Source organism: Devosia algicola, from assembly GCF_028816455.1.
GTDB classification, from domain to species: Bacteria; Pseudomonadota; Alphaproteobacteria; order Rhizobiales; family Devosiaceae; genus Devosia; species Devosia algicola.
Genome location: NZ_CP118246.1, coordinates 2,166,798 through 2,221,630, shown reverse-complemented (window position 1 = coordinate 2,221,630; position 54,833 = coordinate 2,166,798). Strand labels below are relative to the sequence as shown.

The window sequence follows — 54,833 nt, the reverse complement described above, 5'->3', positions numbered from 1 at the left end:
CCGAGATTGCAGGGGGCCAAAAGGTGCAGCTGATTTCGTGCCCGGTGGACTGGGGATGCAACATCATCAACCAAAATCTGGTTCATTCGTTGAAGATCGACGAGCTTGTTGACATCGTTGCGCCCGCCAATCGTTTCGCCATGGACAGCCTGATCGCCGAGGCGGTCAGCAAGCGCGAGCCGTTTTTACTCTATTACTGGCAACCCAATGCGGTGCTGGCGCAGTTCAATTTCGCACAGATTGATCTCGGTCCTTATGATGAAGACGCCTTCAAATGCCTGGCGCAAAGCAATTGTGCCGATCCCCAACCGTCCTCTTTTGGGCCCGAGAGCGTCATGATTGCGTTGGCCGAATGGGTATTTACCGACGCGCCCAAGGTTGCGGCCTATTTTACCCGCGCCAGCCTGCCAACCAGCGAAATGAGTGCCTTGCTGATGGCGCTCAATGCCCCGGGCGCCAGCGTCGAGACTGTTGCGGACCAGTTCGTGGCGGAGCGGGCGGATATCTGGAGTGCCTGGACTGGCCAGGGTGGCGAGTAGGCAGGTAAAATTGTGCCCGCCAGGCGGTGTTGGCCAATGGTTGCAGTTGCCTTGCACAGCACCGGGTGGATATAAAGGGCGCACCATTGATTATCGGCAACGGGAGTTTTGCCTTGGAATTAAAGCGGATCAACGACACCGTCAGCGTTGCGGGGCAAATCCAGCCTGGTGACGTTGCATCGCTCAAGGCCGCCGGCTTCGTTGCCATCATCAACAACCGCCCCGACGGGGAATCGCCGGATCAACCGAACGGGGCGGAAATCGAGGCGGCTGCCAAAGCTGCCGGGCTGAATTACATCGCCATTCCGTTGGGTCGCGACGGCGTTTCCCCCGCCATGGTAGACCAGACCAAGGCCGCACTGGAGGGGAGCGACGGCCCGGTGTTCTGTTATTGTCGGTCGGGCACGCGCTCGACAACACTTTGGGCGCTGTCGCAAGCGGGCAAGATGGATGCCAAGGATATTATTGCCCAGGCCGCGGACGCTGGCTACGACATGTCCCATCTTGCCGGGCATCTCGGCCAGAACTGAATTTTTCCGCGTCGCCGAACCGCTGTGGCGGCGCGGCGAGCGGTGCTGCTGCCTCTTCCCCTCCTGCTCGGAAAATAATTGATGCCCATCAAGAAAATACTTGTCGCCAATCGCTCAGAGATCGCCATTCGCGTGTTTCGCGCCGCCAATGAGCTGGGCCTCAAAACCGTTGCGGTTTTTGCGGAAGAGGACAGGTTGGCGCTGCATCGGTTCAAGGCCGATGAAGCCTATCTGATCGGGAAGGGCATGGGGCCCGTCGAAGCCTATTTGCAGATCGAGGAATATTTGCGCATTGCCCAGGCTCTCGGGCGCCGATGCGATCCATCCCGGCTATGGGCTATTGTCGGAAAGCCCTGAATTTGCCGATGCCTGCGAGGCGGCCGGAATCGTCTTTATCGGACCACGGGCGCAGACGATGCGGGATCTGGGCAACAAGGTGGCGGCGCGTACCATGGCGCTGGCCTCCGATGTGCCGGTGGTGCCTGCGACTGACCCGCTGCCCGACGATATGGACGAAGTGGCGCGGATGGCCGAAAAGGTCGGCTATCCGCTGATGCTCAAGGCCAGCTGGGGCGGCGGCGGGCGCGGTATGCGCACCATCCGGTCGGCCAAGGAGTTGAAATCGGAAGTTTCCGAAGGCAAGCGTGAGGCCAAGGCGGCGTTTGGCAAGGATGAGATGTATCTCGAGAAGCTGGTGGAACGAGCCCGCCATGTCGAGGTGCAACTGATCGGCGACGATCACGGTAATCTGGTGCATTTGTTCGAGCGAGATTGTTCGGTGCAGCGGCGCAACCAGAAAGTGGTTGAACGGGCACCGGCGCCCTATCTCAACGACAAGGTGCGCAAGGGACTGACCGATGCGGCACTGAAACTTGGCAATGCCGCCAACTATCGTGGCGCGGGCACAGTTGAATTCTTGATGGATGCCGACACCGATGAGTTTTACTTCATCGAGGTCAATCCGCGTATCCAGGTCGAACATACGGTTACCGAAGAGGTTACCGGCATCGATATCGTCAAGGCCCAGATCAAGCTGCTTGACGGGGCGGTGATCGGCACCCCTGAATCGGGTGTGCCATTGCAGGAAAATATCCGGCTCAATGGCAATGCCATTCAGTGTCGCGTTACCACTGAAGACCCAGAAGAAAATTTTATTCCTGATTATGGTCGGATCACCGCCTATCGCGCCGCCACCGGTTTTGGCGTTCGTCTCGATGGCGGGACAGCCTATGCCGGGGCGGTGATCACCCGTTATTATGATCCACTGCTGGAAAAGGTCACCTGCTGGGCGCCAACCGCCGACGAGGCAATCAGCCGGATGCATCGTGCCTTGCGCGAGTTCCGCATTCGCGGGGTCGCGACCAATCTGGCATTCCTGGAAAACATCATCACCCACCCCGATTTTATCGAAAACCGCTATACGACGCGATTCATCGATACGACGCCCGAACTGTTCGATCTCAAGCGCCGCAAGGATCGGGCCACCAAGCTTTTGACCTATATTGCCGATGTCACCATCAATGGCCATCCCGAGGCGCGGGACAGGCCACGGCCGCCTGCTGACGCGGCGGCGCCGATTGTGCCCGAATTTCCGCCACTCAAAATAATCGATGGCAGCCGTCAGGTGCTCGACAAGCAGGGGCCGAAGGGTCTGGCAGAGTGGATGAAACAGCAAAAGCGCGTGTTGTTTACCGACACGACCATGCGCGATGCGCACCAGTCGCTGTTGGCAACCCGCATGCGCTCGTTTGATATTACCCGCATTGCCCAGGCCTATTCGCGCGGCCTGCCGAACCTGTTTTCGCTCGAATGCTGGGGCGGCGCCACGTTTGACGTATCGATGCGGTTCTTGAATGAAGACCCGTGGGAGCGGCTGGCGCAGGTGCGCGAGAGCGCGCCCAACATTTTGACCCAGATGTTGCTGCGCGGCTCCAATGGGGTGGGCTACACCAATTATCCCGACAATGTGGTCAAGTTCTTCGTCGCCGAAGCAGCGCGCGGCGGCGTGGATATATTCCGCGTTTTCGATTGCCTCAACTGGGTCGAAAATATGCGGGTATCAATTGACGCGGTGCTCGATGCCAACAAGGTCGCCGAGGGTGTCATCTGCTATACCGGTGATTTGCTGGACCCCGACCGGGCAAAGTATGATCTGAAATATTATGTCGGTTTGGCGCGTGAGCTTGAGGCGGCTGGCGCCCATGTTCTGGGCATCAAGGACATGGCGGGCCTGCTGCGACCTGCAGCCGCCAAAATTCTCATCGAGACATTGAAATCGGAAACTGAGCCTGCCGATTCACCTGCACACCCACGATACTTCCGGAGCGGCGGCGGCAACGGTTCTGGCGGCGGTTGAGGCGGGGGTCGATGCCGTTGATGCCGCCATGGATGCCCTGTCGGGCACCACCAGCCAGCCAACGCTGGGATCGCTGGTAGCCGCGATTGCCGATGGTGAAAGAGACGCTGAACTTGATGCCAAGATCATCCGGCAGATTTCGTTTTACTGGGAGGCGGTGCGTACGCAATACCGGGCTTTTGAAAGTGATCTCAAGGGTGGCGCATCGGAGGTCTATCTGCATGAAATGCCCGGGGGGCAGTTCACCAATCTCAAGGAACAGGCCCGCTCGCTGGGCTTGGAAACCCGCTGGCACGAAGTGGCGCAGACTTATGCCGACGTCAACCAGATGTTTGGTGATATCGTCAAGGTGACGCCGAGTTCCAAGGTTGTCGGCGACATGGCGCTGGCGATGGTGTCGTCCGGTTTGAGCCGGGCCGATGTCGAGGATCCGCGCCGCGATGTGGCGTTTCCCGATTCGGTCGTCGGGTTCTTTACCGGTGATCTCGGCCAGCCGCCCGGCGGCTTTCCAAAGGCATTGCAGGAAAAAGTACTCAAGGGCAAAAAACCGCTGACCAAGCGGCCAGGGTCGTATCTGGACGATGTTGATCTTGAGGCGGAACGGGCCAAAGCCGCCGAAGCCAGCGACATGGCGATCGACGATTTCCGGCTGGCGTCCTATCTGATGTATCCCAAGGTCTTTGTGGATTTTGCCAAGACCCAGGACGCCTACGGGCCCACCGAGGTGCTGCCAACGCCGGTCTATTTCTATGGCCTCAAGGAAGGTCAAGAGCTGCTGGTCGATCTGGAAAAGGGCAAGACATTGGTCCTGCAATATCTTGGCCGGACCGAAACCAATGAAAAAGGTCAGGTCCGGGTGTTTTTCGACCTCAATGGCCAACCGCGCACCATCACCGTGCCGGATCGCCTGATGGCCAGCGAAATCGTGGCGCGCGCCAAGGCCGCGCCCGGCGATGCCAAGCAGGTCGGCGCCCCAATGCCCGGCGTTATATCGGGTCTCGCGGTCAAACAAGGGCAGAAAATCACGGCTGGTGATGTGTTGTGTTCCATCGAAGCCATGAAAATGGAAACGGCCATCCACGCCGAAACCGACGGCGTGATTGCCGAGGTGCTGGTCAAGCCCGGCGATCAGATCGACGCCAAGGATTTGTTGGTCCGGTTCGAATAGCGGTTTGATTGCTGATGTTTTGATGTTCCGAATGGCTGCCGGGAACATCCCTACCAACCGACTGTCACCCCGGGCTTGACCCGGGGTCCATCGTGAAGTTTTTCCGCCCCGTCAGATCGCCTGTCGATCCACTATCCCGTATTCTCACAATGGCTCCCCGCCTTCGCGGGGATGACATTCAGAGTATAGGATTACCCCCGTGAATATGCCTCCACCACGACACTCCCGGCCATCCCCCTCACCAGCTGTCACCCCGGGCCTGACCCGGGGCCCATCGTGAAGTTTGTCCACTCGACCAGATCGCCTGTCGACCCACTATCCCGTGTTCTCACAATGGATCCCCGCTTTCGCGGGGATGACAGCCGGTGGTGGATGATGGCGCAGGGTGGGTGGTGGCGGCGGAACGACGCTCAGAGTTGTCGGTTGTGCCCCCAACCACTCCCAAAACAAAAAAAGATATCCCCGCCCCCTCAACGCTCCCGCATAATTCATCCCAGCCTTGCGCCAGAGCGCGATCATGACGAGTGATGAGTGCGGGGTGGTCGGGGGTCCGAAGTCGTTTGGGCCCAGGTTCTATTTTGGTGCCCCGTTATCTTCCCTCGCCGGGATAACGTTGAGCGCTGCAGCGCCAAGACAGGTGCAGCGACAACGCGGGATCATGGCCGTTACCCGCCAAGCGCCTCTATGGAATAAAAAATCCGGCCGCTGGGGCGAGACCTGGTCTCACTCAAAAAAATGCGGAAGACCCGCGACGAGACAAGGTCTCGCCCTGGCCGCTCAACGCGGCAAAAATTTGGGGATCAACCGGCGGCCGAGCTTTTGGCCAACCGGGGTTTTGGCGCGGCTGGACTAGCGGCGGTGCCGATAGGTGGCGTTCACCGTGGCCTTGATGGGCAGGCGCGATACGATCCAGGCTCACCATCATCGGCACCAGCAGAGCGTCATCGATCCATCCCAGAACCGGAATGAAGTCCGGCACCAGATCAATAGGGCTGAGCAGATAGACCAGCACGCCGATCATCGAGAATTTCAGATAGAGGGGAGTCAGCGGGTCGCGAAAGGCATGATAAAGCGTCACCACTTCCTTGCGGAACAGGACGATGCGGGCAAATGCGGAGCGGCCAAGATTTTTCATCATGCCGAATAGATGGTGCCAAATCAGGCGGGATCAAGAGGGCGCGGTTGTTAACCACGAAAGTGTGTCGGGCGGGAAAATATTAACAAAAGGTTTACGTTTGGCACGGGGCTTGCCACTTAATAGTCAGTAGGGCGTTGGTTCTGTCTCAAATCGAGACAATCGCCCCATTCTGGCACAGGTGAGCCGCCATGACTGAGATCGATAGCGCCAAGCGTTCCAATATGAGACCGGGCCTGCCAATGGTCATCGAAGCGCAGCGGCCACGGCCGTCGCTCCGGCGCAGCGAAACAACAGCGGCATTTGTCAGCCAGCTATTGGTGGGTCGCCGTCACCAGACCGCATCGCGGCCTTTTCGGCCCGCTAATCCAGCGGTTGCCGCCTATGCGGTTGGCGCCCGGATCACAGATGTACGGATGCCGCAGGGATATCGGAAAACCGTAGTCGTCTAACTCATCGCCCGTCAGGGCCATGCTTGGTGACCGACAATGGGCAGTGAATGTGGCGCTCTTGCCGGTGCCCAAAATACGGTGCACCGTTGGCAGTTGGCTACTTCTTGAGTTTTAGCGGGCCGACCATGTTGGCGGGTTTGACCTCGGCGTCGAACTCCTCGGCGGTCAACAGACCCAACGAAATCGCAGACTCTTTCAAGGTTGATCCGGTCTTGTGGGCGTTCTTGGCAATTTTTGCGGCGTTGTCATAGCCGATCTTGCGGTTAAGGGCGGTAACCAGCATCAACGACTTGTCCACCAGTTCGGTGATGCGTTCGCGATTGGGTTCGATGCCGATGGCGCAATTGTCATTGAACGAGCGCGCCGCATCGGCCAGCAACCGAACCGATTGCAGGAAGTTGTAGGCGATGACGGGCTTGAACACATTGAGTTCAAAATTGCCCTGACTGGCGGCAAAGCCGATGGCCGCGTCATTGCCCATCACCTGCACGGCCACCATGGTCATGGCCTCGGATTGGGTAGGATTGACCTTGCCGGGCATGATCGAGGAGCCGGGCTCATTTTCGGGAATTGACAGTTCCCCAAGCCCAGACCGTGGACCGGAGGCGAGCCAGCGTACATCATTGGCGATTTTCATCAGGGCGGCGGCAAGCTGTTTGAGCGCGCCCGACGTGCCAACAAACGCATCGTGCCCGGCCATCACCGCATATTTGTTTGGAGCGGTAACAAAGGCCTGACCGGTCAGTTTGGCAATTTCACCGGCGACGGTTTGGCCATATTGGGGGTGGGCATTAAGGCCGGTACCAACGGCGGTGCCCCCTAGGGCCAGTTCGTGCAACTGCGGGATGGTCGCCTTGATTGCCTTGATGGCGAGATCGAGTTGGGCGACCCACCCACTCATCTCCTGACCCAGGGTAATCGGGGTCGCGTCCTGCAGGTGCGTGCGACCTATCTTGACGACATCCATGAATTCTTCGGATTTTCCGGCGAGTGTGCTGCGCAGCTTGTCAATGCGTGGGAACAGGTAGTTTTCCAGCGCCTCGACACCCGCTATATGCATCGCGGTTGGATAGGTGTCGTTGGACGATTGGCTCATATTGACGTGGTCATTGGGGTGCACGGGCTTTTTGGAGCCCATGGCGCCGCCGGCCATTTCAATGGCGCGGTTGGAGATCACCTCGTTGACATTCATGTTGGATTGCGTGCCCGACCCGGTTTGCCAGACGACGAGGGGAAAATGGTCGTCGAGTTTTCCCGTGATAACTTCATCGGCAGCGGCGACCACCAGATCGCAGGTCGCCTTGTCCATCAAGTCCAATTTATGGTTTGCAAGGGCGGCGGCCTTCTTGAGAATGCCGAAGGCGGTGATGATTTCCTTCGGCATACGTTCGCCGCCGATGTCGAAATTGGCCAGGCTCCGTGCGGTCTGGGCGCCATAATATTTGGCCGCCGGGACGTTGATGGTGCCCATCGAGTCCGATTCAACGCGCATGGTCATGGCAAATCTCCACAGGAATTAGGGCGCAGGCGAACGCAAACGGCCAGCCCCCGCGAGGACCGACCGCTGCAATTTTTGGTTACGGGCGCAAAATGGCGCGCTCGTCTCTAGTTCTTTTTGGCGTCGAGAACCTGACGACCGCGGTACATGCCGGTCTTGAGGTCGACGTGATGCGGACGGCGCAGGCTCGCCAGAATCCTTGTCTTCAACATAGGATGAGGCGGAAAGTGCATCGGCCGAGCGGCGGAAGCCGCGCTTCATCGGCGAGGTCTTTCGTTTTGGCACTGCCATGGTCGTAACTCCGAATTCAATATCGTTGCGCCGCCAGAACGCGGCCCAGAGACGTAAGGCTCTGTAAGGATTGGCGCCGTCTATAGAGCACAATCCCCAACTTGGCTAGAGGATTTTGCAGCAGACTGGGCGTTGATCCCCGCTTATAGCGCCAGTCTGGCACCACTGGCAACACAGTCGGCGCGCTGTCCATATTCGCGGGTGCGATTAATCAGGATCGTTGCGATGCGGTTCATGCCCGTGGATGGCTTTGCTGGATTGCGCAGCAGCGGGTTGGGAAGGGCGGTGGTCATGAGCGCGGCGCGACGCCAACTCATGGTCGCGGGGTCGGCGCCAAAGGCCGCCTCGGTGCCAGCCACAATGCCGAACTGGCCACCGGGGCCCCATTCGGCAATGTTAAGATAGATTTCCATGATGCGTTTTTTAGGCATTATCAGGTCGATATATACGGCCAGCGGGATTTCGAGTAGCTTTCGCACCGGGTTGCGGGCATTGGTCAGGAACAGGTTGCGGGCTACCTGCATGGTCAGGGTTGACGCACCGCGGGTTTTCTTTCCCTCAATGAAATTGTTGATTTCGTCGCGTAGCGCCGACAGATCGACGCCCCAATGCCGGCAGAACTGACCGTCCTCGGACATGATGACCGTGGCCTTGAGTCGGTCAGAAATTTCTTCGATATCGCGCCATTCCCGAGTCACCGGGCGACCGGTGACATACCGCTCGAGCATCGGCACGGAAACGGGCTGGACGACCAGATAGACCGGGGTCAGAATCAACGGGATGGCAATCAACAGCGCCATGGCGATGCCGATCCAGGACAGCGCCTGGATAATCCTGTTTCGACGTGCGCGTTTTTTTCGGGCCATGGCCGTTCCTAGCCAGAGCGCGGGCGCAGGTCAAAGATGGATTGCCGCCGAGGCGATGATTGGGTAGCAACAGGCCATGTATGATTTTGACGCCGACATTGCTGATTGTGCCCGTTCGATTGAAGTGGCGCTGGATCGATATGTAACCATCGAAATGCTGGCCGGACCGGGTCTGCCGTCTGACCGGCTGGTGGCGGCGATGCGCCACGGCAGTCTTAATGGGGGCAAGAGATTGCGCCCGTTGCTGGTACGACAGGCGGCGGCGGTATTCGGCGTGCGGCCCGAACAGGCATTACAGGCAGGCATGGCGGTTGAGGTGTTGCACTGTTATTCGCTGGTACATGACGACCTGCCGGCAATGGACAATGATGATATGCGCCGCGGGCGCCCGACCGTCCACAAAGCCTATGATGATGCCACCGCCATTCTGGCCGGGGATAGTTTGTTGACGCTGGCGTTTGCTCTGCTGGCAAGCCCGGATTGCCACGCTGATCCGGCGGTTCGTATCGCGCTGGTGGCCGAACTTGCCAGCGGCAGTGGCGTTGGGGGTATGGTTGGCGGGCAGATGCGGGATATTGAGGGGGAAACCTCAATTCTTGATGGCGAGGATATCAGCCAGATGCAGGCGATGAAAACCGGCGCGCTGATTCGCGCGAGCGTCCGCATGGGCGCGATATTGGGCGGTGCCGACGCGCGGGCGATGTCAGCCCTGACTTATTATAGTGAGGCGGCGGGACGGGCGTTTCAACTGGCTGACGACATCCTCGATGTGACCGCCAGCCCCGAAACCATGGGCAAGGCGACCGGCAAGGATGCAGCGGCCGGCAAGCAGACATTAGTGCGGCAATTGGGCATTGATGGGGCGCGTGAGCATCTGGCCCAAACGGTCAATGATGCTCTGATCGGGCTGCGAACATTTGGCCCGAAGGCCGACGGATTACGGGCGACGGCACGCTATTTTGGTGCGAGGAAAAGTTGATGGCGGTACTAGCGAGCGTCAATATTGGGGCACCTGAAACGATCGATGCCAAGGCGGGCTTGACGGGGATATTCAAGCGACCGCAGTCGGGAGCGGTGGCTATCGGCCCGGCGGCAGTGGTCGGTGACGCGGTGGTGGATCGGCGTCATCATGGCGGTGTCGATCAGGCGGTCTATGTCTATTTGAGTACCGATTATGACTGGTGGAGCCATGAGTTGGGGACGCCATTGGCGCCGGGAACGTTTGGCGAGAACCTGACGATTTCGGGGATAGAGGGCGAGGATATGGCGGTCGGGGACCGATTTGTTGTGGGTGATGTGGTGTTGGAAATTACCTGCCATCGCACACCCTGTGAAACCTTGGCAGCGCGGATGGGCGATGGCAAATTCATCAAGCGTTTTCTGGCGGCGGGGCGTCCGGGCGCCTATTGCCGGGTGATCGCCACCGGCGCGGTGCGGGCCGGGGATAAGGTGGTCCATGAACGTTTTGCTGCGCCACGGGTGAGCGTGGCGGAATTGATGACGATTGAGGGCAAGCGAAGCCTTGAGCCAGCTTTCATGGAGCGGGTGTTGGCAACGCCGGTGCATCATTTGATGCGGGCCGATTTTGAGAAACGACTTTCAGATATTTAATGAGTTAAATCATGACACTAGCTTCTGTGCGCGCCTATTTTGCGGTGCATGCGCCCGATATTGAGGTGATTGAAACCGAGGATAGTTCGGCCACGGTGCCGCTGGCAGCGATTGCCCATGGGGTGGAACCGGGACAGATTGCCAAGACGCTGTGTATCAAGGTTGGTGGCGAGACGTTGCTACTGGTTACACGGGGCGATGCGCGGTTGGATAACAAAAAGGCCAAGGCGGCTTTTGGCGGGCGGCCGCGCATGTTGGGGCCAGAGGATGTCGAGGCATTGACCAGTCACAAGGTCGGTGGCGTCTGTCCGTTCGGGCTGCCAAAGCCGTTGCCAATCTATGCTGATGTGTCGCTGAAAATCTATGACGAAGTGATCCCCGCGGGTGGGTCAACGCATAGTTCAGTGCGCCTAAGTGTTAGCAGATTGGTAACGTTGACAGGCGCACGTTGGGTCGATGCGTGTGAACCGCCGGTCAATTGACCCCACAATTTTGCATAGGCTCGGCCCTTGGCGCACCTTGACCTGTATCCATATATCGAATAATCTAGATATATGGAATCAAATCAAGCTATCGATGTCTTTGCTGCCCTGTCGCAATCAACGCGGCTGGACGCGTTTCGAATATTGATCAAGCATGGGCCGTCGGGGCTACCAGCGGGTGACGTGGCGCGGTTTTTGGATGTGCCGCAAAACACCATGTCGACGCATCTGGCGGTTCTGGCGCGGGCGGGTCTGGTCGAGACCGAACGGCAGAGCCGGACCATCATTTATCGGGCGGTGATCGACCGAGTTCGCGAGCTTGCGACATTTTTGGTGCAGGATTGTTGTGGCGGGCGGGCAGAATTGTGTGAGCCGCTGATTGCGACGATGACGTCGTGCTGCGACGCCGAGTGCACCCCAGTCGACACTGAACCCCCCCAATTAATCCGGCGCAGCAACGGAAGTATCATGACTATTTTTGAGCGCTATCTGACCCTTTGGGTTGCGATCTGTATTGTGGTGGGCATTGGCGCGGGCCATTTTATCCCCGGCCTGTTTCAAGCCATTGGGGGGCTCGAATATGCGCAGGTCAATCTGCCGATGGCGGTGCTGATCTGGCTGATGATCATTCCGATGCTGGTGCGGATCGATTTTGCCGCGCTCAAGCAGGTGGGGCGGCACTGGCGTGGCATCGGGGTAACGCTTTTCGTCAACTGGGCGGTCAAGCCATTTTCGATGGCGCTATTGGGCTGGCTGTTCATCGGCTGGCTGTTTCGTCCGCTTCTGCCCGAGGCCCAGATCGACAGCTATATTGCCGGTCTGATCATTCTGGCGGCGGCGCCGTGCACGGCGATGGTGTTTGTCTGGTCAAACCTGACCAAGGGGGAGCCGCACTTTACCCTGTCGCAGGTGGCGCTCAATGATGCGATCATGATCGTGGCATTTGCGCCTTTGGTTGCGCTGTTGCTGGGGCTCTCGGCCATTACCGTGCCCTGGGACACGCTGATGCTGTCGGTTGCGCTTTATATCATCGTGCCAGTTATTGCGGCCCAGATGCTGCGGCGGTGGCTTTTGGCCCATGGCGGGGCGGTGGTAATGGACAAGCTGCTGGCCATCCTGCAGCCGATTTCAATCGGGGCGCTGCTGCTAACGCTGGTGATGCTGTTTGGTTTTCAGGGCGAACAGATCATTGCCCAGCCGCTGATCATTGTGTTGCTGGCTGTGCCCATTCTCATTCAGGTCTATTTCAATTCAGGGCTGGCCTATGTGCTCAACCGGGCTAGTGGCGAAGAACATTGCGTGGCCGGTCCGTCGGCGCTGATCGGGGCGTCGAATTTTTTTGAACTGGCGGTGGCGGCCGCGATCAGCCTGTTCGGCTTCAATTCGGGCGCGGCGCTGGCAACGGTTGTGGGGGTTTTGGTGGAAGTGCCAGTGATGCTCTCGGTGGTCTGGATCGTCAATAATTCAAAGGGCTGGTACGAAACGGGCGTTGCCGTGCGCCGCAATGAGCAAAAGCGGGTAGAACCATGAGTGTCACGATTTATCATAATCCCGATTGCGGGACCTCGCGCAACACGCTGGCGATGATCCGCCAATCGGGGGTGGAACCGATTGTGGTTGAGTATCTTAGGACGCCACCCGATGCCGACACTATTATCGAAATAGTGGGCAATGCGGGTCTCTCGCTCGCCGAAGCGTTGCGCCAGAAAGGCACGCCCTTTGCCGATTTGGGGCTGGGCGAGTCGGGTGTGACCGACGCGCAGCGACTTGAGGCCATTGCCGCGCACCCGATATTGTTGAACCGGCCCTTTGTGGTGGCCCCCAAGGGGACAAGGCTGTGTCGGCCCTCCGAGATGGTGCTCGATATTCTGGATAATCCCGCTATCGGGCCGTTCAGCAAGGAGGATGGCGAAGTCATCATTGATGAGACGGGTAAGCGCATTGTCTGACTTTGCCAATATTGTTGAAGCCGCGTTTGAACGCCCTGACCCCGCCAAACTGAATGTCGTTCAGTCCGGGCACAAGCCGCGCATATTGATGCTTTATGGTTCGCTGCGGCAGCGCAGCTACAGCCGGTTTCTGACCGAGGAAGGTCGGCAGTTGCTGGAGGCGTTTGGGGCAGAGGTGCAAGTATTTCACGCCGATGGTTTGCCGCTGCCCGATGATGCCGACGCCAGCCACGCCAAGGTGCAGGAATTGCGCGAACTGATGGTGTGGTCGGAAGGGCAGGTGTGGACCAGCCCCGAACGGCATGGGGCGATGTCGGCGGTGCTCAAGGCGCAGATCGACTGGATTCCGTTGCCCGGTGGCGCGATCCGGCCAACTCAGGGACGCACGCTGGCGCTGATGCAGGTTTCGGGCGGATCGCAATCGTTCAATGCGCTCAACCAGATGCGGATTCTCGGGCGCTGGATGCGGATGCTGACCATTCCCAACCAGTCTTCGGTCGCAAAGGCCTGGCAGGAATTTGAGGAAGACGGGCGGATGAAGCCTTCGTCGTTTTATGACCGGGTAGTCGATGTGATGGAAGAACTGGTCAAGTTCACCCTGATCAATCGTGGCGCGACCGACTATCTGACGGCGCGCTATAGCGAACGCAAGGAGACGGCGGCAAGGCTAGAAAAGCGGGTGTCGCTACCTTCGATCTGAGATCGGTGGCGCTATTGTGCCGCCACCGTTTCGGCCTTGCTGTAATTTTTCTCGATATAATCGGCAACCATCTTCTTGAACTGGTCGGCAACATCGGCGCCGCGCAGGGTGGCGACCTTTTGCCCATCGACAAATACTGGAGCAGCGGGGGTTTCCCCCGTGCCGGGTAGGGAGATGCCGATATTGGCGTGCTTGCTCTCGCCGGGGCCGTTGACGATGCAGCCCATGACGGCAACGCTCATGGCTTCGACGCCGGGATAGCGCTCTTTCCATTCGGGCATCGAGGCGGACAGATGGTCCTGGATTTCCTTGGCCAGCGTCTGGAAGGTCGAGGAGGTGGTGCGTCCGCAACCGGGGCAGGCGGCCACCACCGGGATGAACTGGCGAAAGCCCATGGTCTGCAACAATTCCTGGGCAACCTTGACTTCGGTGGTGCGGTCGCCGCCGGGCTCGGGGGTGAGCGAAATGCGGATGGTGTCGCCAATGCCCTGTTGCAGCAAAATACCGAGGGCGGCGGCGGAGGCGACAACGCCCTTGGTGCCCATGCCCGCTTCGGTCAGGCCAAGATGGAGGGCATAATCACAGCGCGCCGCCAGATCCTGATAGACGGCGATCAGATGCTGGACATCGGAAACCTTGGTCGATAGCAGGATGCGGTCGCGGCCAAGACCCAGTTCCTCGGCGCGTTCGGCCGACCCGATGGCGGACTGGATGATGGCTTCGCGCTGCACCGCGGCGGCGGTCACCGGATTGGCGCTTTCGGCGTTTTCGTCCATCAGGCGGGTCAAAAGGCTCTTCGTCGAGCGATCCCCAATTGACCCCGATCCGCACCGGCTTGTCCCAGCGCATGGCCAATTCGATCAGGGTGGCGAACTGGGTGTCGCGCTTGGCCTTGAAGCCAACATTGCCGGGATTGATGCGGTATTTGGCCAAGGCTTCGGCGCAGGCGGGATGATCAGTCAGCAGTTTGTGGCCGATATAGTGAAAATCGCCGATCAGGGGCACATGAACGTCGGCCCGGGCCAGTTTGTCGCGAATGTGCGGAACGGCGGCAGCGGCTTCGTTGCGATCAACGGTGATGCGGACCAGTTCGGACCCGGCGCGGGCCAGGGCTGCAACCTGGGCGACGGTCGCCTCGATGTCGGCGGTATCGGTATTGGTCATCGACTGGACGATGATGGGGTGACCACCACCGACCATGACGCCGCCAATATTTACACCAACCGATTGCCTGCGATGGTTTGCGCCAGCCATTTTGCGTCCTCTTGGTTGGCCCACAGATAAGCGCTTGGTGCCCCAAGCGCAATGTCGGTCTCAAGCCAGATGATGCAAGGACCTAGAAGTTGTCCTTACCCTTGCGGATGGCGGCGAACACATCGGCGGGGGGCGCATCCCTAAGACCGTAGCGGGCGGCAAGGCCTGGATCATCAGCCCGCAGGAACGGATTGGCCTGTTTTTCGGTGCCGAGGTGCGCCGGGACGGTAAAACGTCCGGCGGCACGCAGTTCGGCCACTTGGGCCGCGCGGGCTTTAAGAGCCGCATTGTCGGGATCAATCGAGAGGGCGAAGCGGGCATTGGCCTCGGTATATTCATGGCCGCAATAGACAAGAGTCTCGTCGGGCAGGTCGCGCAGGATTTTAAGCGCTTCCCACATCGGGCCGGGAGTCCCTTCAAACATCCGCCCGACTCCGAGAGAAAACAGGGCGTCGGCGGAAAACAAATGCCCGCCGGCGCGATCCAGATAAACAATGTGACCTAGGGTATGGCCGGGGGCGGTCAGCACCTCGAAGCGGGTTTGCCCGAGCATGACCTCATCGCCGGGGGCCAGAAGTTTGTCGAGACCCTCGATCTTGTCGGCCTCGGCCTTGGGGCCCCAGACGGTGACCTCAAAATCGCGCTTGAGTTCGGGGATGGCTTCGACGTGATCAAGGTGGTGGTGGGTGATGAAAATATCGGAAAGGGTCCAGCCGCGATGCAGAAGGGCGGTCTTGATGGCACTGGCCTCGGGAGCATCGATGGCGGCGGTGCGGCCTGTGGCGCTGTCGTGGACCAGATAGCCATAATTGTCGTCACGGGCTTCAAAAACATCAACGATCAAACTCATGGCGCATATCCTTTTGTGCGATTTGGCTTGAAAGCTAGGGAGGTGGGCGCACAATGACAAGCTTGGATTAGACAAGTTTGGTGCGCTCATGCAGAGTTGAAGAATGACCAGCGACGTGAAACGCCTGATAGACTATTACAAATCCCCGCTGGGGCGCATTTCGCGTGCGCTGGTGCGCGACCAGATTGTGGAACTGGCCGACAATGTTTCGGGCAAGCGAATGCTGGGGCTGGGATTTGCCACGCCCTATTTGCGTTTCAGCCTCGACACGGCGGAGCGGGTGATTGCCTTCATGCCGCAGCGGCAGGGCGCGTCGGCGTGGCCGCGCGAGGGGCCGTCGCACACGGTGCTGTGCGATCCGCTGGAAATGCCACTGACCGATGCAGCGATCGATTTGACCGTTGCGGTGCACGCCTTCGAGCATATTGCCGATGCGGAAGAATTGATGCGCGAACTGTGGCGGGTCACGGCGCCCAATGGCGAATTGATCATTGTGGTGCCACGGCGGCGCGGCATTTGGGCGCAACGCGACACAACCCCGTTCGGTCAGGGCAATCCATATTCAGCGGGGCAAATGGAAAAGCTGTTGCGCGAGCATTCGTTCGAGCCGGTGGCGTGGCGCGATGGGCTGTTTCTGCCGCCGTTCCAATCCTCGCTGGTGCTGAAGTCCGTGCGGTTTTTCGAGCGGGCGGGGCGACTGTTCGGGCCGACATTTTCCGGGGTGATCTGCGTCAAGGCGCGCAAGAAGGCATTTCCGGCCATTCCCCGCCGACAGCGGGCAGAACGATATGTGCGGGTGCCGGGCCTGAGCGCGCAGACGGCACGTTCGGCTTGATCAAAACAGTTTCCTTTGCGTTCCGCAGGGGCTTTGCTTATGGTCCGCGCGGCCGCATGAACCCAAGATTAATTGATGACTGATCGACCCAAGCCGCAGCCCGGCATCCTCAATATTGCTCCTTATGTACCGGGCCGCTCGCAGGCTGCGGCGGGGCAGAAGGCAATAAAACTTTCCTCCAATGAGAGCCCGCTGGGGGCGTCACCGCGCGCCATTGAAGCCTATAAGGCGGTTGGCGAGCATCTTGAGATCTATCCCGAAGGCACCAGTGCGGTTTTGCGCGAGGCGCTGGCGGCGGTGCATGGTCTGGACGGCGCGCGGATCGTCTGTGGCAATGGTTCGGACGATCTGCTGCATCTTCTGGCGCAATGCTATATTGGGGATGGCGACGAGGCGGTGATGAGCCAATATGGCTTTTCGGTTTACCCGATCGTTACAGAAGCGGCGGGCGGGCGTCTTGTCATGGCGCCGGAAAGCGATTTTACCGCCAGCGTCGATGCGCTGCTGGCGGCGGTCAGTGCGCGGACAAAAATCATGTTCCTGGCCAATCCCAACAATCCGACCGGCACCTATCTCAGTGCTCGCGAGGTCAAACGGTTGCAGGCGGGGCTGCCGCCCGATGTGCTGCTGGTGCTCGATAGCGCCTATGCTGAATATGTGACGGCGAGCGATTATTCGGTGGGCGTTGATCTGGTCGAGGGCTGCGACAATGTGGTGATGGTCAGGACGTTTTCGAAGATGGGACTGGCGGCGGCGCGGATCGGCTGGCTGTACGGGCCTGCCCATGTCGTTGATGCACTCAATCGCATCCGGGGGCCGTTCAATGTCAATCTGGGGGGGCAGATGGCGGCGGCGGCGGCGGCGCGCGATACGGCGTTTACCGACAGACTGGCACGCTATAATGCGCAATGGCGGGACTGGTTGAGTGCGCAATTGAGCAGCAATCGGATGCGAGTGGTGCCGAGCCAGGCCAATTTCATCATGGTGCTGTTTGCCGAGCCGACCCATGCGGAGACGGCTTTTGAAGCGCTGCTGGCCAAGGGGCTTATCGTTCGGCAGATCGGCTCCTCCTATGGCATTGCCAATGGCTTGCGCATTTCCATCGGGCCGGAAGCGGCGATGCGCGCGGTGGCCGACATTCTCAAAAACATGGTGTTTGACTGATGAGTGCCCCGTTCAAAAAACTCGCACTGATCGGTATCGGGCTGATCGGGTCCTCGATTGCGCTGGCGGCGCGGCGGCATGGACTGGTCGATGCCATCGCCATTGCGACACGCAAGAGCGAAACGCTGGATGAGGCACGGGCGCTCAATCTGGGTGATGTGTATAGTCTGGATGCGACCGAGGCGGTGCGCGGCGCCGATCTGGTGATCCTGTGCGTGCCCGTTGGGGCCTATGGATCAGTGATGGAAACCATTGCGCCGGTTCTGGAGCCGGGGACGATCCTTTCCGATGTGGGCTCGGTCAAGGCGTTTGTGCACAAGATTTTGGCGCCGATGGTGCCGAAGGGCGTGAGCCTTATTCCCGGACACCCGTTGGCGGGCACGGAACATTCGGGACCCGCGGCGGGGTTTGCCGAATTGTTTATGCGGCGGTGGTGCGTATTGACGCCGGATGCCGATACCTCACAGGCGGATGTTGAAAAGCTCTCGGCCTTCTGGCGCGGCATGGGTAGTCAGGTCGAAACCATGGACCCGGCACACCATGACAGGGTGTTGGCGATCACCAGCCATATTCCGCATCTGGTGGCCTATAATATCGTGGGGACGGTAGCGGATCTGGAAGCGGATACACAATCCGAGGTCATCAAGTTTTCGGCGTCGGGGTTTCGAGATTTTACCCGAATCGCGGCCTCGGACCCGGTGATGTGGCGCGATGTGTTCCTGACCAATCGCGAAGCGGTGCTGGAAATGCTGGGACGATTTTCCGAGGATTTGTCGGTGTTGCAGCGCGCGGTGCGCTCCGGGGACGGGGCGGCGCTCGAGGCGATGTTTACCCGCACCCGTGCCATTCGCCGTTCGGTCATTGATGCGGGGCAGGAAACGGCGGCGCCTGACTTTGGTCGTCCGCATCAGAGCGATATTGATACCGCCCCGGACAGCGTTGTGCGCGATCACGGCGGGGGCGATGACGCCTAGAACAGCGGCGGGACGCTGGAGATCGGCACGAGTCCTGAAAAGATGCCGCCACTGCGGGCGCTGAGTTTTTGGGTGTAGCTGCCGTCGGGACTGGCATTGCCAAATGTCAGGGTGCGGAAGGGTTCTTCGAGCATCGGGCCGATGCGTTTGACGACGCCGGTTGAGGTGACGTCGAGATTGCCGTTGAGCAGGCCCTGCGGATCAAGGCTCAGTTCACCGCTGGCGTTGAGCTTGCTGGATTCGGTGTCGCTGGCGGTGATATCGACGAGTTTGAGGGTGCCACCGGCCTGTTGTATCTGGCGCAGGAGGCCGGAATCACCCAAGAGCCGAACGTCGGCGGGCAGGCCGGACAGGCTCTGCCTGAATGCTGGCGTTGCCATCGGTAATTGTCAGGCCAGGCGCCACAATATTGTCTGCCTGGGTATAGAGAGCCAGGGCGGCGGTGCCGCGTTCGGGATCATATTGCTCGGGTATGTCGAGCAGATGAAACTCGGCTTTGGGCGCGCTGGCGATGGGTTGGCCGAAAAGCACATCTGTCCATGCCAGATTGTCTGCGACAATGCTGAGCCGACCAATGCGCCAACCTTCAAGCCGCAGGCTGGCCTGCAAACTGTCCCAGCTGATCTCACTTTTTGACCCGGTAAAATCATCGGCGATGGTTATGGGCCCCAGAGCCGAGGCCAGCAAATGGGTGGGCTGATAGACCTGGGCGCTGACGCGCAGGCCCGGTATGGTCACGAGAATGTCGCCACTGAGCAGGCTTGCCTTCTCGCAGTCGGCGTTGAAATGGAAAGGGTAGCCGGAAATATCGAGGGTGCCGCAGCTGAGTGCCGGGGCGGCAATGCCATCGGCATCGGCCATCAATACGATGCTTTTGCGGATTTCTCCGGCGAGATAGAACCAGCCCGCCGACCAGACCAGGACCACGACCAATATGGCGATGCCGAGATAGATGATTCGCTTCATTGTTTAGTATTAGCCTTGCTTTGGGACCAGTGCCACCCGGACAGATCAGCGACGGGGGTGTCCTTGAACCGAATTTGGGTCAGGTTATGGCGATGAGCGAATCACCATCCAGTGCGACAAACTATTGGGTTTTTGGATACGGATCACTGATCTGGAATCCGGGATTTGCATTTTTGCGAGCCTGAACCGGCAACGCTTTGGGGGGCGCATCGGAGCCTGAGCATTTTTTCGCATCACTATCGCGGTACCGAGGCGCAGCCGGGACTGGTGTTCGGATTGGCGCGGGGCGGATCGTGCCGGGGCATGGCGTTTGAAGTGGCGCCGTCTGTCTGGGAGCAGACGCTGGACTATTTGCGGGCGCGCGAGTTGATCACCGGGGTCTATCGCGAGGCTGAACGCCCCATCAGTCTGGCGACCGGCGGGCGGCTGCGCGCCGTGACCTATCTGGTTGATGAGCATCATGAACAATATGCCGGAAAGCTTAGTCTGGGAGCGCAGGCGGACGTTGTACGGCTGGCGCGGGGCCAGTCAGGCGCCAATATCGATTATGTGCTCAATACCGCCGAGCATCTGGCCCAATGGGGTATTCGTGATCGAAGCCTTGACGCGCTGGTCAGGCTGCTGGCCGCAAACAGGGATTAGGCAGCAGAACGGCGCGCCTCGGGTTCGGCACCCTCGAGATCCCAGATGGTGGTCATGCGCTCAACATCATCGCCCGGCGTTGCCAGACGAAAGGCGCGGTCGGCGCAATCAAGTGCCAGTTTGAAACGGGTGCGGCTCATCGGATCAACAACCAGTTCGGTCATGGAGCCAACCCAAAGCACCAAACTGCCCTTGGCGATCAAATAGAGTTCGCGTTCAGCGAGGCGAAATTGATCAAGACTTTCGCTGATCAGACCATAGGCCCGACCGGAACGACCAAACCAATTTACCGGGCGTGGTTGCGTCTGGTCCAATCGAGTCGTCATCCCAAGCATTGCCATTTCCCCATCTCCCGTGTGCACCACAAGAAGAACAAAAATAGAACAAAAAATCGTTAACGTCAAGCAGTTCTATGGTTAAGTTCTACATCTATGGTATCAGTTGGTCGCAATGTCAATATATAGTAGTCAGGCGGTATCGCGGGCTTGCCTTGCATCCTCGATGGCTTTCCGCAGTTTTTGGTCGATGGGCCGGGCCAATCCCCGGTCTACCGCTTCGAGAATCAAATTAGTTGATTCTGGTTCGATGGCTTTTTTGAGTCTTTGTAAAAAAATGTCGGGCGCCAGCCCGGATTCAATCGGGGGCAGGAATTTTGCCTCGGCCGTTCCGGGCCAGATAATCAGGCTGTTGCGCCCCCAAAACAGGCCGGAGTTCAGCGCGACGGGCACCACCGGCACGCCGAGTTCTGAATATAGACGCACAATACCCTGCCGATATTCAGGTTTGGCCAGCGGTGCGCGACGGGTACCTTCGGGAAATATGACGATACGGCAACCGCGTTCGACGGCGGCGTGGGCCTGTTGCATCATCAGGGGAATGGCCTGAGCGCCCTTGGAGCGGTCAACTTCAATACAATCGAGCGTGCGCGCTGCCCAGCCAAAGAAGGGAATGCGCATCAACTCCTTTTTGACGATATAGGCGGGGCGTCCAGTATAGGGAAAAATGGCAAAGACGTCCCAGTCGCTTTGATGCTTGGCGGCAATGATGCAGCCGCCCTCGGGAATGTTTTCCGCGCCGCTTACCTTGGTCTTGATGCCGCCAAACAGGCGCAGGAGGGTGAGGTTGGACCGGCACCAGTATTTTGCCATCCACCAGCTGAGCGCGGTGCGGCGGCCTGTAAACAGTGCGATCGTGCCAATGGTGATGGCCACAATGGCTGTCTGGCCGATGAACAGCAGGTAAAAAATGGCCGAGCGAATTGCCTGCATCACCATGAGTTTGATTTCTCCAATGGCCTAACGGCGTTGTGTTGGCGTGACCCGGAGTTGATCGGGGTCGGTGTCCGCTCTCACGAGGTTTGCGCCAGAAAGCGTCGCACGGTGACGCGGGAGGTCGTGGCGGTCAAGGCCGCAATCACCAGCACAACGGCGCCAATTCCAACAATGCCACTGACGCCAAGGGCGAAACGGCCGAACAGAATGCCCACTTGCTGGCTGGTTTCGCCGGGCAATACTTCGCCCGCCGCGGTGCCAACCAGAGTAAAAAACAGGATGGCGGCGACACCGCCAATGAAGCCGCCTTGCAGCCCGATGGATAAAAACCGTCCCTGAAACTCACCGGCAATGAATTTGTTGGAGGCCCCGATATAGTGGAGCACGTCAACGATTTCACGATTGGAGGCCATGGCGCCGCGCGTGGCAAAGACAATGGCCAGCATGGTAGCCACGATGATGAGCGCCAGCACCAACAGACCCGAGAGCACAATGGCCCCCGACATGGCGTTCAATTGCTGGCGCCAGACGGCGTGAGTATCAAGGCTGGCGCCTTTTACCGCCTTCAAATCATTGGTCAGCTTGGCGATGTCGGCATCGAGCGGATCGCTGAGATGAACTACAACCAGCCGGGGAATTTCAATGGCAGTCAGGTCCAGTCCGGCGCCGAGCCATGGTTCGAGCAATGCCTGGCTCTCGTCCAGGGTCAGGGCGCGCGCAGAGCCGACACCGGGGGTGGCTTCAGCCAGGGCAACGGCGGTGCGCAGGTTGGATTCCATTACCTCGCCCTCGACCGGGCGTATCTGGATGGTGACTTCGCGGCCAACATCGGCGGACCAGGCGATGGCCGATTTTTGAACCAGCACGACACCGCCAAGCGTCACGGCGGACAAAAATGTCATGATGGCGATCAACAACATCAGCGTGCGACCGGCAACAGAGCGCTCCGGTACGATCGGGGCGGGTCGACCGGGACGGGGAATGAGATTTTTGATCTGCTCAATCATGGATCACCAATTCGCCCTTGGACAGCAGCATGCGCGGATATGAAAACTGGTCGAGCAATGGCAGCTCGTGCGTTGCCAATATGATGGTCATGCCCAAGGTCCGGTTGAGTTCGGCAAACAGGTGTACGAGGCGCGAGGACAGTTCGGGGTCGACATTGCCGGTGGGCTCGTCGGCCAGCAATATCTTGGGGCGGGCGATGACGGCGCGGGCAATGGCGGCGCGTTGTTTTTCGCCACCTGAAAGCAGCGAGGGCAGGGCGTGCATGCGCTCGCCCAGACCCACCCATTCGAGCAGTTCGGTAACGTTGGGCTTGTATTCGCTTTCGGCCTGGCCCAGCACCCGCAGCGGCAGGGCGACATTTTCGAAAGTGGTCAGGTGATCCAGCAGGCGAAATTCCTGAAACACGATGCCGATATGGCGGCGCATCTGCAGGAGGTTGTCATGGCTGAGATTGGTCACATCCTCGCCGAACATGGTGACCTGACCGCGTGACGGCTTGAGCGAGAGCAGCAGCAGACGCAAAAGCGACGTCTTGCCGGCCCCAGATGGCCCGGTCAGAAAATGGAATGAGCCGGGTTCGACCGAAAAGGTCAAATCCCGCAGGATTTCCGGGCCATTGCCATAGCGCAGGCCAACATCGGAAAATTCGATCAAAATGCCAGGCTCCTTAATCGTCTGTCCTGCTTGGGTGCGATCGCAATTCGAATCACATGCGGGCCATCATATCAGGGCGCAGCGATTGTGCGGGGATTGGGGGCGGTTTGGGTGTGGATTGCGGTGCATTTATGTTTATCGCCGACGATCACGGGCGGTTTGAGGAGTTTTAACCTCAATTGGGTACGATTGAAGCGGTCCAAACCTGACAGGCGCCCTCTTCGTCGATGATTATCACCTGCCCACACTGCCAGACGCGCTATCAGGTTGCCTTTGAGGCGATCGGGGCAACCGGCCGCAAGGTGCAGTGTGCCAATTGTCAACGCGACTGGCAGCAGGTGCCGGTGGCACCCGAACCCGTGGCGGACGAGGCGGCAATGAGCGAGGATGCGCTCGATGACGCTTTTGCCCAGGAAGCAAATCTGGCGGCCGAAGAAATGGCCAGGGGGGCTGCAACCGAGGCGAAAGATGATTCCGAACCGCCAACCCAGACCATTGATCCGGCTATTCAGAAAAAGCGGCAGCGGGCCTTGTCGCAGCGGCAAAGTTCGCTGATTGCGCAGTTACCGATGGCGCGGCTGCGCCGGGCGGCCCGCATCATTGCCGCCTGTACGCTGGTGGGGATGATCGGTTTCGGTTTTTTTGGGCGCACAAAGATTGTGGAAATGTTTCCGGCAATGGCCGGGATTTATGAAAGCATGGGTTTGGGCGTCAATGTGGTGGGCCTCAATTTCAGTGATGTTCGCACGCAGCGCACATTGCAGGATGGCAAGGAAGTCCTGCTGGTCGAGGCTGAAATCGTCAATGTGGCACTGGGGCGGATGCCGGTGCCGCCGGTGGTGCTGACGCTGATCGATGGCGAGGGAAGAAATCTTTACCAGTGGAGCGTGCGCCCGCTTGCACGCGGCCTGGCGCCGGGACAGCGAGCGAGCATCAGTACGCACCTGTCACTGCCGCCGGGCAATGTGGCCAAGGTGAAGCTGGCATTCGCCAGCGGGGGCAGCGAGCCCAAGGTGCCGCTCGACGCCGCACCGGGGGCCGCGCATCAGCAAGGCGCCGCGCCCGACCAGATCAATGCTGCCCCACCCGAACCCGCCCCCAGCCAGGAGCATGGATAATGGCTCGAATTCTTGTTGCCGAAGATGACGATTCCGTGCGCGCCTTCGTGGTCAGCGCGCTGGGCATGAAGGGGCACGAGGTCGTTGCGGCCGAAGATGGCGGGTTAGCGGCGGAAATGCTGGCTGAGGAGGCAGGTAAATTTGACCTGTTGCTCAGCGATATCAAGATGCCGATCATGGACGGTATTGCGCTGGCGCTGAACACCGCCGCGACCTATCCCGATATCACTATCGTGCTGATGACCGGCTTTGCCGATCAGCGCGAGCGGGCCCACGGGCTCGAGGCGCTGATTTATGATGTAATCGTCAAGCCGTTCACGCTGGTCGATCTGTTGGCCAAGGTCGATGATGCCCTGGAGGGCAAGCCGGTCGAGGTGGTATCGCTGGCCCGGCGCGAACTGGATAGCTAAAGCCAGTCCGGCACGCTATCCAACGCGATCAGATTCTTGAGCGGCTGGCGCGCACGGATGACGTGATACTGGTCGCCCTGCACCAATACTTCTGGCACCAGGGCGCGCGAATTATAGGTTGAGGCCATGACCGCGCCATAGGCACCGGCGCCCATAATGGCGAGCAGATCGCCTTCAACGACCCCTGATATCGTCCGTCCCTTGGCCAGATAATCGCCGGTCTCGCAGACCGGGCCTACAATGTCGGCGGTTATCGGGGGGAGGTTGGACTGGTTGACCAGTTCCACATCGTGATGGGCTTCATAAAGTGTTGGGCGCAGCAGATCATTCATCGCCGCGTCGACGATGACAAAGCTGGTGCTGCCCCGCTTAACATATTCGACCTTGGTCACCATGATCCCGGCATTACCCACCAATAGCCGTCCGGGCTCAATGACCAGCTTGACGCCCAATTGCCCCACTTTGTCACGAATGACGGCGGCATAGGCGTCGGGATGGGGCGGGGCCTGCTCGTTCTGGTCGTAGGGAATGCCCAGCCCCCCGCCAACATCGACATGTTCAATCGCGTGGCCATCCGCGTTCAGGGTGGTGACCAATTCGGCCATCAGACCACAGGCATTGCCGAAGGGTTCAAGATCGGTGATCTGGCTGCCGATATGCATATCGACGCCGACCGCTGTGACATTGCCCAATTTGGCGATGCGAGCGTAGACCTCGCGGGCGCGGCCATAGGGAATGCCAAATTTGTTTTCAGCCTTGCCGGTGGAAATCTTGGCGTGGGTGCGTGCGTCGACATCTGGATTGATGCGTACCGAAACGCGGGCGGTCTTGCCCATATCGCCGGCGACCATATCGAGCCGTTCAAGCTCGGGCTCGCTTTCGACATTAAAGCAGTGAATGCCCACTTCCAGCCCGCGCCGCATTTCGGCAATGGTTTTGGCGACACCCGAAAAGACAATCATATCAGGCCGGATGCCAGCGGCGAGGGCGCGTTCGAGTTCGCCCAGCGACACAACATCGGCGCCAGCGCCTTCCTGGGCCATGATTTTCAGGACAGCCTGATTGGAATTGGCCTTCATGGCATAGGCCAGAAGGGTGGGGATGCCGTCAAAAGCCTTTTTGACCACCTGGACGTGGCGGCGCAGGGTTGCGGTGGAATAGACGTAAAATGGCGTACCGACTTCGGCGGCCAGCGCGTTAAGGTCAACATCTTCGGCAAACATGGTGCCGTCGCGGTGTTGGAAATGATGGACCATGATGAATATTCTCCGGCGGCGGCAGGGTATTTGCGCTTGTCTAGAACAAGGGCGGGAAAAACAAAAGCGGGCGTTTTTACGTGGCCCCGTAGCTGGCTTCGATGCGGTCGGCGACCATTGATTGCAGGGCCCAGAGGTGGGGGTCGTGGATTCCCATATCCTCAAGGTGGCGGACGGTGGCAAACAGATATTGCGCCATCGAGCCGCGCGATCCGGTGGCGGTGGCCAGCATGTCGGCGATTCGATCTTGGCTCAACCCGCCAACATAGCGGCCCGACTGGCGGTCGATGCAAAAGGTCAGGGCGCGAATGGTGCGTTCGCCAACCCTGGCATTGACCCAACGTGGCGGAAATGCCGAGGGTTTCCAGCCCATTTCACGCTCAAACAGCTTGATCATGTTGGCTTTGACCCGATCCGTGGGGAGGCGATAAAGAACGCCCTTGCATGATCCGCCCCGGTCGAGCGCCAGCATCAATCCGGGGTTTTCGTCGCTGCCGCGAAAGCGATTGTTCCAGCCGAGGCAGAATGATCGGTGCCAACCATGCACCAGTCCGGTGCGCATTTCGACAAAGTCGCAGGCCGGTTTCCAAATCAGCGAACCATAGGCGAAGAACCAGATTTCGCCGGTGGCCGCATCTTTTTGGTCCAGCAATATTTCGAGCGTCTGCTGGTGGTCCGCCGGTGTTGATTCAATCATCCCGGCGGGCGGCTCGGGCAGGGTTTCGACAGTTTCCGGTGGTTGAAGAAACTGGACGTGACGCTCGGTCAATCGCATTTGTCGTTGGGCGTTCGGCATTCTTCAAACCTATGATGGACGGGCACTCTCCCACGGGCGAACCGGGCAAAGGGTGGCGATGAAAGGATTTTTATTCAACCCCGCCATCGCCGTGGTCGCCATGCTTTTTACCGCCCAGTGGGCGCGGCTCGTGGGTTTGACCGGTCAGCACGGACTTCCAGCGAGCGGCCTGGGTCAAAACATTTGCCGGAGCGGTGCCGCCATAGCTCTGACGCGAAGCAACCGAACTTTCAACGCTCAGAATTTTATGAATGCGGCTATCGATGCGCTGGTCGACCTGTTTGAAATCTTCAATGGTGAGGCCCTCGAGCCCGCAGTTCTTCTGTTCGGCCAATGCCACGATCTGGCCGGTGACATGGTGGGCGTCGCGGAAGGGCATATTGACCTCGCGGACCAGCCAGTCGGCAATATCGGTGGCGGTGGAAAAACCAGCGCTGGCGGCGGCATGCATCCTGTCGCGATTGACCTTGAGATCACCGACCATGCCAGTCATGGCGGCCAATGAGAGCGAGAGGCTGTCGAGTGCGTCGAAGGCGATTTCCTTGTCTTCCTGCATATCCTTGGAATAGGCCAACGGCAGCCCCTTCATCACCACGATCAATGAGGTCAGGGCGCCGAGAATGCGGCCGATCTTGGCGCGAACCAGTTCGGCGGCGTCGGGATTGCGCTTTTGCGGCATGATCGAGGAGCCGGTGGAATATTTGTCCGAGAGACGCACGAACCCGAACTGGGCCGAGCTCCAGATCACCAGTTCTTCGGCAAAGCGCGACAGATGAACGGCACAGATCGAGGCCGCGGACAGGGCCTCGAGAATGAAATCGCGATCAGACACGGCGTCGAGTGAATTGGCGGCGGGCCGATCAAAGCCAAGGGCGTTGGCGGTCATATGCCGATCAATAGGAAATGACGTGCCGGCGAGCGCGGCAGCACCAAGAGGACATTCGTTGAGGCGCTTGCGGGCATCGGACAAGCGGGAGGCATCGCGGCCAAGCATTTCAACATAGGCCAGCAGATGATGGCCGAAGGTCACGGGTTGGGCGCTCTGGAGATGGGTGAAGCCGGGCATGATGGTTTCGGCTTCGTCTTCAGCACGGCTCACCAGACCCAGTTGCAGGGTGTTGATCTGGGCAATCAGCGTATCAATGGCATCGCGGACATAGAGCTTGAAATCGGTGGCGACCTGATCATTGCGCGAGCGCGCAGTATGCAGGCGCCCGGCGGCATCGCCGATCTGCTCGCGCAGGCGGCTTTCCACATTCATGTGAATGTCTTCGAGTGCGCGCGAAAATGTGAACGTGCCCGCGTCAATCTCCGCCAAAACCGATTGCAAACCCGATATGATCGAATCGGTATCGTCCTGCGTCAGTATGCCGGTTTGCGCCAGCATGTTGGCATGGGCGATAGATCCGGCAATGTCCTGTTTGAACAGACGATGGTCAAAGCCGATCGATGCGTTGATTTCTTCCATGATGGCGTCGGGGCCCGATGAAAACCGGCCGCCCCACATCTTGTTGCTCATCACTAATCCCTGGAGCTTGAATGTCTGAACAAAGCCCGCCCCCCGCCAAGAAGTCGAATACTCCCAAGCTGATTGTTACCCTGGGGCTGGCCAGCGTGGCGCTAGCTATATCGGGGTGGGTGTACCTTAGCAATGGTAGCGCGACGGCCAAGGAATGTCCGGTGCAGGCGGCGCAGGCGGCGGTTATCGATAGTGCGGCGGTTGGTGAGTTGGCGGCGCTGAACCCGACCGGCGAGGGGCGGGGCTACGAAAAGACCGCCTTCAAGGATGCGGCCGGCAAGGACATGACCATCGCCGACTTCAAGGGCAAGGCACTGCTGGTCAATTTCTGGGCCAGCTGGTGTGTGCCATGTCGCGAGGAAATGCCGGCGCTGGACGCGCTGGCGGCCAAATATAATGCCGACAATTTCATGGTATTGCCGATCAATCTCGATATTGGCGATGAGGGGCCAGAAAAGGCCAAGGCATTCATGGACGAGCAGGGGCTGACCAATTTGCCAATCTACACCGATGCAAGCTTTGCCGCGTTCAAGAAGTTGCAGACCGATGCGGTGGCCATCGGATTGCCGACGACATTGGTGCTGGATGCCAATGGTTGCGAGTTGGCGGTATTGCAGGGGCCGGCCGAGTGGAATTCACCTGACGGCGAGGCGGTGGTCAAAACCCTGATCGATCTGGTGGGTAAAGGCGCCTAGAACGCACCAAGTCAGGCCTGGGTTCGCCGCATGGCGAAAACCCTAGACCAGCCGATCAACGTCAGCGCCGTTGGAGACCACAATCGGCTTGGGATCGGGTTCGTCGGCGGTTTTGGGATCGGCGCTGTTATCGACCGCCGTGCGCACTTTTTGGGTCAATACCGCAACCTTTGCCAGTTCGGCACCCGCCGGGGTGGCCTCGCGGTGGACGATGCGGTTGATCATGGCTGGGGGGCTGATGCCGATAGCGTTGGCCATGGTGATCAGGCCAGCTTGTCGATCTTGAGACCCTGACCGGGTGGGGGCGCGGCGCGGGAGACCTCGGAGACCATATCGGCGGTCGCCTGATCCATTTCGATGCTCTTTTTGAGCACTGCCTGCTGCATATTGGCCCGGCTGGAGGCATTGGACATGGCAACCATCTGCATTGTCAAATCTGTATCCATAATAGTCTCCCTGGCCAATTTTGCATGGGCACCCTAGGAGCCCGGTGTGAAAAAAGACTTGGGATGGATGGATAATTTTATGCAAATGCGGGCCTTATCGGCCGCCCAGCAAGGGCACGGCGCGCCGGCGCAGCACTAGTGTCAGCGCAATTCCCGCGGCAAAGCCACCCAGATGAGCCCACCATGAAACCGGCTCGCCGGCATCAACAATGAGATAGAATATCTGGCTGGCGATCCAGAATCCCAGCATCCAGAAGGCTGGCACCGGCAGGGGAATGGGAATGACGATGCGGGCCAAAACGAATACGCGGGCGTGCGGGTAGAGCAGGACATAGGCACCCATGACGCCCGCAACGGCACCCGAAGCGCCAACGAGCGGGCCATTGCCATCGAGATTGAAAGCCAGATGGGTCAGGGCGGCAAGTACCGCGCAGGCTCCATAGAACAACAGGAAGCGCCAATGGCCCATGGCGTCCTCGATATTGTCGCCGAAAATCCACAGGAACAGCATGTTGGTGAGCAGGTGGAGCCAGTCGGCGTGCAGGAAGGCATAGGTATAAAGGGTTGCCCAGTCCGGGAGCCATACAAGGGGCTGAGGATAAAGGTCGCGCACGACTATGGGGATCATGCCAAAGTCGATGGTTGCCTGCTGAAAATCTACCGGTGACAGGCTGGCCGTGACAGCAAAGATCAGTCCATTGAGCGCGATCAGCCCATAGGTGACATAGGCGACCTTGACGTAGCGGATCGGATTGGAATCGTGCAGCGGCAGGAACATGGACTCTTCCTCGCGACCGGTTCCGCCGACCGATCAGTTGTCTTTGGCGGTCCTGGTATTATTGCCCGGCACCCAAAGAACGTCCTTGTCACCATTGGCATTGGTGACGCGGCCAAGAACAAATAGCAGGTCCGACAGGCGATTGAGATAGCGAATCGCCTCAGGACTGACGTCGGGTTCAATGCTGGCCAGTTCGACCACGATTCGCTCAGCGCGGCGCACGGTAGTGCGGGCGATATGCAGCGCGGCGGAGGTGGGCGTGCCGCCGGGCAGGACAAAGCTTTTTAGCGGGGCCAGCGCGTCATTGTACTGGTCAATTTCCTGCTCGATCCAGGCCGTCTGCACGGCGGTGACACGCAGGGATTTTGGCGCGTCGGGCGCGTCCTCGCCCGGGGTTGCCAGGTCGGAGCCTACATCGAACAGATCATTCTGGATGCGGCCCAGCAGCCGGTCGATCTTGGGCATCGAGGTGGTGTATAGGCGGGCCTGGCCGATAAAGGCGTTGGCTTCCTCGATTGTGCCATAGGCTGCGACACGAAGGTCATGCTTGGCACGCCTGGGGCCGCGCACCAGACCCGTGGTGCCATCGTCGCCGGTTCTAGTGTAGATGCGATTGAGTTTGACCATGAGTTCAGGCTCCGTCCGCTGCCGAAGAAATACAGCGCACCCATCAGCAGAATGAGCGCGACGGCCTGGCCCATGACGCGCAAACGCATGAGTTTTTGACTGGTGTTGCCCGGACCACCCTTGGCCATGTTCCAAAGACCCATGCCCAGGACGCCGACGACGAACAGCAGGGCAAGGGCGATGGCGATGTTAAAGAGAACGTGCATGGTAACCTCGAGGGTAGGGGCGTGCTTGCCTATACGGAATTGCCAGCGATATGGCCCACAAGTGCTTCGGCAAGCGCATCATAAATGACACGGATTCGCCCGCTGGTGAACAGTTCCCGATGCGTTGTCAGCCAAACTTCAAGTGCGGGCAGCGGCATTTGGGGCAGAACCGCGCGCATTTCCGGCGTATGCGCGACCATATGGCGCTGGGCAAAGCCGATCCCAAGACCGGCGCGGATCAATTCCCAGAGATTGGTCTGGCTGTCGCAGCGCAGGGCGAAATGATCTCGGGTAAGAGGAAAGCCAAGCGCATTGGCATGGGCAATGATCAGTTCAGAGCGATCAAGTCCGACCAGATCGTGCTGGTATAGATCGTCAATCGATTGCGGCGTGCCGCGGCGATCGAGATAGGCCTGGCTGGCGCAGCAGACCGTGGGCAATTCGCCGAGTTTTTTAGTGATCAAATCCAATTGGGTGGGCCGAAACATGCGGATGGCAATGTCGCTTTCGCGCAGGAGCAGGTTTTCGGCACTATCGGTGGGCACGAGTTCGATGGCGATATTGGGAAATTTGTCGCGGATGCCAACAAGGATGCGCGGCAGGACATAGTGACAAACGACAGTGCTGGCGGTGAGGCGCACGGCGCCACCCAGATCCTGCTGGGCACCTTCGGCCACAAGCGATGCCTGGGAAAGGGCCGACTGGGCCAGCTGGACCGGCTCGAGCATGCGCAGGGCGGTGGGATTTGGTTTCAGGCCGCTCAAGGTGCGCTCGAACAGGGGAACGCCCAGACGTTGTTCGAGCGCCTCGATATGACGGCCAAGCGTTGGTTGCGAGAGCGACAGGGATCGCGCGGCGCCAGAGAGTGACCCGGTTTCGACGACGGCGGCAAAACTGCGCCAGAGCGACCAATCCACGGCTCTATTCATTATTGAATATCGATTCTGCATTTTTCGCCAATGGCGAAACAATAATGAATATTAGATGCTGTGTCCATCAACAGTTGGAGCAGGATGATGGACAAGCAGAAAATCACGATCTTGGGTATCAATGGTCATATCGGACACGCGGCAGCCGAGGCATTTGTGGCGGCTGGATGGCAGGTCACCGGCTTTGGACGGCGCAACAAAAAGCCGATAGAGGGGGCGGCGTTCGTCAAGGGCGATGCGCGCCAACAGGGGGATATTGAGGCGGCGATTGCTAGTGCCGATGTGGTCTTTAACGGGCTTAACCTGCCCTATGATCAATGGGACAAGGGGCGTGCGGAAGCCCAGCTGGCAATTGTTCTGGCGGCGCTGGAAAATTCGGGCAAGACGCTATTGTTTCCCGGCAATATCTACAATTATGCCGCCAGCGACCGGGTGCTGACGCCCGAGATGGCGCAACATCCCGAAACGCCGCGCGGCGCCATTCGCGTGCGGCAGGAGCAGATGCTGGCGCGGGCCGCCGAGGCGGGGGATGTGCAGGTCATCATCCTGCGGGCCGGGGACTTCTATGGGCCGAACAATCAGGGCGACTGGTTTGATCAGGCGATGATGATGAGCGTGGGCAAAGGCCGGATCCACCATATGGCGGGGCTCGATGTGGGGCATAGCTGGGCTTATCTGCCCGATCTGGGCGCGGCCTTTGTCAAGCTGGCAGAGCGGCGTCAAAGCCTTAAAAGCTTCGATCGGTTTCATTTTTCCGGCCATTATGTGACCCACGGTGCCTTGATGGCGGCGATACAGACAAGTTCGACGCAGCCCCTGCGGGTGGTGCCGATGCCCTGGATCATGTTGCGTCTGATGGGTATCGGGATGCCGGTGATCCGCGAAGTGGTCAAGATGCGCTATCTTTGGGACAATCCTATGCGGCTTGAGGACAAGCGGCTGGGCGACATTCTGGGGCCCGATTTTGGCACCGAGCTTGGGGCTGCGGTGAGGGCCAGCGTAGTGCAGTATTTCGCAAATACCGCCAAAGCGGCTTAGGCAAGGCCGAGCTGGGCGCGGACTTTTTCCGGCGTCCAGCCACTCTCGCGCAAACTGGCCAGGCTGGGCGATCCCTTGGATTTGGCCAGCTTGGCGCCGCTCTGGTCGCGGATCAGATTGTGAAAATTATAGATTGGACTGGGCAGGCCCAAAAGGAATTGCAACAAGACATGGATGTCAGTCGCCGCCTCCATGTCACGGCCACGGGTGACGTGGGTGATGGCTTGGGCGGCATCATCGACGACGACGCTCAAATGGTAGGAGGTGGGCGTCTCCTTGCGCTGGAGCACGACATCGCCCCAGCGTTGCGGTTGGGCATAGCGGATCTGGGGGCGGTCAAGGACGCTGGGGCCGACAAGAGTGAACGTTAATGGGCCGGTCAGGGCGAGGGCGCGTTCCATATCAAGTCGATATTGCACCGGCTCGCCCCGCTCGAGCCGGTCCGCGCATTCGCGGGGACTTAAATGGCGGCAGGTGCCGGAATATAAAGGTGCGCCGTCAGGATCGGTGCCCCTGGCATGGGCGGCAATGATGCGGCGGCTGCAAAAACAGGGATAGAGCAATTGATGCGCATTTAGCTCTGCGGCGGCGGCGCGATAGTGCTCGAAACGTAGACTTTGCCGCCAGACCGGCTCAGGCCATTCAAGCCCCAACCAGGCCAGATCCCGCAGGATGGCAGCGTCATATTCGGGTTTACAGCGCTCTATGTCGATGTCTTCGATCCGCAGCAGGGTAGATGCGCCCAGGCGCTCGGCGGCCTGCCAGGTGAAGAGGGCCGAATAGGCGTGACCCAAATGCAATAATCCGTTGGGGCTTGGTGCAAAGCGCAGGCGTGGTAGATTTGCCGACATCGAATCCTTCCTTGAATATCGGGAACAGCATGACACAAAATCTGCCAACCCGTCTGGATAGTGCGGCGGCTCTGGCGCTGCAAATTGACCGACTGGTGCAGTGTGATCCAAGGCTGCAATCAGTTCGCGATCTGGCGGGCGCGGTCGAACCGCGCATTAATCCGCGCGGCTTTGTCGGCTTGGCCAAGGTGATTTGCGGCCAGCAATTGTCAGTGGCGAGTGCCCGGGCGATCTGGGCGCGGTTTGAAGCGTTGGCCGGGGCGACAGCGCCGCACAGTTTTCTGGAACTGAACGAAGAAACGGTGCGTGCCACTGGCTTTTCGGCAGGGAAGTTTCGCACCGTTACCACTATCGCTGAAGCGATCAGGGCGGGGGATCTCGATTTCGAGGCGCTGGAAACGCTGCCGATCGACGAGGCGGTCGCGGTTTTGACGGCGCTCAAGGGGGTCGGACCATGGACGGCGGAAATCTATATGATGTTTTGCGCGGGCCATCCGGACCTGTTTCCGGCCGGCGACCTAGCGTTGCAAAAAGCGGTTCAGCACGGGCTGGGACTGGAAACGCGTCCCACCAGCGCCGAACTCTATGAGATCGCCGCGCCATGGTCGCCACATCGCGCCGCTGCGGCCCTGTTGTTCTGGCGCTATTTTGCCGCGATCAAGGAGCGGGACGGGGTCGCGCTCTAGGATTTGGCAATTGGGTGGGGTTGCCAAGGCGCCGCGGCGCTGGCACTTGGAACGCACCAACACCAAACTGGACGGATAAATGCCCAAACTTTCAGGTCCGATGCTGCCGCCGCTTTCGGGCGGCGCACCCAAACAGGCGGTCATTTTGTTGCACGGCTATGGCTCGGACGGCAATGATCTGATCGGGTTGGCACCGCATTGGCGCGACATGTTGCCTGACGCGGTATTTATTGCGCCCAATGCGCCCGAGCGGGTGCCGGGGCATCCATCGGGGTTTCAATGGTTCGCCCCGGATTTTGAGGCGGATAGCATAGCCATGCGCCAACAGGGATTGCATGCGGCAGCGCCGGTGCTGGGCGAATTCCTGACCGATTTTTGGGCCCAGACCGGCCTTGGCGCCGAGGACACAATTTTGGCCGGGTTCAGCCAAGGGGCGATGATGGCGCTGCATTTCGGTCTGTCGTTGCCCGAGCCGCTCATGGGGGTGCTTGGCTTTTCGGGTCTTTTTCAACCAGCCGACAATTTTGGGGCGGCACATCTGCCTAAACCGCCAGTGGCCATTATTCATGGCGATATGGACGCGGTTGTGGCCTTCTCGCTGGGCGAGGCTGCGGCGGCAACGCTCACCGAGGCCGGTTATGATGTCGATTTTCACAGTTCTGTCGGCGTCGGGCACGGTATCGCGCCAGATGGGCTGGCCTTTGCGGCCGCGTTCATCACCAAAATACTGGCAAAGCAGGTTTAGCACCAAATCATTGTAATCCCTGCTTCACAGCGGTGTCACAAACGGCTTACAATATAGGCATTATGGAGCCTACCCGATTCCCGCTTCGGGAGTCTCAAGTGACCATCCATGTGTCGCCTGAGTCCTGTCCCGCCCTTGTATTGAACGCCGATTTCCGGCCGCTCAGTTACTATCCCTTGTCGTTATGGTCTTGGCAGGATGCGATCAAGGCGGTGTGCCTGGACCGGGTCAATATCGTTTCAGAATATGATCTGAAAATTCATAGCCCCAGCTTTGAAATGAATTTGCCCAGTGTCATTTCGCTGCGCGACTATATCAAGCCGGCGCGGCATCCCGCCTTTACGCGGTTTAATGTTTTTCTGCGCGATCGCTTCCAATGCCAATATTGCGGGGCGCGCGAGGATTTGACCTTTGACCATGTCATTCCGCGTTCAAAAGGCGGTATGACGACCTGGGAAAATGTCGTAGCGGCGTGTGCGCCCTGCAATCTGCGCAAGGCCAATCGGCTGCCCGCCGATATCAGGATGTTTCCGCGTCAGGCGCCCTATCATCCCACAGTCTATGATCTGCACAATAATGGCCGGGCGTTTCCGCCCAATCATTTGCACCAGAGTTGGCTCGATTATCTCTATTGGGATATTGAGCTGGAGCCTTAGACGCTGGCTATTCCAAGTTCGGCCAAGAGGAAATCGGCGCGCTGTGTGATCGGGCATTTGGGCAGGCTCAATAATGTCATAGCCCAGTGCCGGATAGGCTGCGCACAAGCGATCATATTCACTGATCGCTGCATACAGATCATGCTGGCGCTCGGCGTCCCTGACATAGTTTTCGGGCCAGGGCGGTGTCATGAAAACGCGCCGGTGATAGCGGTGATTATGTTTCAGGCTCGGCGACGACGCCATTCTCACCGGCGGCTTGCAGCGCAACGGCGGCATCAACCAGACCCCGGTCGAAAAATATCCAGCCGGACAGATCGCTGGCGTGCTGGCGATCTGCAAGGGCCACAGCGACGGCCTTCTGGGCAAAGGCTTTGGGATTGACCCAAGGCAAGGCGGCGCCATCGCCACATTGTTCTTCGGCAACGATGCGTCGACCGGGTTCGGCAATGGTATTGAAGTTGCGTTGAGCCAACTCTGCCAACAGGCTCGATTTGCCGCCTCCTGAACAGCCCGAAATGATGACAAACCGGTCCATGGCTATTGCTTCAATATCTCACGATGTTCAGGCGGCGCGGTTGTGGCGGTATTGGGCCAGCATGGAGATGCCGATCAGCACGACACAAATTGCCGATATCAAGGCATTGTAGCCCGCAAGGGTTATGCCGAGAAAACTGAACTGCACCTGATCGCACGGCACGATATGGGAGTCATTGAGGTTGGACAAAGCATCGAAAGTGGTGGTTTCGCCGGTGCCCGTGCACGCGGTCGGGCCGGGCCAGAAACCCCATTCAACCCCGGCGTGATAGCCGCCCATAAAAGTGCTCCAGATGAAAATGGCACCAACAATGGCCATGGCAATATACCAGACCGGCAGGGGCAGGCGGTTCCAGAGCAAAAGGATCAGTGCCAGGATCGGCAGACCCCAATAGTAGGCCATGCGTTGCTCAAGGCACAATTCGCATGGCACCAACCCAAAAAGCTGTGATGTCCAGGCCCCGGCAATGGTCAACAAGGCGAGGACAAAGGCCAGTGCGGCAGATTTCTTGTCGAGCGGAGAAAATATCGAAGTGGACATGGCACTGCCTTGAGAAATGACGCTGCCCGTCCTTAGGGCGAATGGCATGAATTGGCCAGCGTTCAAACGATTTGTGATGGCCCGTCGCCCGGCAGGGTGATGCCGAGCGCCTGACGCAAGGCGATGGCATTGGCCGGGGCGTGCAGTTTGTCCTCATGGACGAAATAGGCAAATACCGCGCAATCCTGTTCGATCCAGTTTTGCATGATGGCGGCCCAATCGGCGATGTCCTGGGGGCTATAGGTCGTCGCCTCTTCACGGGCCGGGCCCTGCAAGCGGCAATAGACGAAATCGGCAGTGCGCAGGCGTTTTGGCTGCTCGGGCGTATCGGCGAGCACCAGCGCCACATTATGTTGGGCAAGCAGGTCGAATACCGGCTCAGCGTACAGTGCGGCGTTGCGGACCTCCATGGCATGTCGGATGGGGGGTGTGGTGTCAAAGTCGAGAAAGGGCTCGCTCTTGAGCCTGTCATCGGCCTCTCTGGCCAAGGCCAGATATTGCTCGGGCGATTTGGGCAGCATGGCCAGAAACTGGCCAAGCACCTCAAGATCAAGTCTGAGGTTGGGCGGCAATTGCCAGACGAAAGGGCCCATTTTATTGCCCAGCGCCAAGGGGCCGGAGGCAAAGAAATTGGCCAGTTCGGTTTGACAGTTTTTCAGCCGCCTGATGTGGGTGACCAACTGCGGACCCTTGATCGAAAACATGAAGCCATCGGGGGTACTGCTGGCCCATTTGATAAAACTTGCCGGTTTTTGATTGGCACGGAAGGTGGCGTTGATCTCGATGGTGCCCAGCCTGGAGGCGGCATAGGCCAACTCATTTTTCTGGACCAGCCCCGGCGGATAAAACTCGCCGCGCCACGGGGCATAGACCCAACCGGCGGTTCCGGTGCGCACTGTGGCTATATTGCTCATCACCGATCTCCTTCCCGGTTCAGTTTGAGCGAAAAAACTGGCGTTGTCAGGCCCTATTTGGATGGGTCACAAGGCGCGGTCTGACGCTAGGTGCCGGCGGGTTGAACGGGATCGGGCGCGGCATCAGTGACGGGTGGTGCCATTTGCAGTTTGGCGAACAGGTTGGCACGCATCAGGGCGGTCGCAGTTTGGGGCATCAGGGCACCGACGAGGCCGGCGAGGAACTGGGGGGCATTCGCATAAAGGATGCCCGAGCGTTTATTGTGCGCCAGTACGCGGCGAGCGAGGTGCGCCGGGGCAGTTCGAGCGCCCGATTTGCTGCCCGCCGGGGCGTAGCGACGCGCATGGGCGGTGTCGAGGGGGCCGGGCAGCACACACAGCACGCGATATTGCCGCGCCTTGCGCAGGGAATGGGCGAAGGCCTCGATACCTTGTTTGCTGGCTGCATAGACGGCGGCGCCGGGATAGCCGAGGCGGTTGGACAGTGAGCCGATAAAAATCAGGCTGGCGTCATTGGCCAGGCGGTTTTGGACCATGAGCAGATGTGTGAGCGCTATGGGGGCGTGCAAATTGGTATTGATAAGCGTTTCAAGATGGGCGCGCTCGATGGTTTCGAACGCGCCGACGGCGCTGATGCCGGCATTGAAAATGACGAGGTCAAACTGCTCGTCGGGCTGGAGATGCTCAAGAATGACAGGCAGGGTGTTGGTCTGGCCAAGATCGGTTTTCAGGAAGCGGACATCCGGATGGGGCGTCGCTGGGGTGTCGCGATCCAGAATGGTTATATGATAGCCCGCCGTCATCAGCTCTTGAACAAGGGCGGCGCCCAATCCGGCGCTGCCCCCAGTTATCAGCGCGCGCCTGATCACGGTCGAGCGCCCACTAGACGGTGGGTAAAAAGGCTGGCTGGCGAAATTGTCTGGTTGACCCGCCTGGCGGATTCAAGCCGATCAACAACGAAACTGGCGACGGCATCTGGATTCATCAGGAGCCAGTCAAATTTGTGCGGATCAAAGCCGGCCTTGGCGTGCATGGGGGTGCGGGTTGGCCAGAGCCGAAAATGGCGCAGGGCGATCCGATGTCGCCATTCCGAGGCGAGGGACCGCGCCAAACCCGCAAGGGCACCCTTGCTCGCGCTATAGGCGGGCATGCCGGCCGAACCGGTCGCCGCTATCGAGCCGATAAGGGCAACGCGGGCGTTCTGGGCCAGCAGATCGGGGTAGAGCCTGGTGGAGAATTTTTACGGTCGAAGTGAAATTGGTGGCCAACAGGTGGGCTAGCGCGGGTTCGTCTTCGGCCTCAATGGGGCGATAAAAACCGGTTCCGGCGGCAAGAATCAACCGCTGGGCGGTGGCGGCCGATGCGATCATCGGCGCAGTGGCAGTCGCCAGATCAACCTGATGATAGGCAATGTCGGGAAAGTCGGGCGGCAGGTCGCCCGGGGCGCGGCGGCCAAATCCGGTTACCTGATGGTGACGCGCAGCGAGCACTTTGACAATGCCAAGCCCAACGCCCGAACTGGCGCCGGTAACACAATAGCGCAGGGGCTTTTTGGCGTCGCGACGGTTGAACATCCAGGCTTCCTCGGCGCGACGGCAATGGTGTTGGCCTGAGGCCGGGTCATGGGCACTATGACTGAGTATGATTGCGGCGTCATTTGTTACGGCTCTTGGCGCAATTGTTGTCGATCCAAGAAACGGGCATGGGTGTCGGTATAGGTGGCGATGGCTACAATGTCTGGACGCAGCCGCTCAAGCGCCTCGTGGAAATCGGCGGCAACCGGATAATCGGCCAGGCTCCGGCTCAAGTTTGGGTGCCGAGCGGTTCACCAGGCCCACAATTTCGAAACCTTTGTGGCGGTGATAGGCCAGCGCATGACTGCGGCCCATATTGCCAAGCCCCGCCACCAGCACGCGTATCGGTTTGGTGCTCGTCATGCCATTGCCTTCGTACAGGTCTCGCTCAGCCTTACCACAATGCATTGTTCCTCGAAGAGGAAGATTTTTTGGCCACGCGTGAGGAGACATAATCGTATAGTTCATTCAGTGTTGACTGAACGGTCTGTTCGTTATATATGTTGTGCAGGAGGCCCGCATGAGTCAGCAGCAAATTGACGATTTTATTGAAATGATGGGTCTGATTACCCAGACCGATGGCGGTCCGCGCATTGCCGGGCGCATCTTTGGATTGCTGTTGATCGAGGGCGGTCCGATGACATTGCAGGCAATGGCTGATCGACTCAAAATCAGCAAGGCAAGTGCCAGCACCAATGCGCGGTTGCTCGCCGATCGGAGTGTGGTGCGACTGACTTCCCGCCCCGGCGAGCGGCAGGATCTGTACGAGATCGAGCCCAACCCCTACCAAAACATGATCGAGGGTTTGAGCGCTGGCTACCGCAAGACGGCTAAGAAGCTGGTCGATGCCGAGCGGGCATTTCCCGAGAACATGACGGACGCCAAGACACGCATTCGCGAACTGTCGCACTTCTACGAAACCACCGTGGAGATGCTGGACGAGTTGGCCAAGCGCTTTCCCGAACAAGGCTAAAAATGCCTGCTGAGGCCTTTACCGCACCGACCAATGGCATTGGAGCCATCAATGGATAACCCAAAAGACAATGCTGACCCCTCGACATCAGTGACGGGCAAACCCGAATGGGCGCAGAGCAAGTTCGAGCGCGCCAATGTCGCGCGCGTTGCTGAGGGGCAAAAACCCAAGCGACGGCGTTGGCCGTGGATCGTGCTGGGCTTGATCGTGGTTGGCGGGGCGGCGGCTTACTTCGTTTTGCCGATGCTGAACACCGCCCCGGCCGATTCTGAGGCGGTTGCCGAGCCGGTTGATCCGGTCATGCAACTGGTGCCCGAAGAAGTCGAGACACTGTCACCGCGCCTGCTGGAAGACACAGTAAAGGTAACGGGTACGCTCGCTCCGGTGCGTCAGGTGCAATTGAACTCGCAGATCAGCGGGCCCGTGCTCAGTGTGGCCGTTGATACCGGTGATGTGGTGTCGGCCAGACAGGTGCTGGTGCAGATCGATACCGAAGCGCTGAATATTCAGTTCGAGCAGCAACGCAGTTCGGCCGAGGCCACGCGCGTGCAGTTGTCACTGGCCGAAAGTCAGCTGGATCGCACATTGACGCTGGCGGACCGCGGTCTGTCTTCATCGTCAGTCGTTGAGCAGGCACAATCCAGCGTCGACGGCTTGCGGGCCAATCTCAAGGCGCTGCAGGGGCAGGTTTCTGCCGCGCAGATTTCGCTTAACAACGCCACGGTGCTGGCGCCATTCGACGGCATTGTCGCCTCGCGGTCGGCACAACCCGGGCAGACCATTGCCGCCGGATCGCCGCTGCTGACAATTGTTGATCTGAGCAAGGTCCAATTGCAAGCCAATGCGCCGGTCAGCACCAGTGGCCGGATCAAGGCGGGCCAGCAGGTCAGTGTGACTTTTGACGGTCTCCCCGGCCGCACTTTTGAGGGCACAGTGGAACGGCTGGCGCCACTAGCGCTTCAGGGCACCCGTGTCATCCCGATTTTCATTGCCCTGGACAATGCAGACCTACTGCTGCGCGGTGGCATGTTCGGCACGGGTCAGGTGGTTGTTGACCAGAAGGCGGACGCAGTGGCGGTGCCAATCGCGGCGGTGCGCGAGGATGCGAGCGGCGACTATGTTCTCAAGCTCGATGCTGGAACGGTGGTCCGTCAGGCGGTCGAAACCGCCGGTCAATGGAATGACGGCCGACTGGTCGAAATCGAGACGGGCCTCAAGGCAGGTGACGTGGTGGTGACAGCGCCGCTGACGCAGCTCAAGGCTGGCAACAATTACGCCATTGTGGAGGACTGATCGATGTTTTTGACCAAGATCAGCGTCAACAATCCCGTATTTGCGACCATGATCATGGTCGCGCTGATGGTTTTCGGTGTCTATTCCTACCTCCGCCTGCCGATAGAACAACTGCCCGATATCGATTTGCCGGTTGTGGCTGTTGTCGTGAGCCTATCCCGGCGCCTCGCCTGAAGCGGTGGAAAGTGACATTGTTCAGCCGGTCGAGGATGCGGTCAACACCATCAATGGCATCGATTCCATCCAGTCGACATCTGCCTCCGGCCAAGCGCTGATCATCATCCTGTTCAACATGGAAGTGAACTCGTCGGACGCGGCCCAGGAAGTGCGCGACCGGATTGCGACGGTGGCGCCCGGTTTCCCTGAAAATGCCAATGACCCGCAAATCCTGCGCTTTGATCCGGGCGAGTTGCCGGTCATGTCGCTGGCCATCAGTTCCGATACCCTGTCACAGCGCGATTTGACGGCGCTGGCCGAAGATGTGGTCGTGCGCCAGCTTTCCATCATTCCCGGCGTCGGCAGGGCAACAATTGTGGGCGGCGTGCCGCGCCAGCTCAATATTCTTGTCGACCCGGACAAGCTCAACGCCTTCAATGTCGGCGTTGGCCAGGTGCTCGCCGCCCTGCAACAGGATAATCAGAATCTGCCCGCCGGGTCGGTTGAAGAGGGGTTGATCGTACAGCCCATTCAGGTTGAAGGCCGGATCGAACGGACGCAGGATTTTCTCAACATCATCATTGCGCGTCAGGGCGGGCAACCGGTCCGGCTCGGTGACGTTGCCACTATCGAAAATGGTCAGGCAGACGTTGGCAGTCTCGCGGTCCTTAATGGCGAGCGCGCCATCGCGATCGATATCGTCAAGACCCAAGGGGCCAATACCGTGGAGGTCGCCGAAGAAATTCGGCACACGCTGGACGAATTGCGCGCCGACGAATTGCCCGAAGGGGTCAGGCTTGACGTCGTCACCGACAATGCGGTGCCGGTCGAGCAGTCCTTCCATGCTGTTCAGAACATGCTGATCGAAGGCGCGTTGCTGGCGATCGTCATCGTCTTCCTGTTTCTCAATTCGTGGCGATCAACGGTCATCACCGGACTCACCCTGCCGATTTCGATCATTGGCACCATGACGGTGTTGTTCTTCTTGGGCTTCACGCTCAACATGATGACGTTGATGGCGCTATCGCTGGCGGTGGGGTTGCTGATCGACGATGCCATCGTGGTGCGCGAAAACATCATGCGCCATTTGCATATGGGCAAAAGCCATCGTCAGGCTGCCCTTGATGGGACCAATGAAATCGGGCTTGCGGTTCTGGCCACCACGCTATCCATCGTGGCGGTGTTCTTGCCGGTGGCGTTCATGGAAGGCATTTTGGGCCGCTTCTTCCTGCAGTTCGGCGTGACCGTTTCGGTCGCCGTGCTGATCTCGCTGTTCGTCGCCTTCACGCTCGATCCGATGATGAGTAGCGTCTGGTATGACCCCGCAGCGGAGAAAAACCCAAAGCGCGGGCCGATTGGCAAGGCGATTGCCCAGTTCGACCGATTTTTTGAATGGGTTTCGGGCGGTTACCGCAATATCCTTCGCTGGAGCCTGGCGCACCGGAAGTCGACGCTCGGGATCGCTGTTGCCGCCCTGTTTGGCAGCTTTGCATTGTTCCCGCTTGTGGGCGTCGAATTCACCCCTGCGGTCGATAACAGCGAATTTCAGGTGTCGCTGGAGACTCCGGTGGGCTCATCGCTTGACTATACGGCCATCAAGGTGCGGCAGGTCAACGATACACTCAAGAAGTTCCCCGAGATTACCGGCACTTATGCCACCATCAACGGTGCGGGCGGTACGGGCACCAACAGTTCAACCATCACGGTGTCGATGGTGTCGCCCGACCAGCGAGACAGCACGCCGCAAACAATCCTGCCGGCCGTGCGCGAGGCGCTCAAGCAAATCCCGGGGGCGTCATTCAATATTGGTGCAGCGGGCGGGCTGGGTGGTGGCGTCACCGCGCCGATCCAGATCAGCATCTATGGCGACAATTTTGAGATTCTTGATCGGCTGGCGGACGAACTTGGCCGCAAACTGGCCAATATCGATGGTGTCATCGATATCGAGTCGAGTCTTGATTCCGCGCAACCGGTGCTGGGTGTGCAGGTCGATGCCGATGCAGCAAGTGATTTGGGTGTCAGCATGCAGCAGATAGCCAATACGCTGCGGCCATTGCTGGGTGGTCAGGAGGTTACCGACTGGACCACTGCCCAAGGCGACAATTTCTCGGTGGTGGTGCGCCTGCCCGAATGGGAGCGCAATGACGTCAATGCCCTTGGCGCCCTGCCGATCACGCAAAGCGGGGCAACCGGCAGTTCGCAGATCATTCGGCTTGACCAGGTGGCGACCATAGTGCCTTCGACCGGCCCCGGTGAAATCCAGCGCCTCGATCTGGCACGCCAGGTTACTGTGTCGGCCAATTTGTCCGGCACCGATTTGGGCAAGGTGACACCGGCACTGCAGGCTGCCATAGACAGTTTGCAAATGCCCACTGGCTATCGTGCGACGGCTGGCGGTGATGTCGAGCAATTGAACGATACTATCGGCGCCGCCGGGTCGGCACTCTTGCTGGCGGTGATCTTTATCTATCTGGTTCTGGCTTCGCAGTTCGGCAGTTTCATCCAGCCAATAGCCATCATGGTGTCGTTGCCGCTGGCATTGGTCGGCGTGCTGGTGGGGCTATTGGTGGGCGGAAGTACCCTCAACATGTTCTCGATGATCGGCTTCATCATGCTGATGGGGCTGGTGGTCAAGAATGCCATTTTGCTGGTCGACAATGCCAACCAGCACCATCGTGCCGGCATGAACCTTTATGATGCGCTGGTTGAGGCTGGGGTGACCCGCTTTCGGCCGATCATCATGACAACATTGGCGATGATCTTTGGCATGCTGCCGCTGGCGCTGAGCATTCATGAAGGCAGCGGGCAGAATGCGCCGATGGCCCATGCGGTTATTGGCGGGCTGATCAGTTCGACGCTGCTGACGCTCGTCGTGGTACCGGTAGTATTGACCTATCTCGACGGCTTTGGTCGATTGGCGGCGCGGGTCCTGCCCAAGGCGCCCAAGGATCATGGCGAGGCGGACGTCAGTATAGCGCCCGGTCAGTGACTGGCGCGTCATACAGCGTGTCTCTCATATCGTAGTCGCTGAGGGACATGTTGGGTCCGGCGGCGGCGACCTCCGCGTCGCCGGACTATCGCAATCAAAGGGTGCGCTGCCGCATTGAACTAAGGAGTTTGGCTTGTCACAGACCGCAGACCATCACATGGCAGACGAAGCCATGTTTGCGGCCTCTGGCGAACGGTCAGGGAGGCCCACGAATGCCCGATAAACCTGAACGAGATCAAAAAACGGCGGCAAATCCGGTGTTCAGGATCCGCGATCTGACCAAAACCTATGGCAGCGGGGAGGCCGCAGTGCATGCCTTGCGTGCGGTGAGCATGGATATGGCCAGTGGCGAACTGCTGGTCATTCTGGGCGCTTCGGGCAGTGGTAAAAGTACATTTCTCAATATTCTTGGCGGACTGGATTTGCCCACCAGCGGGTCGGTGCATTATCGCGATCAGGAGCCTTACCAGGGCCAGTGATACCGAACTCACGCAGTTTCGGCGCCAGCATGTTGGTTTTGTCTTTCAGTTTTACAATCTCATACCCAGTCTGACCGCCCGTGAAAATGTGGCACTGGTCACCGATATCGCCACCGATCCGATTTCGGCAGAAGAGGCCCTGGCCATGGTGGACCTTGACGATCGACTTGATCATTTTCCCTCACAGCTCTCGGGTGGCCAGCAGCAGCGGGTTGCCATTGCGCGCGCCGTTGCCAAGCGGCCCGATGTGCTGTTGTGCGATGAGCCGACGGGTGCCCTCGATCTTGAGACCGGCAAGCTGGTTCTTGAGGTGCTGAACAAGGTCAATCGCGAGGTCGGCACAACGACTGCGATCATCACCCATAACGTTGCGATCGCTGCGATGGGGGACCGGGTAATCAATATGAGCAGCGGCGAAATTGCCGATGAAACGCGCAACGCCAAGCGCGTTGATATTGACGAGATCGAGTGGTAGCGCCGTGCGCGCATTGTACAAAAAACTATTACGCGAGATCTGGCGGCAACGCGGCCAGATGATCTCGATTGCCGCTGTCGTTGCGGTGGGAATCATGACCGTGCTGACCATGCGCGGCGCCTATGAATCCCTGGCAAGTTCGCAGGCCGACTATTACAGCCAATCGCGCTTTCCCACGGTCTGGGCCAGTCTGGAGCGTGCCCCCGAATCCGTTCGCCGCCGCATTGAGGAACTGCCCGGCGTCGCCGCTGTCGATACCAGGGTGACCTTCACCGCCACCCTCGACATTGCCGGTCTCGATGCGCCGGCTGTTGGCAAGTTCGTCTCGGTCCCCGCGAGCAGTTCAACGATGCTTTCGGCGTTGACGATCATGCATGGTCGATATCTTTCCGATCGCCGTGGCGAGGTGATCATCAGCGACAAGTTTGCGCAGGCCAACGCGTTTTCCATTGGTGACCGGCTCGAAGCGGTGATCAATGGCAGGCTGCGAAGCCTGACCATTGTGGGCACGGCGATTTCGCCCGAACATATCTATTCAGTGCCGCCCGGGTCGCTGTTTCCCGACGATAAAATCTACGGCATTGTGTGGATGGCGCGCGACCAGATCGGCCCGGCCTATGATATGGCGGGTGCCTTCAACGAAGTCGCCCTTACCACAGCGCCGGGCGCCAATCTGGACCGATTGGTGAACGCATTGGACCGGCTGCTCGAGCCATATGGCGGGCGTGGCGCCTATTTGCGCGCTGATCAACCCTCCCACCAATTGGTGCAGAGCGAGCCTGGACGGTGTGCAGACCATGGGCACGGTGATACCAGTGGTATTCCTCGGGGTCGCAGCATTTTTGTTGAATCTTGTCCTGGGGCGAATGATCAGCACCCAGCGCAGCGAAATCGCGGTTCTCAAGGCTTTCGGCTATTCCAATCTCGAGGTAGGCGCCCACTATTTTCTGTTTGCCATGGTGGCGGTGCTGGCGGGCGCCATGCTTGGTATCGTCTCGGGCATACCGTTGGGCCAGGCGATGGTCGGTGTCTATGGCGGCTATTTCAGTTTTCCAACATTGCGCTATGACGTCAGTGTCGGCCTGATCGCCGTCGCGGTTGGGGGCAGCGCGCTTGCCGCCGGTTTTGGCGCCTTGAACGCGGTCAGGGCGGCGGTGTCGCTGCCACCAGCCGAAGCCATGCGACCCGAGCAACCAGCCCGTTTCGCGGCTGGACCATTTGAACGGATCGGCCTGGGTCGAATTTTGCCAACCGCGGGCAGAATGATCCTGCGCAATGTCGAGCGGCAACCGGTACGCACCTTGTTCTCGGTTGTCGGGGTGGCGTTTTCGGTGGCGATTCTGGTCATTGGCATGTTCATGTTTGATGGCGTTGGCTACATGATGCGGTTGCAGTTCGATGTTGCTCAGCGCGAAGACCTGTCCCTCACCTTCAATCAACCGGTCTCGAGCCGGGTGCGTTTTGATCTGGGCCATATCGATGGGGTAACGCGGGTTGAACCGTTCCTGATTGCGCCGGCGCGTCTGAGCTACGGGCATCGCAAGCACGAGGTGGGCATTACCGGCCTGCAGGGCAATGGCATATTGCGCCAGATCGTGACGACGCGTGGCGGGGTGCAACCCCTGCCGCCCGAGGGATTGATGATCAGTGACCTTTTGGCTACCGAACTCGGCGTTGTGCCGGGCGACATGATCGATGTCGAGTTTCTCGATGGTGCCAAGCGAACCGTGCGCGCACCCATTGCCGGCGTGGTCGGCGATTTCGTTGGCATTTCGGTCTATGCCAATATTGATGCGCTGCACCAGATGATCGGTGGCGCCAATACGGTTTCGGGTGCCTATTTGAGCCTGCGGAGCGCGGCGACAGGGGCCACGAGCGCCACGCTAAAACACCTCCCGACGGTCGCCAGTGTTGCTTCTACGGCCCAAATGCTGGCCGCGTTTGAGGCGCAGTTGGCGCAAAGCCTTTATGTCGGTGTTTTCTTTATTCTGGGATTTTCCGGCGTCATTGCCGTGGCGGTGATCTATAATGGGGCGAGGATTTCGCTGTCCGAGCGTGGGCGCGAACTCGCCAGCATGCGCGTCCTGGGATTTTCGCGCAATGAGGTTGCGGTCCTGCTTTTCGGTGAACAGGCGATCAGCACGATTCTGGCCCTGCCCATTGGTTGTTATCTCGGCTTTGCCCTGGCGGGCGCGGTTGCTGCCGGTCTGGCATCGGAGACCTATCGCATTCCCCTGATCGTTAACCCGCAGACATATCTCCTGGCATCGGCGATTACCGTGGTTGCCGCACTGATAAGCGCGTGGATCGTTCGCCGCCGCCTGGATCGGATGGATCTGATCGAAGTGCTAAAAACCAGAGAATAGGTGAGACTATGAAGAAGCGCACTGTTGTCATCGCCCTCGTTGCCGTCGCTGTTGTGGGTGCGGCGCTGCTCGCCTCATTGCTCCTCGATCAGGGCGTTGCTGTAACGACGGCGACCCTGACCCGACAGCCGATGCAGGAAACAGTTGCCGAGGAGGGTCAAACGCGTGCCCGCAACGCCTATGTCATTAGCGCGCCTGTGGCCGGGCAATTGCAGCCCATTACGGTTCGGGAAGGTGACGCGGTCAGTGCGGGCATGATCGTTGCAAGGCTTATGCCGCCGCCCGATACGCCGCGCGCCGTGCAGATCGCCCAGGCTCAAATTGCCGCGGCCCAAGCGCGCCGTGACCAGGCGGCAGCCGAGGTGCAAAAGGCAGAGGCCCAAGCCAAACAAGCTGAACGCGAAGCGGATAGAAGCCAGTCACTTGGCGATCGCAACGTTGTTAGTCCCGAAACCATCGAGCAGGATAAACTCGCCCTGGCGGCGGCAGAGCAACAGGTTCACGTCGCCGAGGCGACCCTAGAAGCTGCCGACGCCGATCTGAGGGGTGCAAGAGCCAACCTTGGCAATGAACAGAGCGGCAATGGCAAGGACGAGGTGGTGCCGATTCGTGCCACCGCAATCGGTACCGTGCTCGAGGTGCTTGAAAAGGACGAGCGCGTGGTTGCTGCTGGCGCGCCGCTATTGCGGATGGGCGATACGGGCAATCTGGAAGTGGTCATCGCCGTCCTGTCCGAAGATGCGGTCAAGGTGCGAGTCGGCAACAAATTGCTGGTTAGTGAATGGGGTGGCGGTGGCACGTTGCTCGGTCAGGTTACCCGTATCGAGCAGACCGCGTTCACCGAAACCTCGACGCTTGGTGTTCAGGAGCAGCGGGTCAATGTGATCGGCACCTTGATTGATCCGCCCGGCGAGCCTGGGCGTCGGCTATCGTGTCGAGGCACAGATCGTGATCTGGGAAGGTCAAGACGTTCTGACAATTCCCACAAGCGCCCTTTTCCAGCAGGATGGGGGCTGGCGCTGTTTTGCAGTGGTGGATGGCAAGGCACAATTGAGCACAGTGGAAATCGGCCATAGGTCGCCAGATGACGCTGAAATTGTCGGTGGGCTTGAAGAGGGGGCGCGCGTCATCCTGTTCCCATCAGGCCAAATTGCCGACGGTGTGGGGGTCGTTGGCGCACCCTGATCGGGTTTGTCCACCGTGCCTCGAGCGGTTGCGAGGCGGCCAACTGCACCTATTTGAAGAAGTGTGGTGCCCTCCGCCAGACTCGAACTGGCACGAGTTTCCCCGCCTGATTTTGAGTCAGGTGCGTCTACCATTCCGCCAGGAGGGCACAGGGCTTCTGTAGCGCAGGATTTTGGTGGCTGCAACAGGCAGAATGGCTTGTTTGATCGTTCGCGGGCTGGTTTTTAGTGCCGACGTGGAAAATTGCGCAAGTCGCGGCCGCCCAGAAGTGGATCCTGGACGAAGGCGGGAGCATCGGGGTCGAACCGTTCCCAGCCACTGGTTTCAAATTGGTGGCGCTTTTCATCGAGATTGACCCGACCGGCTTTTTTGAAAATGGCTTCGGCGCTATCAGCGCCCTGATCGTTTGTTCGCACCGACACAACAGTGCCGCCGCGGCGTATGCCCTCGGCAAGAACGTGGGCATCGGATTCGTGCACACCTGATTGGGTGAGCGCGCCAACAATGCCGCCGGTGGCGCCACCAACCGCTGCACCCGTCACTGCCCCGATTGCCGTGGCGACAAGCCAACCGCCAGCAATGACCGGCCCGATGCCGGGAATGGCCAATGCGCCAAGGCCGGCCAGAAAACCGCCCGCACCACCGACCACCGCGCCAATGCCGACGCCTGCCTGGGCGTCGTCGGCGATTTCGTCATCGACGGGGGTGGGCTCTTCGGGAACATTGTCGTCAAGCGTTGCGATGACGAGGGAAATTTCATCGCTCTTAAAGTTGGCCGCTTCGAGTGCCCGCACGGCACTGGCGGCGTGATCATAATCTTCAAAAAGCGCGGTTACGGTTCTCATTTGATCCTCCAATTGCAGGGGTCAGGGGAACAACGATCTTGAGCGGTATGGTGTTCCCTTAAGCGCCCAGCGCCAGACGCACGAGATATACTGACAGCACGCCAATGGCCATGGCGGCAATCAGGCTGCGGGTGAGAATGAAGACAATGCCGGTGGCGATGGCGGCCAGCGCTTCGGCCAGATTGCCGGTCATGATGGCAGGGGCGACAAGCGAAGCCAGGACCGCGCCGGGAATGTTCTTGATCCAGGCGGCGGCAAAGCCCTGACGCGGCAATTTGTTGGCCAGCATAAGCCCGCTGGCCTTGATGCCGAACGAAACAACCGCCATCCCGGCAATGGCAATGAGGGCTTCAGGCGAGACTCAGCACGGCGGCCCCCGACAAAAGTTTCGATGGCGGCACCAGCAAGGCTGCCGGTGATGCCACCAATCAAAATGTACCAGCTGCCCGGCAGCAGTTTGGCGCAGATGATGGCGGTAACGGCGGCGACGAGCCAGGGGATCAGGTCGGCCTTGCCGCGCCACATGCCCAAGAGCAGTGCCAGGAAAGTGGCGGTAAAGGCAAAATCGAGGCCGTAGCGGCTGGGATCGTCGATGACAGCACCGAGCATTCGCCCGGTCAGGGTCGACACCATCCAGCAGCAATAGGCCAAAACGCCACCGCCGAGCAGGAAGGCGCGGGAGCCACCGCCACGGGCCATTTCAGCGACGGTCATGGCCCAATTTTCGTCGGTGACCAGAAACATGCGCCAGAAACCGCCGCGCATTTGGTCGGGCGCAAAAAGGGGGCGCAGGGTCGCCGTCAACAACATATAGCGCAGATTGACGATCAAGGCGGCAACAATCAGTGCGCCGATAGGCAGGGCCGAGGGCGTTGCGGTCCAGAGTTCGAGGGCGACGAACTGGGCTGAGCCGGCAAAGACCAGACCGCTCATCAGGATCACTTCGAGCACCGTCAGCCCAGAACCCTTGGCCAGAACGCCCCATACAAGGCCATAAGCGGAAACGGAAATGGCAACGGGAATGCAGGCGCGCGCGCCCAGAAAAAACTGGTCCTTGGCGATCTGGCGGGTGTTTGGGGCGGGGGCGTTCATGGCGCGCACGCTATAGGGTTCGCTGTTAGTAGGAAATCGGCTTGGCGATGAATTTTGCTGATGGCAGGCATATGGGTTGGCGATGGCAAGGTCATGGTCGATCGGGACAACGCTTCTCCAGCCAATCCACGCAAAATTGCACAATCTCGCGGGCATCTACCAGGACAGTACGCGCCTGGCCAATCAAGGTGGTATTGCCAAGGCCGGTGGCCAGAAAGGCGCTGACGATGTCGGCAAAATAATCGTCGGCCAGACCCGCGACCACTGGAATCGAGGTGTTGAATTCCTCAATCGAGCGCCAGACCTTATGGCCGTTGACCAGCATGGGCGTTTCGTAGCGCCGCAAGCGTTTATTGGGGATTTGTGCCAGATGTTCGGCATGATGCAGCAGGGTCATGGTATCGAGTGGCGCGCCGATCAGCATGGTTTTGCCACCCGATTGCACCAGTTTGCCGAAAGGGGATTGCGGACCATAGCCATAGTCGAGGGCATGATCGGCGGTGAACCAATCGGCTTTGCCCCCCAGCGCGGCACAGGAGGCGCCGGGGCTGGCGCTGCGGCGGGCGCCGGGGGTCGTGCGCAACAGTTCAGGGAATGCGCCATTGTCGCGGATTGACCGGGACGATTGCGGATCGAATGGCGGCACGGCATCGCGCAGGAGCGGCGACGCGTTGGCATCGTCCTCGCCCTGCCAGTCGCAATAGCCTAACAAGGTGCCGCTGGGGCCGATGACATCGATGATGGCGGCAATCAAGGCGTCGGGACCCCCTACAATTGGCCCGACCTTGCGCAGTGCTGCGTGGGCCAAAACGGCGTCGCCTTCCTCAAGGCCCAGATCGGTAAACTGGGCGGCGAGATCGGCGCGGGTCAGCATGGCTTAGCCGCGTGCATAGGCGATCTTGGCAGGTGTCTTGTCGTCGCTGACCTGCCGACTGTCATAGATGGCGCGGGCCTCAACAATGGTGGCGTGGTGTTCTGCCGACCAATCCCAAAGGCCGCTGATCGGCACCTGCAGGGTCTTGCCCAGTTCGGTCAAGCCATATTCAACCCGGGGGGAACCTCGGGATAGATAGTGCGCGTGACCAGACCGTCGCGCTCCAGATTGCGCAGCGTCAATGTCAGCATGCGTTGGGAGACGCCATTGATGGTGCGTTTGAGTTCGTTAAAGCGCAGGGTGCCGCTGCGTCCGAGGATGCCGACGACCAGGACGCTCCATTTGTCACCGATGCGATTGAGCACGTCGGACATGGCGGCACAGTTGGACGATTGGCTGGTATCAGTGAGTGACATGGCGGGCATTCCCTTTATGATCTTAGGTTACCATTATAGGCTAGGTTACTGTTCGTGCCTAGTGCTGTTAGGCAACGGGCCGGGCCGATGGCCATCGCGGATCAATAAACAGGGGTTGAACACATAGTGCGTCTGCATGGGTTCGGCTATGATTGATGGTCGGCTTCTGGTTGGCCGGCCTTTATCGGAACTATCATGCTCGCGCGTTTTTTTGCCTATTATTTGCCCTATAAGCGGCTGTTTCTGCTCGATTTTGGCTGTGCCGTCCTGGCGGGGGTTCTCGAACTCGGCTTTCCTCTGGCGGTCAAACTTTTCATCGACACTTTGCTGCCCGGGCAGAACTGGGGGCTGATCGCGGCGGTGGCAGCGCTGCTGCTGGGGATATATGCGCTCAATACGGGATTGATGGCGGTGGTCAATTATTGGGGCCACGCGCTGGGTATCTCGATTGAAACCGACATGCGACGCGAGGCGTTCGATCATATCCAGAAACTCAGTTTTCGCTATTTCGACAATAACAAGACCGGGCACCTGATCACCCATGTGACCAAGGACCTCGAAGAGGTGGGGGAGGTTGCCCATCACGGGCCCGAAGATCTGTTTATCGCCATCATGACCTTTGTCGGTGCTTTCATCCTGATGTTTACCGTGCAGTGGAAGCTGGCGCTGATCACCACCGCCATCGTGCCGTTCATGACCTGGCTGGTGAGCCGCTATGGCGCCAAGATGACGGAAAACTGGCGACGGCTGTTTCGCCAGGTGGGCGAGTTCAACACCAGGGTCAGCGAAAGCGTAGGCGGCATTCGTGTGGTCAAGGCGTTTGCCAATGAGGACCATGAGCGTGCCCTGTTTGCACTCAACAATGAGGGATATCGCGCCACAAAACTCAATGCCTATGCCTATATGACGGCGAGCATCACACTATCCTATTTCAGCACCCGGTTCGTGCAGCTGGTGGTGATGGTGGCGGGCACATTTTTCGTCATTGCGGGCGAATTGAGCTATGGCGGGTTCGTGGGATTTTTGCTGTTGGTCAATGTGTTTTTCCGGCCAATCGACAAGATCACTTCGGTTCTGGAAAGCTATCCCAAGGGGATCGCGGGGTTCAAACGCTTTACCAGCCTGATCGATACAGCGCCTGATATTGCCGACCGGCCCGGCGCGGTGGCGGTTGCCCAACTCATGGGGGATATTGAGTATCGCAATGTCAGTTTCGGCTATGGCGAGGCCGGAAAGGTGTTTGAGGGGCTGAACCTTTCTATCAAGGCGGGGGAAACCGTTGCGTTCGTTGGGCCATCGGGTGCCGGGAAAACCACAATCTGTTCGCTTCTGCCGCGCTTTTACGAAGTCGATGATGGCGAGATCGTCATTGATGGCATGGACATTCGGGACATGACGCAGGCCAGCCTGCGTGCCCAGATCGGCATTGTCGCCCAGGACGTGTTTCTGTTCGGCGGCACCATCCGCGACAACATCGCTTATGGACGACTGGATGCCAGTGACGATGAAATTGTCGAGGCGTTGCGCCGTGCCTCGCTGGACCGGTTTGTGTTGGGATTGCCGGAGGAACTTGATACGCTAACGGGTGAGCGCGGAGTCAAATTATCAGGCGGGCAGAAACAACGTCTGGCGATTGCGCGGATTTTTCTCAAAAATCCACCGATCCTGATTCTGGATGAGGCGACATCGGCGCTCGATACAGCCACCGAGTTCGCTATCCAGCAATCGCTTGCGGCATTATCGCGCGGGCGCACGACGCTGGTGGTGGCCCACCGTCTTGCCACCATTCGCAATGCCGACCGCATCGTCGTAGTGGGGGAAAACGGGCTAGTAGAAGCGGGCACACATGGGCAACTGCTTGCTGCCAAAGGGGAATATGCGCGGCTGCATGAGGCCCAGTTCGGCCCGGTGGCACAGGCGGCGGGCGAGGGGTGATCGGCGTAGCGACCAGTTACAGTAAGGGGTTCAAAACCCTGTCAGTGGGGGGCGGGTGCATTGAGATAAGGTCGCGGCGCTGGTAAGAGAGCCTGCGCTTTCACCCGATCCGGAGCTATCGTTTCGTGCAATTTGCTCAACGCCTGGTTTTTCTGATTTTGGTCGCCTTCGGTCTGGCAACCGGGGTCGCCCGCGCGACGCCGATGCTGCTGGTCGACATGGATACGCTTGATGTGCT

Annotated in this window: 56 protein-coding genes, 1 tRNA gene and 11 pseudogenes (2 of these 68 cut by a window edge); 32 read left to right on the top strand and 36 right to left on the bottom strand. The window is 59.3% G+C overall.

Translation table 11 applies throughout. The features are described 5' to 3' along the window. From PSQ19_RS11765 to pyc, 3 genes and pseudogenes are all read left to right on the top strand, one after another. Positions 1–539, top strand: partial view of a glycine betaine ABC transporter substrate-binding protein gene (locus PSQ19_RS11765; protein ID WP_282217886.1) — the 3' portion only. Its footprint begins 523 nt before the window's first position; the window shows 539 of its 1,062 coding nt (coding positions 524–1,062); the start codon falls outside the window, past its left edge; it ends in the stop codon at positions 537–539. A 113-nt stretch (positions 540–652) separates the two neighbouring features. Continuing rightward, positions 653–1,069, top strand: coding sequence for a TIGR01244 family sulfur transferase (locus PSQ19_RS11760; protein ID WP_282217885.1), 417 nt, complete (start codon positions 653–655; stop codon positions 1,067–1,069). An 81-nt stretch (positions 1,070–1,150) separates the two neighbouring features. Further along, positions 1,151–4,593: pseudogene (pyc, locus tag PSQ19_RS11755) on the top strand (pyruvate carboxylase). A gap of 727 nt (positions 4,594–5,320) precedes the next feature. Here pyc and PSQ19_RS11750 read toward each other — a convergent pair. Beyond that, on the bottom strand, positions 5,321–5,731 hold the full coding sequence (locus PSQ19_RS11750; protein ID WP_282217884.1) for a YkvA family protein: 411 nt from the start codon (positions 5,729–5,731) through the stop codon (positions 5,321–5,323). Positions 5,732–5,919: 188 nt separating this feature from the next. On the opposite strand from PSQ19_RS11750, the gene PSQ19_RS11745 reads away from it, so the two are divergent. Further along, positions 5,920–6,180, top strand: a complete 261-nt coding sequence (locus tag PSQ19_RS11745; RefSeq protein WP_282217883.1) for a hypothetical protein — start codon at positions 5,920–5,922, stop codon at positions 6,178–6,180. Between the two features lie 97 nt (positions 6,181–6,277). Here the strand turns inward: PSQ19_RS11745 and fumC are convergent, their stop codons facing one another. The 3 genes and pseudogenes from fumC to PSQ19_RS11730 all read right to left on the bottom strand — a co-directional run bounded on the left by fumC (position 6,278) and on the right by PSQ19_RS11730 (position 8,835). Beyond that, complete coding sequence (gene fumC / locus PSQ19_RS11740; RefSeq protein ID WP_282217882.1) at positions 6,278–7,678, bottom strand: class II fumarate hydratase; 1,401 nt, start codon at positions 7,676–7,678, stop codon at positions 6,278–6,280. Positions 7,679–7,785: 107 nt separating this feature from the next. Continuing rightward, positions 7,786–7,969 (bottom strand): annotated as a pseudogene (rpmF, locus tag PSQ19_RS11735) (50S ribosomal protein L32). Positions 7,970–8,112: 143 nt separating this feature from the next. After that, positions 8,113–8,835, bottom strand: a complete 723-nt coding sequence (locus PSQ19_RS11730) for a biosynthetic peptidoglycan transglycosylase (RefSeq protein ID WP_282217881.1) — start codon at positions 8,833–8,835, stop codon at positions 8,113–8,115. 76 nt (positions 8,836–8,911) lie between these two features. On the opposite strand from PSQ19_RS11730, the gene PSQ19_RS11725 reads away from it, so the two are divergent. The 7 genes and pseudogenes from PSQ19_RS11725 (at position 8,912) to arsH (ending at position 13,577) form a co-directional block, all read left to right on the top strand. Beyond that, on the top strand, positions 8,912–9,814 hold the full coding sequence (locus PSQ19_RS11725) for a polyprenyl synthetase family protein (protein ID WP_282217880.1): 903 nt from the start codon (positions 8,912–8,914) through the stop codon (positions 9,812–9,814). Beyond that, the gene (locus PSQ19_RS11720; protein WP_282217879.1) at positions 9,814–10,446 is read left to right on the top strand and encodes an MOSC domain-containing protein; all 633 of its coding nucleotides are present in this window, start codon (positions 9,814–9,816) and stop codon (positions 10,444–10,446) included. The genes PSQ19_RS11725 and PSQ19_RS11720 overlap by 1 nt, the downstream gene beginning before the upstream one ends. Positions 10,447–10,457: 11 nt before the next feature. Further along, entirely contained in the window at positions 10,458–10,928 is a 471-nt protein-coding gene (locus tag PSQ19_RS11715; RefSeq protein ID WP_282217878.1) for a YbaK/EbsC family protein, read from the top strand. A 72-nt stretch (positions 10,929–11,000) separates the two neighbouring features. Continuing rightward, a pseudogene (locus tag PSQ19_RS11710) lies at positions 11,001–11,237 on the top strand (ArsR/SmtB family transcription factor); the annotation flags it as partial. A gap of 159 nt (positions 11,238–11,396) precedes the next feature. After that, a complete protein-coding gene (gene arsB, locus PSQ19_RS11705) occupies positions 11,397–12,458 on the top strand; it encodes an ACR3 family arsenite efflux transporter (RefSeq protein ID WP_282220688.1) in 1,062 nt (353 codons plus the stop codon). After that, entirely contained in the window at positions 12,455–12,877 is a 423-nt protein-coding gene (arsC, locus tag PSQ19_RS11700) for an arsenate reductase (glutaredoxin) (RefSeq protein WP_282217877.1), read from the top strand. Before arsB ends, arsC begins: the two co-directional genes overlap by 4 nt. After that, a complete protein-coding gene (gene arsH / locus PSQ19_RS11695) occupies positions 12,852–13,577 on the top strand; it encodes an arsenical resistance protein ArsH (RefSeq protein WP_282217876.1) in 726 nt (241 codons plus the stop codon). Before arsC ends, arsH begins: the two co-directional genes overlap by 26 nt. Before the next feature lie 11 nt (positions 13,578–13,588). Here the strand turns inward: arsH and ispG are convergent. Both ispG and gloB read right to left on the bottom strand, forming a co-directional pair. After that, positions 13,589–14,831, bottom strand: a pseudogene (gene ispG, locus PSQ19_RS11690) (flavodoxin-dependent (E)-4-hydroxy-3-methylbut-2-enyl-diphosphate synthase). Positions 14,832–14,913: 82 nt separating this feature from the next. Beyond that, on the bottom strand, positions 14,914–15,681 hold the full coding sequence (gene gloB / locus PSQ19_RS11685) for a hydroxyacylglutathione hydrolase (protein ID WP_282217875.1): 768 nt from the start codon (positions 15,679–15,681) through the stop codon (positions 14,914–14,916). A gap of 103 nt (positions 15,682–15,784) precedes the next feature. On the opposite strand from gloB, the gene PSQ19_RS11680 reads away from it, so the two are divergent. From PSQ19_RS11680 to PSQ19_RS11670, 3 genes are all read left to right on the top strand, one after another. Next, positions 15,785–16,516 (top strand): class I SAM-dependent methyltransferase, encoded by a 732-nt coding sequence (locus tag PSQ19_RS11680; RefSeq protein ID WP_282217874.1) that lies wholly within the window; start codon positions 15,785–15,787, stop codon positions 16,514–16,516. 75 nt (positions 16,517–16,591) lie between these two features. Beyond that, a complete protein-coding gene (locus tag PSQ19_RS11675; RefSeq protein ID WP_282217873.1) occupies positions 16,592–17,680 on the top strand; it encodes a pyridoxal phosphate-dependent aminotransferase in 1,089 nt (362 codons plus the stop codon). After that, positions 17,680–18,654, top strand: a complete 975-nt coding sequence (locus tag PSQ19_RS11670; protein ID WP_282217872.1) for a prephenate/arogenate dehydrogenase family protein — start codon at positions 17,680–17,682, stop codon at positions 18,652–18,654. The genes PSQ19_RS11675 and PSQ19_RS11670 overlap by 1 nt, the downstream gene beginning before the upstream one ends. Here PSQ19_RS11670 and PSQ19_RS11665 read toward each other — a convergent pair. Beyond that, on the bottom strand, positions 18,651–18,977 hold the full coding sequence (locus PSQ19_RS11665; protein WP_282217871.1) for a DUF2125 domain-containing protein: 327 nt from the start codon (positions 18,975–18,977) through the stop codon (positions 18,651–18,653). The two genes, PSQ19_RS11670 and PSQ19_RS11665, sit on opposite strands and share 4 nt — an antisense overlap. Beyond that, entirely contained in the window at positions 18,970–19,620 is a 651-nt protein-coding gene (locus PSQ19_RS11660) for a DUF2125 domain-containing protein (protein WP_282217870.1), read from the bottom strand. Before PSQ19_RS11660 ends, PSQ19_RS11665 begins: the two co-directional genes overlap by 8 nt. 92 nt (positions 19,621–19,712) lie before the next feature. On the opposite strand from PSQ19_RS11660, the pseudogene PSQ19_RS11655 reads away from it, so the two are divergent. Next, positions 19,713–20,262, top strand: a pseudogene (locus PSQ19_RS11655) (gamma-glutamylcyclotransferase). Here the strand turns inward: PSQ19_RS11655 and PSQ19_RS11650 are convergent. The 4 genes from PSQ19_RS11650 to ftsE all read right to left on the bottom strand — a co-directional run bounded on the left by PSQ19_RS11650 (position 20,259) and on the right by ftsE (position 23,195). Beyond that, positions 20,259–20,603, bottom strand: a complete 345-nt coding sequence (locus PSQ19_RS11650; protein ID WP_282217869.1) for a hypothetical protein — start codon at positions 20,601–20,603, stop codon at positions 20,259–20,261. The pseudogene PSQ19_RS11655 and the gene PSQ19_RS11650 sit on opposite strands and share 4 nt — an antisense overlap. A 126-nt stretch (positions 20,604–20,729) precedes the next feature. Further along, complete coding sequence (locus tag PSQ19_RS11645) at positions 20,730–21,536, bottom strand: lysophospholipid acyltransferase family protein (protein ID WP_282217868.1); 807 nt, start codon at positions 21,534–21,536, stop codon at positions 20,730–20,732. Positions 21,537–21,610: 74 nt separating this feature from the next. After that, positions 21,611–22,540, bottom strand: coding sequence for a cell division protein FtsX (locus PSQ19_RS11640; protein ID WP_282217867.1), 930 nt, complete (start codon positions 22,538–22,540; stop codon positions 21,611–21,613). Beyond that, positions 22,533–23,195, bottom strand: a complete 663-nt coding sequence (ftsE, locus tag PSQ19_RS11635; RefSeq protein ID WP_282217866.1) for a cell division ATP-binding protein FtsE — start codon at positions 23,193–23,195, stop codon at positions 22,533–22,535. The genes PSQ19_RS11640 and ftsE overlap by 8 nt, the downstream gene beginning before the upstream one ends. Positions 23,196–23,422: 227 nt before the next feature. On the opposite strand from ftsE, the gene PSQ19_RS11630 reads away from it, so the two are divergent. Continuing rightward, entirely contained in the window at positions 23,423–24,313 is an 891-nt protein-coding gene (locus tag PSQ19_RS11630; RefSeq protein ID WP_282217865.1) for a zinc-ribbon domain-containing protein, read from the top strand. After that, positions 24,313–24,723 carry a response regulator gene (locus tag PSQ19_RS11625; protein ID WP_282217864.1) on the top strand — a complete coding sequence of 137 codons (411 nt, stop codon included), beginning with the start codon at positions 24,313–24,315 and terminating at the stop codon, positions 24,721–24,723. The genes PSQ19_RS11630 and PSQ19_RS11625 overlap by 1 nt, the downstream gene beginning before the upstream one ends. Here the strand turns inward: PSQ19_RS11625 and lysA are convergent. The 3 genes from lysA to argH all read right to left on the bottom strand — a co-directional run bounded on the left by lysA (position 24,720) and on the right by argH (position 28,294). After that, complete coding sequence (lysA, locus tag PSQ19_RS11620) at positions 24,720–25,979, bottom strand: diaminopimelate decarboxylase (RefSeq protein WP_282217863.1); 1,260 nt, start codon at positions 25,977–25,979, stop codon at positions 24,720–24,722. The two genes, PSQ19_RS11625 and lysA, sit on opposite strands and share 4 nt — an antisense overlap. A gap of 76 nt (positions 25,980–26,055) precedes the next feature. Beyond that, positions 26,056–26,775, bottom strand: coding sequence for a gamma-glutamylcyclotransferase (locus tag PSQ19_RS11615; RefSeq protein WP_282217862.1), 720 nt, complete (start codon positions 26,773–26,775; stop codon positions 26,056–26,058). 70 nt (positions 26,776–26,845) lie between these two features. Further along, positions 26,846–28,294 (bottom strand): argininosuccinate lyase, encoded by a 1,449-nt coding sequence (gene argH / locus PSQ19_RS11610; protein WP_282217861.1) that lies wholly within the window; start codon positions 28,292–28,294, stop codon positions 26,846–26,848. 20 nt (positions 28,295–28,314) lie between these two features. Here argH and PSQ19_RS11605 point away from each other — a divergent pair, with 20 nt between their 5' ends. After that, positions 28,315–28,989, top strand: coding sequence for a TlpA disulfide reductase family protein (locus PSQ19_RS11605; protein ID WP_282217860.1), 675 nt, complete (start codon positions 28,315–28,317; stop codon positions 28,987–28,989). Positions 28,990–29,031: 42 nt separating this feature from the next. Here the strand turns inward: PSQ19_RS11605 and PSQ19_RS11600 are convergent, their stop codons facing one another. The 6 genes and pseudogenes from PSQ19_RS11600 to PSQ19_RS11575 all read right to left on the bottom strand — a co-directional run bounded on the left by PSQ19_RS11600 (position 29,032) and on the right by PSQ19_RS11575 (position 31,975). Next, the gene (locus PSQ19_RS11600; RefSeq protein WP_282217859.1) at positions 29,032–29,247 is read right to left on the bottom strand and encodes a hypothetical protein; all 216 of its coding nucleotides are present in this window, start codon (positions 29,245–29,247) and stop codon (positions 29,032–29,034) included. Between the two features lie 5 nt (positions 29,248–29,252). Continuing rightward, positions 29,253–29,435 carry a hypothetical protein gene (locus tag PSQ19_RS11595; RefSeq protein ID WP_282217858.1) on the bottom strand — a complete coding sequence of 61 codons (183 nt, stop codon included), beginning with the start codon at positions 29,433–29,435 and terminating at the stop codon, positions 29,253–29,255. Between the two features lie 94 nt (positions 29,436–29,529). Then, on the bottom strand, positions 29,530–30,213 hold the full coding sequence (locus tag PSQ19_RS11590; RefSeq protein ID WP_282217857.1) for a rhomboid family intramembrane serine protease: 684 nt from the start codon (positions 30,211–30,213) through the stop codon (positions 29,530–29,532). A 33-nt stretch (positions 30,214–30,246) separates the two neighbouring features. Beyond that, complete coding sequence (locus PSQ19_RS11585; protein ID WP_282217856.1) at positions 30,247–30,840, bottom strand: cob(I)yrinic acid a,c-diamide adenosyltransferase; 594 nt, start codon at positions 30,838–30,840, stop codon at positions 30,247–30,249. A 35-nt stretch (positions 30,841–30,875) separates the two neighbouring features. After that, positions 30,876–31,046, bottom strand: a pseudogene (locus tag PSQ19_RS11580) (twin transmembrane helix small protein); the annotation flags it as partial. A 29-nt stretch (positions 31,047–31,075) separates the two neighbouring features. Further along, positions 31,076–31,975 (bottom strand): LysR family transcriptional regulator, encoded by a 900-nt coding sequence (locus PSQ19_RS11575; protein WP_282217855.1) that lies wholly within the window; start codon positions 31,973–31,975, stop codon positions 31,076–31,078. Positions 31,976–32,059: 84 nt separating this feature from the next. On the opposite strand from PSQ19_RS11575, the gene PSQ19_RS11570 reads away from it, so the two are divergent. Then, positions 32,060–33,013, top strand: coding sequence for an NAD-dependent epimerase/dehydratase family protein (locus PSQ19_RS11570; protein WP_282217854.1), 954 nt, complete (start codon positions 32,060–32,062; stop codon positions 33,011–33,013). Here PSQ19_RS11570 and gluQRS read toward each other — a convergent pair. Further along, a complete protein-coding gene (gene gluQRS / locus PSQ19_RS11565) occupies positions 33,010–33,864 on the bottom strand; it encodes a tRNA glutamyl-Q(34) synthetase GluQRS (protein ID WP_282217853.1) in 855 nt (284 codons plus the stop codon). The genes PSQ19_RS11570 and gluQRS overlap by 4 nt on opposite strands. A 29-nt stretch (positions 33,865–33,893) precedes the next feature. On the opposite strand from gluQRS, the gene PSQ19_RS11560 reads away from it, so the two are divergent. The 3 genes from PSQ19_RS11560 (at position 33,894) to PSQ19_RS11550 (ending at position 35,951) form a co-directional block, all read left to right on the top strand. Beyond that, on the top strand, positions 33,894–34,550 hold the full coding sequence (locus tag PSQ19_RS11560) for a DNA-3-methyladenine glycosylase family protein (protein WP_282217852.1): 657 nt from the start codon (positions 33,894–33,896) through the stop codon (positions 34,548–34,550). Between the two features lie 79 nt (positions 34,551–34,629). After that, on the top strand, positions 34,630–35,295 hold the full coding sequence (locus PSQ19_RS11555) for an alpha/beta hydrolase (RefSeq protein ID WP_282217851.1): 666 nt from the start codon (positions 34,630–34,632) through the stop codon (positions 35,293–35,295). A 98-nt stretch (positions 35,296–35,393) separates the two neighbouring features. Continuing rightward, a complete protein-coding gene (locus PSQ19_RS11550) occupies positions 35,394–35,951 on the top strand; it encodes an HNH endonuclease (RefSeq protein WP_282217850.1) in 558 nt (185 codons plus the stop codon). On the opposite strand, the pseudogene PSQ19_RS19845 reads toward PSQ19_RS11550, so the two are convergent. The 7 genes and pseudogenes from PSQ19_RS19845 to PSQ19_RS11515 form a co-directional block, all read right to left on the bottom strand. Continuing rightward, a pseudogene (locus tag PSQ19_RS19845) lies at positions 35,948–36,489 on the bottom strand (AAA family ATPase). The gene PSQ19_RS11550 and the pseudogene PSQ19_RS19845 overlap by 4 nt on opposite strands. A 27-nt stretch (positions 36,490–36,516) precedes the next feature. Then, positions 36,517–37,029, bottom strand: coding sequence for a disulfide bond formation protein B (locus tag PSQ19_RS11540; RefSeq protein WP_282217849.1), 513 nt, complete (start codon positions 37,027–37,029; stop codon positions 36,517–36,519). A gap of 62 nt (positions 37,030–37,091) precedes the next feature. Then, on the bottom strand, positions 37,092–37,943 hold the full coding sequence (locus PSQ19_RS11535; RefSeq protein ID WP_282217848.1) for a DUF72 domain-containing protein: 852 nt from the start codon (positions 37,941–37,943) through the stop codon (positions 37,092–37,094). Between the two features lie 86 nt (positions 37,944–38,029). Next, positions 38,030–38,812: an SDR family NAD(P)-dependent oxidoreductase gene (locus PSQ19_RS11530; protein ID WP_282217847.1), complete on the bottom strand. Its 783-nt coding sequence runs from the start codon at positions 38,810–38,812 to the stop codon at positions 38,030–38,032. Continuing rightward, entirely contained in the window at positions 38,809–39,117 is a 309-nt protein-coding gene (locus tag PSQ19_RS11525) for an SDR family NAD(P)-dependent oxidoreductase (protein WP_282220687.1), read from the bottom strand. Before PSQ19_RS11525 ends, PSQ19_RS11530 begins: the two co-directional genes overlap by 4 nt. Next, positions 39,080–39,517 carry an SDR family oxidoreductase gene (locus tag PSQ19_RS11520; RefSeq protein ID WP_282217846.1) on the bottom strand — a complete coding sequence of 146 codons (438 nt, stop codon included), beginning with the start codon at positions 39,515–39,517 and terminating at the stop codon, positions 39,080–39,082. Before PSQ19_RS11520 ends, PSQ19_RS11525 begins: the two co-directional genes overlap by 38 nt. A 119-nt stretch (positions 39,518–39,636) precedes the next feature. Beyond that, positions 39,637–39,880: pseudogene (locus tag PSQ19_RS11515) on the bottom strand (Gfo/Idh/MocA family oxidoreductase); the annotation flags it as partial. Positions 39,881–40,037: 157 nt separating this feature from the next. Here PSQ19_RS11515 and PSQ19_RS11510 point away from each other — a divergent pair. From PSQ19_RS11510 to PSQ19_RS11480, 8 genes and pseudogenes are all read left to right on the top strand, one after another. Next, the gene (locus PSQ19_RS11510) at positions 40,038–40,490 is read left to right on the top strand and encodes a GbsR/MarR family transcriptional regulator (RefSeq protein ID WP_282217845.1); all 453 of its coding nucleotides are present in this window, start codon (positions 40,038–40,040) and stop codon (positions 40,488–40,490) included. Positions 40,491–40,541: 51 nt separating this feature from the next. Next, positions 40,542–41,783, top strand: coding sequence for an efflux RND transporter periplasmic adaptor subunit (locus tag PSQ19_RS11505; protein ID WP_282217844.1), 1,242 nt, complete (start codon positions 40,542–40,544; stop codon positions 41,781–41,783). Positions 41,784–41,786: 3 nt separating this feature from the next. Then, complete coding sequence (locus PSQ19_RS19425) at positions 41,787–41,957, top strand: efflux RND transporter permease subunit (RefSeq protein ID WP_328517651.1); 171 nt, start codon at positions 41,787–41,789, stop codon at positions 41,955–41,957. Between the two features lie 4 nt (positions 41,958–41,961). Beyond that, on the top strand, positions 41,962–44,928 hold the full coding sequence (locus PSQ19_RS11500) for an efflux RND transporter permease subunit (protein ID WP_328517650.1): 2,967 nt from the start codon (positions 41,962–41,964) through the stop codon (positions 44,926–44,928). Positions 44,929–45,140: 212 nt separating this feature from the next. Beyond that, positions 45,141–45,882 (top strand): annotated as a pseudogene (locus PSQ19_RS11495) (ABC transporter ATP-binding protein). After that, positions 45,833–46,573 (top strand): annotated as a pseudogene (locus tag PSQ19_RS19420) (ABC transporter permease); the annotation flags it as partial. The pseudogenes PSQ19_RS11495 and PSQ19_RS19420, both read left to right, overlap by 50 nt. A gap of 175 nt (positions 46,574–46,748) precedes the next feature. Then, the gene (locus tag PSQ19_RS19415; protein WP_328517649.1) at positions 46,749–48,248 is read left to right on the top strand and encodes an ABC transporter permease; all 1,500 of its coding nucleotides are present in this window, start codon (positions 46,749–46,751) and stop codon (positions 48,246–48,248) included. Positions 48,249–48,256: 8 nt separating this feature from the next. After that, complete coding sequence (locus tag PSQ19_RS11480; protein WP_282217842.1) at positions 48,257–49,324, top strand: efflux RND transporter periplasmic adaptor subunit; 1,068 nt, start codon at positions 48,257–48,259, stop codon at positions 49,322–49,324. Between the two features lie 173 nt (positions 49,325–49,497). On the opposite strand, the gene PSQ19_RS11475 is transcribed toward PSQ19_RS11480, so the two are convergent. The 7 genes from PSQ19_RS11475 to PSQ19_RS19405 all read right to left on the bottom strand — a co-directional run bounded on the left by PSQ19_RS11475 (position 49,498) and on the right by PSQ19_RS19405 (position 52,660). Then, positions 49,498–49,581, bottom strand: a tRNA-Leu gene (locus tag PSQ19_RS11475). A gap of 76 nt (positions 49,582–49,657) precedes the next feature. After that, positions 49,658–50,278 carry a hypothetical protein gene (locus PSQ19_RS11470; protein WP_282217841.1) on the bottom strand — a complete coding sequence of 207 codons (621 nt, stop codon included), beginning with the start codon at positions 50,276–50,278 and terminating at the stop codon, positions 49,658–49,660. A gap of 58 nt (positions 50,279–50,336) precedes the next feature. Further along, positions 50,337–50,567, bottom strand: coding sequence for an AzlD domain-containing protein (locus tag PSQ19_RS11465; RefSeq protein WP_282217840.1), 231 nt, complete (start codon positions 50,565–50,567; stop codon positions 50,337–50,339). Further along, positions 50,468–51,370 carry an AzlC family ABC transporter permease gene (locus tag PSQ19_RS11460; protein WP_282217839.1) on the bottom strand — a complete coding sequence of 301 codons (903 nt, stop codon included), beginning with the start codon at positions 51,368–51,370 and terminating at the stop codon, positions 50,468–50,470. Before PSQ19_RS11460 ends, PSQ19_RS11465 begins: the two co-directional genes overlap by 100 nt. 91 nt (positions 51,371–51,461) lie before the next feature. Next, on the bottom strand, positions 51,462–52,244 hold the full coding sequence (gene aac(3) / locus PSQ19_RS11455) for an aminoglycoside 3-N-acetyltransferase (RefSeq protein WP_282217838.1): 783 nt from the start codon (positions 52,242–52,244) through the stop codon (positions 51,462–51,464). 3 nt (positions 52,245–52,247) lie between these two features. Beyond that, positions 52,248–52,406 carry a hypothetical protein gene (locus PSQ19_RS19410; RefSeq protein WP_328517648.1) on the bottom strand — a complete coding sequence of 53 codons (159 nt, stop codon included), beginning with the start codon at positions 52,404–52,406 and terminating at the stop codon, positions 52,248–52,250. Continuing rightward, positions 52,403–52,660 carry a winged helix-turn-helix transcriptional regulator gene (locus PSQ19_RS19405; protein ID WP_328517647.1) on the bottom strand — a complete coding sequence of 86 codons (258 nt, stop codon included), beginning with the start codon at positions 52,658–52,660 and terminating at the stop codon, positions 52,403–52,405. Before PSQ19_RS19405 ends, PSQ19_RS19410 begins: the two co-directional genes overlap by 4 nt. Positions 52,661–52,855: 195 nt before the next feature. On the opposite strand from PSQ19_RS19405, the gene PSQ19_RS11445 reads away from it, so the two are divergent. After that, the gene (locus PSQ19_RS11445; RefSeq protein WP_282217837.1) at positions 52,856–54,595 is read left to right on the top strand and encodes an ABC transporter ATP-binding protein; all 1,740 of its coding nucleotides are present in this window, start codon (positions 52,856–52,858) and stop codon (positions 54,593–54,595) included. Between the two features lie 203 nt (positions 54,596–54,798). Then, positions 54,799–54,833 (top strand): annotated as a pseudogene (locus PSQ19_RS11440) (D-alanyl-D-alanine carboxypeptidase family protein); its annotated part runs 604 nt beyond the window's last position; the annotation flags it as partial.

Bases quoted from the DNA above. Each gene is read 5' to 3' on its own strand.
- PSQ19_RS11540 (WP_282217849.1), bottom strand. From the start codon at position 37,029: ATGTCCACTTCGATATTTTCTCCGCTCGACAAGAAATCTGCCGCACTG.
- PSQ19_RS11555 (WP_282217851.1), top strand. From the start codon at position 34,630: ATGCCCAAACTTTCAGGTCCGATGCTGCCGCCGCTTTCGGGCGGCGCA.
- PSQ19_RS11480 (WP_282217842.1), top strand. From the start codon at position 48,257: ATGAAGAAGCGCACTGTTGTCATCGCCCTCGTTGCCGTCGCTGTTGTG.
- gluQRS (WP_282217853.1), bottom strand. From the start codon at position 33,864: ATGTCGGCAAATCTACCACGCCTGCGCTTTGCACCAAGCCCCAACGGA.
- PSQ19_RS11570 (WP_282217854.1), top strand. From the start codon at position 32,060: ATGATGGACAAGCAGAAAATCACGATCTTGGGTATCAATGGTCATATC.
- PSQ19_RS11650 (WP_282217869.1), bottom strand. From the start codon at position 20,603: ATGGCAATGCTTGGGATGACGACTCGATTGGACCAGACGCAACCACGC.
- PSQ19_RS11505 (WP_282217844.1), top strand. From the start codon at position 40,542: ATGGATAACCCAAAAGACAATGCTGACCCCTCGACATCAGTGACGGGC.
- PSQ19_RS11660 (WP_282217870.1), bottom strand. From the start codon at position 19,620: ATGAAGCGAATCATCTATCTCGGCATCGCCATATTGGTCGTGGTCCTG.
- PSQ19_RS11520 (WP_282217846.1), bottom strand. From the start codon at position 39,517: ATGTTCAACCGTCGCGACGCCAAAAAGCCCCTGCGCTATTGTGTTACC.
- PSQ19_RS11560 (WP_282217852.1), top strand. From the start codon at position 33,894: ATGACACAAAATCTGCCAACCCGTCTGGATAGTGCGGCGGCTCTGGCG.
- PSQ19_RS11590 (WP_282217857.1), bottom strand. From the start codon at position 30,213: ATGTTCCTGCCGCTGCACGATTCCAATCCGATCCGCTACGTCAAGGTC.
- PSQ19_RS11575 (WP_282217855.1), bottom strand. From the start codon at position 31,975: ATGAATAGAGCCGTGGATTGGTCGCTCTGGCGCAGTTTTGCCGCCGTC.
- PSQ19_RS11720 (WP_282217879.1), top strand. From the start codon at position 9,814: ATGGCGGTACTAGCGAGCGTCAATATTGGGGCACCTGAAACGATCGAT.
- PSQ19_RS11600 (WP_282217859.1), bottom strand. From the start codon at position 29,247: ATGGCCAACGCTATCGGCATCAGCCCCCCAGCCATGATCAACCGCATC.
- PSQ19_RS11615 (WP_282217862.1), bottom strand. From the start codon at position 26,775: ATGCCGAACGCCCAACGACAAATGCGATTGACCGAGCGTCACGTCCAG.
- PSQ19_RS11460 (WP_282217839.1), bottom strand. From the start codon at position 51,370: ATGAACGCCCCCGCCCCAAACACCCGCCAGATCGCCAAGGACCAGTTT.
- arsH (WP_282217876.1), top strand. From the start codon at position 12,852: ATGAGACGGGTAAGCGCATTGTCTGACTTTGCCAATATTGTTGAAGCC.
- PSQ19_RS11640 (WP_282217867.1), bottom strand. From the start codon at position 22,540: ATGATTGAGCAGATCAAAAATCTCATTCCCCGTCCCGGTCGACCCGCC.
- PSQ19_RS11675 (WP_282217873.1), top strand. From the start codon at position 16,592: ATGACTGATCGACCCAAGCCGCAGCCCGGCATCCTCAATATTGCTCCT.
- fumC (WP_282217882.1), bottom strand. From the start codon at position 7,678: ATGACCATGCGCGTTGAATCGGACTCGATGGGCACCATCAACGTCCCG.
- arsC (WP_282217877.1), top strand. From the start codon at position 12,455: ATGAGTGTCACGATTTATCATAATCCCGATTGCGGGACCTCGCGCAAC.
- PSQ19_RS11750 (WP_282217884.1), bottom strand. From the start codon at position 5,731: ATGATGAAAAATCTTGGCCGCTCCGCATTTGCCCGCATCGTCCTGTTC.
- PSQ19_RS11745 (WP_282217883.1), top strand. From the start codon at position 5,920: ATGACTGAGATCGATAGCGCCAAGCGTTCCAATATGAGACCGGGCCTG.
- PSQ19_RS11605 (WP_282217860.1), top strand. From the start codon at position 28,315: ATGTCTGAACAAAGCCCGCCCCCCGCCAAGAAGTCGAATACTCCCAAG.
- PSQ19_RS11535 (WP_282217848.1), bottom strand. From the start codon at position 37,943: ATGAGCAATATAGCCACAGTGCGCACCGGAACCGCCGGTTGGGTCTAT.
- PSQ19_RS11645 (WP_282217868.1), bottom strand. From the start codon at position 21,536: ATGGTGATGCAGGCAATTCGCTCGGCCATTTTTTACCTGCTGTTCATC.
- PSQ19_RS11465 (WP_282217840.1), bottom strand. From the start codon at position 50,567: ATGCTGGCCAACAAATTGCCGCGTCAGGGCTTTGCCGCCGCCTGGATC.
- argH (WP_282217861.1), bottom strand. From the start codon at position 28,294: ATGAGCAACAAGATGTGGGGCGGCCGGTTTTCATCGGGCCCCGACGCC.
- PSQ19_RS11680 (WP_282217874.1), top strand. From the start codon at position 15,785: ATGACCAGCGACGTGAAACGCCTGATAGACTATTACAAATCCCCGCTG.
- PSQ19_RS11445 (WP_282217837.1), top strand. From the start codon at position 52,856: ATGCTCGCGCGTTTTTTTGCCTATTATTTGCCCTATAAGCGGCTGTTT.
- PSQ19_RS11585 (WP_282217856.1), bottom strand. From the start codon at position 30,840: ATGGTCAAACTCAATCGCATCTACACTAGAACCGGCGACGATGGCACC.
- PSQ19_RS11670 (WP_282217872.1), top strand. From the start codon at position 17,680: ATGAGTGCCCCGTTCAAAAAACTCGCACTGATCGGTATCGGGCTGATC.
- PSQ19_RS11595 (WP_282217858.1), bottom strand. From the start codon at position 29,435: ATGGATACAGATTTGACAATGCAGATGGTTGCCATGTCCAATGCCTCC.
- lysA (WP_282217863.1), bottom strand. From the start codon at position 25,979: ATGGTCCATCATTTCCAACACCGCGACGGCACCATGTTTGCCGAAGAT.
- PSQ19_RS11470 (WP_282217841.1), bottom strand. From the start codon at position 50,278: ATGAGAACCGTAACCGCGCTTTTTGAAGATTATGATCACGCCGCCAGT.
- PSQ19_RS11725 (WP_282217880.1), top strand. From the start codon at position 8,912: ATGTATGATTTTGACGCCGACATTGCTGATTGTGCCCGTTCGATTGAA.
- PSQ19_RS11625 (WP_282217864.1), top strand. From the start codon at position 24,313: ATGGCTCGAATTCTTGTTGCCGAAGATGACGATTCCGTGCGCGCCTTC.
- PSQ19_RS19415 (WP_328517649.1), top strand. From the start codon at position 46,749: ATGATCAGCACCCAGCGCAGCGAAATCGCGGTTCTCAAGGCTTTCGGC.
- PSQ19_RS19405 (WP_328517647.1), bottom strand. From the start codon at position 52,660: ATGTCACTCACTGATACCAGCCAATCGTCCAACTGTGCCGCCATGTCC.
- PSQ19_RS19425 (WP_328517651.1), top strand. From the start codon at position 41,787: ATGTTTTTGACCAAGATCAGCGTCAACAATCCCGTATTTGCGACCATG.
- arsB (WP_282220688.1), top strand. From the start codon at position 11,397: ATGACTATTTTTGAGCGCTATCTGACCCTTTGGGTTGCGATCTGTATT.
- PSQ19_RS11730 (WP_282217881.1), bottom strand. From the start codon at position 8,835: ATGGCCCGAAAAAAACGCGCACGTCGAAACAGGATTATCCAGGCGCTG.
- PSQ19_RS11510 (WP_282217845.1), top strand. From the start codon at position 40,038: ATGAGTCAGCAGCAAATTGACGATTTTATTGAAATGATGGGTCTGATT.
- PSQ19_RS11715 (WP_282217878.1), top strand. From the start codon at position 10,458: ATGACACTAGCTTCTGTGCGCGCCTATTTTGCGGTGCATGCGCCCGAT.
- gloB (WP_282217875.1), bottom strand. From the start codon at position 15,681: ATGAGTTTGATCGTTGATGTTTTTGAAGCCCGTGACGACAATTATGGC.
- PSQ19_RS11630 (WP_282217865.1), top strand. From the start codon at position 23,423: ATGATTATCACCTGCCCACACTGCCAGACGCGCTATCAGGTTGCCTTT.